Origin of the sequence: Nitrospira sp. (genome assembly GCA_005116745.1) — a bacterium.
GTDB lineage: Bacteria > Nitrospirota > Nitrospiria > Nitrospirales > Nitrospiraceae > Nitrospira_D.
The window spans coordinates 1-50398 of the sequence record SWDS01000008.1 but is presented as its reverse complement, the minus strand read 5'-3'; the positions used below and the strand labels follow the sequence as shown (position 1 = coordinate 50398).

Here is a 50398-nt window from a genome sequence, read left to right as displayed (position 1 = left end):
CCACCCAAAACACGCCAATTGCCAACATCCCAAACCAGCCGAGCTTCGCCGACTTCGTGTCGTACCACTGCGAGATGTCATACCCTCGCCCTGAACTGTCTGCAGCCATACTCCCTACCTCCTTCTGTTTGGATGAAATAGTGAAACTACGGAGCACCACGTTTCAGTGAAAGATCCTTCCCCGCAACTACGTCTCATTTGCTCACGTGGAAGGACCGGTAAAATGTGAGCAAGTATCCGACAAAAATCTGAGATGAGTCAAGGGAAATATTATGGGTTAGGCTCGCAAAACACTCGTATAAAGCCTACATGGCAAGCGTGGTTCGTATTACCCCCCGTATACTCTTGCGGATAGTTGAAGTCAAGTTCAGCAGGGCTGTACCATGACGGCTGTTCCTTTCGGCTGGCCATGCGATGTGCATTTTTGTCCGAATGAAACGCTCTCGATCAACTACTGTGGGTTAGGCCTGATGTAGAGCCTGATTCAATGGACGTGATCACCAGGAGGAGGCAAGATCTCTCGCTCTTGATTGAGCTGTGTGATCTGTTCTGTCAAAAGGCCCATGTCTGTCCAGCTTGGTCCATCTCCACGAGGAATCCATCGAGCTCGTAGGTATCCGAATCGGTCGAAGAGAAACTCCATGTGACTCTGTCGAGTGCCCTCGCTGAACAAGTCAGGAATCGAGAGTGTTCGGCGGAATAGCGCATAGCTGCGGGAGATCTCCCGTCCGCCTTGAGTGATGACGGGGAACGGCATCTCCTGTGCGATTGCGGTCAGCTCATCTGGAGGAAGGTCGGTCATTGGGACGGCCAGGATAGCCGTGCCAGTTGTAGTAATCGCGGTCGAAGCCGTACGAAGTTGATCAAGCCGAACACGCGACTCCGGCCAGGAGAATAACACGAGCAGTAGGTTTTGTTTTCCTCGGAAGTCTTTCAAGGTGCCGCTTGAACCATCGTGCGCCGTATACGAAAAGTTCGGGGTGGCCATAAACGGCTGCTCAGGCAGAATACGGGGCGTGATGATCCTCGATTGATACCCTCGGGAATTGGCATGGAGAAAGTTTAGGAGATCCCAGCGCTCTTCTTCGGAAAATTTCTCACCAAAGGCCGGCATGACACCGTTGAATCGTCCGTAGGTCAGCCAATGGAAAAAGTCGCCTGCCGTGTGCATGGCGGTATGAGGCTCCGTCAGCAGGTCGACGGGTTGTTTCGGCAGCGTCTTCGCCAATACCCCGTTCCCCTTCGCCTGTGGGCCATGGCAGGGAATGCAATTCGCCGTGAATAGCTCGACGCCATTGGCAATCGAGATGGCATCGAACGGAACAGGGGTCTTTCGATACGTCTCCGGGTAGGATTGTATCGCGATGGGATAGAATGTCGCGCCAAGTCCGAGGATCCCCAGCAGGGTTGGAACAGCGATGCGCCACGAGGTTGCCCACTGCTTTTTGCGGCTGAGTACGATGGTCGTTCCAGCTATGATCAAGAGTACAAGGCCGGTTAGCACAATGGCCCGTACAAGCCAGTCGTCCCATGTTGCGTCGATCGAGAAGCGGAATGGATAAGGCCAGTTATCGATGACCTCATGTTTAGCCGGAACCGCGTTGGCCAGTAAGGTCGCGACGATGACTAGGAGAATGGCGAGGCCAAACTCGACTGTTACCCATGTCCGAAGTTTTTGCCCACTTGTTGCGGCTTGCTCGGAGCGTTGCCGAATCGATGGTATCCAAAGAGACTTTGCTTGTGAGGCGATGGAAAGAATGACGGCTAGTAACGTGAGCTTTGTGATAAGCAGCCAGCCATACGTTGTCGCGACCAGTCCGGCGTAATTGGTCTCAAACATGCGATTGGCCACGACGAGGCCTGATATGACAACAACGATCATTGTGACGAGGGCCAATCTCGAGAAACGAGCTAGCACGTCACCGATATGGGATCTTTCATCAGCTGATCCGGTCGCGATGGTGGAGGCAACAAGAATTACCCCCGGGAGACCGCCGAACCAAATGCTCGCTACGATAAGATGGAGGGCATAGGTCACGGTGGCCAAGACCGCTTGCTCTTCGGCCGCCGAATGGCTCGCGAGAGAACCGAGGGCCAGGGGCAGCGCCGCCGCTGATGCCCCTATGACGTAGCGCCATGGCGCAGCAGGAGCACTCTGTATGTACAGAACGATCACAAGGACAGCAAGTGCACTCGCAGCGCGCAGGGTCCAGATAAACCCAATACGAGTTTTCTGGATAAAATCCAACCAGGCTTGCGGGTTCCAGGAATTCTCGGGGGATCCGGTAGCCTGTGCGGTCGTCGTAGCCAAGAGACCGACTAGGCCGATCAGTAGGAGAGTGGCCAACCAAGGAAAAGTCTTTTTCAGACGAGCCAGCCACGAATGCCCTGATTCGAGGCTCTTCTGCTCGGCGATTGCTAGAAAAACGCAACCCCCGATCAGCATCATGTTGGACGCGAGTTGCAGACAGCGAAGCAGCGTACCGACGGCCTCGATCATTTCCTTTGAGCGTCGCCCTTTACGGTGAAGTCGAAAGTAGACTCAACCACATGGCCGTCGACCGAGAGGACACGGAACTTAACGGAGTACTTACCGGGAGCCAGCTCGGGAAGGGGCAGCACGATCGATTTCTGGTCATCCGGTGCAAGGGTGGGCTTGGCATCGGTGAGTGGTTGTTTTTGGGCATCAAGGACCACGAGCGAGGCGTAGTCTCCTTCAATTTTCTCGTTGAACCACAGTCGCACGTGTGTCGGCGACTTGGTCAGCACGGCTCGGCGTGGAGGCTCGGCCTTGACTAACATGGAATGCGCCAAAGCTGAGGTTACGGGTGCTGCCAAGACGAGCATGATAACCAAGATGACGCGCGTGAACATATGCATGCCTGCTGGGCCGACCATAAGCTCTCCCTACGCCCGATTGCTACACCTACGGTGCTGCATTGGGCGGTCTAGTCTGGCGTTCCCTTGAGAAGTCGCTTCCTATCTATACCCGGACCTGTGATGGCTTGCGACGATCTCGGAAGACGTAGAACACGGCAACGGCAATGCCTACGAAGACTGGCACAATGAGCATCAAGTTGTGCGAGAGATGAGAGATGATGCCTTGTTCACCGACAGAAAAAGAAAATCGTGCGACATGTTCGCGGCTTTGACCTATTGAAACCAATCCGACGAACTTCCCAGGTGTATCGAAGTTGTATTTCACGTCGATGGATCCAGTGGGGTAGACCTTGGAGGGGAGGTGTGCGATTGTTATGGCTTCGAGATTATCCTCCGAGCCGGTATCTTTGATGATCCTCACTTCTACCGGGAGAGAGCGGAGCTCCTGTTCAACATAATCAAGCACCAAAACGGTGTTCCCCACCGCCGGAAGTTCTTGGCAGAATTTCCGCTCATAGTACATGTCAGGTAGGTAGCTGGCGAAAAGCATCTTATAGGGTCCAGCGTGGAGGACGCACGTATCTGCAGCCAACTCATGCCCATGTTGGGCCATCGCTGAAAAAGGAGCGGCGACCAGAAGGAATACACAACAGACCCAAGCACGGATGAGAAGATGACCGGACATGTTCAATCCTCGTTTTTCTCTAATTTCATCAGCAGCATTCATAGCGGTTTCGCTATGGTCTCAATCATTAGGACGCTACGGGTTGCGATGGCTTGCGGTCTCTCATGAAAAACACAATTCCTAGGACAATGAGCACCGCAGCCACAGGAAACATGTAGATATTTAAGAACTTGGTATAGAACTTCGGCTCTCCTACCGAAAATGGAAACTTGGAGACATGCTCTTTCTTGTCGCCCACGGTGACAATGCCGACAAACTTTCCGGGCTTGTCAAAGGTATAGGCAAAGTCGATAGAACCATTGGGATACACTTTTGGCGGAAGGTTAAACACGGTGTTGGCCTCAAGATTTTCTTCTGTGCCGGTGTCTTTGATGATCCGAACTTCGGCAGGGAGGGTGCGAAGATCTTGCTCAATGTAATCCAGCACGACAATTGTTTGGCCGACTGCTGGGATATCCTCACAGAATTGTTTTTGTTGAGTGTTTTCAGGCTGATATCCACTGAAGTGCATCGTGTAGGGGCCGACCGTGAGCTTGCACATGTCCTCGGCCATAGAGAGCCCACCGTGAGCATGGACCTGCGAGGACAAGAGAGCACTCAGAATAACTACTGCACATCCAACTGTCAGTTTCAGAGATACGAAAGACTTCATGAACGTGTCCTCTTTTTTGCAATGGTGAAGAGAATGCTCAGATACTGGCATGCGTCGTCCGGTTGCTCATGAGCGACGGCGTGATGCAAACCATCCTCGCACTCGAATCGATTTCGAGAGCTCATATCCGACAACCCCGAGTACCAGGAGCACTGCCAATGGTCCAAGCGCTGCGCGTCCAAGCTTTGAATAGTCCGCCTGCTGCACTCGCAGCAGGTAGGTGGAAGGGCTAAGCCCTTCCGCTGTGATGATCAATTTGTAGAGCCCTTTTTCCAGTGTGGCTTCACCCCGCACGATCCCATCAGGGTGAGAAACCGGTTTCCAATAGGCCACGGTCTTGGCCTCGTCCTGCTCGTCTTCATTGACCCCTTGAATGATCTTGACCCCTACCGGCATGTTGCGCAGGCTCGGGTCGACAAGGTCCAGGACAAGGAATGTATCCCCCACATCTGGGATCTCTGTGCAGTACTGAGCCTTCGGCTCAATTTGGGGCTGGTAGGCACTGAAATGCACCATATTCCCACCGATTTTTCGCACACAACTGTCCTCTTCCATCGCCACATTCCCATGTGCGACGGCGGCAGTAGGGCCGATTACGGTTACGAGGACCAAGGTCAGGAGGGGAAGGCCTATTCGGATCGCACACTTAATCATGACGTTATCCGCTGATTGAATTGTCTAGGTAGCCTAGATTCCGAAGAATTTACCACCCCGCAGATGGTTGTTTCAAGTGCTCGAACCATGCGCCTCGATCGGTCTCGATGGTCTATCACCCCGCGCATGGATGGAGCTCGAGCAATATTGAGAATTCATTTCATCGAATTTGAGAGACGAATTCAGAATACATCTATTTATCAAGTTGACGACGAGCGCGATACGTGATGATAATGAGACGGACGGTGATGACTTATTCGGAAGGAGGCCAGAGATGAAAGCAAAAGAAGGGGTAATCAACATTCTTAACAAGATCCTGACGGCTGATTTGACTGCCATCAACCAGTATTTTGTCCATGCCAAGATGTGTGAGAACTGGGGGTATGACCGGCTCTATCATAAGGTGCGGGAGCGGAGCATTGATGAGATGAAGGATGCCGACGAACTGATCGGCCATATTCTCTATTTGGAAGGTGTGCCCAATGTGCAGCGAATGAATGCCGTTCAGGTCGGCGAGACGGTAGCTGAACAGCTGAAGTTGGACTTGAAGGCGGAGCAGGAGATGCTGGCCCTCTTGAACGAAGGAATCGTGCATTGCACCAAGGTCACAGATTTTACAACGCGGCACATGCTGGAAGATATGGCGAAGGATGTTGATGCGCATATCGATTGGATCGAGACTCAGCAGGAAACGATCAAACAAGTCGGCCTGGAGAACTATCTGGCTGAACAGATCAAGAAAGAATCCTGAGAGAGTTCATGAAAGCCAAAGAAGGTGTGCTTGAGTTTCTTAATCAGGTGCTCAGGTCAGAGTTGACGGCCGTTCATCAGTACCTGTTGCACGCGGCTCTGTGCAAGAATTGGGGGTACGAGCGGTTGCATGGACACTACAACCACTTGGCGAATGAAGAAGTACAACACTCTGCTGGGCTAATAGCTCATATCTTGTATCTGAACGGTACGCCGGATGTGGAACGTCTCGATGTTGTGGCGCATGGGCCGAATGTGGAAGCGCTGCTTCGCGCCGCTCTGGAATTTGAATGTGAAGACGTCGAATTGCTTCAAAGGGCGATTGCGCATTGTGCAGTAGTCGGTGATTTTACGACACGTCATCTCTTAGAGCACATGATCGAAGATTCAGAGAAGCATGTCGATTGGTTTGAGACTCGGCTTCGGACCATCAGCCAGATCGGTCTTGATCGATTTCTCTCGGAACAGATCAAGAAGTAGGGGATGGGTTACCTCTCCGCGGGAAATAGGTGTTTCCCCTTCCCTGGCCTGTCTTGTAGCCGAAACCCAGTTACTCAAGCTGTGTGCAAGCGAGAAATAACCATACCGCGCGGAGCTGCGGTGGCTCCGCGTATAAGCGAAGAACCACCGCTGATGCATCACAGAGTGGCGCAGGTGAGTCAGCGCGTCTCCACAGCCAGTAGTTAGAGGCCTGCCGGTAGAGAAAAGCGGACAATTCTGGCATCGTCATTGTTCGTCGGACTACTTTCCGAAACGTTCACGCCCTTCCAGCCCACTGCAACTGCGTTTATGAGGTCGGGAGATAAGGTAAGTCCAAAGAGGGCATCGGTTGGGCCACCGAAGTCGATGAGGGCGAGGCCATTGCCGTTGAGTCGTGTCTCGCGCTGACCATTGCGGGTGAGTAAGACCAGTGCGCCCTTTTGTGCGGTGGCGGTCTGTTTTCCCTGGCCTACAATCAAGATGCGCTGGTCCGGCAAGACATCCACCGTTCGGCTTCGATCGTCTTCGCCAGCGACGTCGATCACAGCCACCCCGCTGTCCCCATAGGTCGTATCCAAGGTCCCAGTGGGTAAGAATCGCGCGCTGATGATATCGACTGTGCCGGGTGATATATTCCGTCCGTAGCCGGCGATGATCAGGTTTTGCCCTTGAAAGGCCACGTCATAGGCTTCGCCGACGGAGGCGCGCAGGGCCACATTCACCACACCGTCTCGGCCAAAACTGGAATCGAATTGGCCGTTGGGAAGTAACCGGAACAATACGGTTGTGACCACGCCAGCATCGGACGTATGGCCGCTGACGACGATCTTTCCGTCCGGTTGGACGATGGCCGTGCGGGGACTGTCGTTCCCAGTGCCGACATCCAGTGTGGCGAGGCCATTCGTCCCAAAAGTTGCGTCCAAGGCGCCATTCGAGGTCAATTTCACCACCGCGTAATCGATGTCCTTACGACCCGCTCCATCGGCAAGCTTACCGCCGATCACCAATAGATCATCGCCGGGCAGTAAGGTCAGCCCCCATGAGGTGTCGCCGAGAAAAGTCGTGCCGGAGACCGTTCCTGTGCTGAGATCGAGGCGCACAATCCCGTTGGTTCCGAACGTCGGATCCAATTGTCCCGTGAGATCGAACCGGACGACGGCAATGTCGGTATCCCGCGCCGCGTCCCCGGTCGCCGCTGTGTCATGCTCGATCGGACCGGCAATGACGATTTTGCCATCGGACTGGACGACGGCGCCGCGTACGAATTCGGCCTTCTTGCCCGCACCGACGGCCACATTGACGGTAGCAATCCCGTTTGAGCCGAACGACGCGTCCAGCCCACCCGTTGCTCCAAAGCGTGCGACGGCCATATGGCTGTCATCGTTCACGGTGGTGAATCCTGCCGCGTAATAACGATTTCCCGTGGTCGCGACCACCGTGAAAAAGCGATCAGCTTCCGTTGCAGACATTGGAACCGGCAGGATCTCGCTGTTGAGGGTGATTGCGACCGGAGTGCTCGGCGTCGAAGGGGAATCCTCCCCGCTGCATCCTGAGAAGGCCAAGGCGGACCACATCAGAAGCAGTCCTCCGCCGGACCAGAAACAATGATACAAGCGTGGTCGTGCAATTTGTGATTTCATAGTACTCCTCTTTTTATGCGATGGACATTGTGTCTTCATCACGGTCATGGTGAAGATAGGGTTCTATCTTTGCTCCTCATCTTTGGCCTGGTTGGTATCTCGATTCGTTAGCCTGTCATCTTGGCAGCCTCCTTTCTGGTGCGATCCATCGCTACAGAAATATCCCCTGTGTGATGTTTTTAGGGTCTGTTTCACTGTGCATCGGCACGCACGTGCTCTTAAAAACACAGCGCCCATGGCTGATTGAACAACCATGGGCGCTAGACGTGAAGTCCTTTGGCCGCGTTCGCAACGATCGACGGTCCGATCGGGTATCAGTGCGTCAGTTGGGTTCGTTCAGTTGGTATAGTCTGGACTTCCTCCAGTAAGCGATCTGCTGTGCTCGAAAGGTCGAGTTACTAAACCATCGTGAGGCTGATGCTTCCCCAAAATCAGGAATTGGGAAACGTTCTCAGCCACGCTTTCAGTCGTCGCGTCTTGAGCGATCGTGCCAGCCCTCTGGCCTGTCCCTGTTGACGTTGGGAACATCGGCACTTGATGCACCATAGCTGCGGATTGCGATGGCAGGTCGGTTCGTGGCAGCGCAGGCAGGTCGTGCTGAGTGCATATGCATAAGGGGCTGATCGCATGGGTTCTACCTCTTTTTTTAAGTGATGGTGTCTGGGTCGTGGCCGGTAGCCAAAGCTGCCTATTGATAGTCCTCGTTCAACGATTTCAAGAATGCCACGAGTGGGGCGATGTCACTGGACTTCAGGGCGATGCCTTGTAGCTGGGGCGCACCATTGCGGAGTGTTCCCGCACGGGCTTGGTCGGAGATGTCGATGTAGAAATCGATCACGTCATCCAATGTGTCGAATAGACCATTGTGCATGAAGGGCTCTGAATGTCCGAGGTCGCGAAGGCCAGGCGTCTTGAATCGTGCGATCGCACGATTCAAGAGTTCGCCTTGAGAGGCAGCACAGGGTTGCTCATCCTCGCAGAGGATGTTTCGAATCTTGTCTTGTGGCATGGGCATGTCAGGATTGGCGAAGACGTTCCACAGGCCCAGGTCGGTCAATGTTGTGTCGGCAGCCGGAACGGCTCGGAATCGCTCGCTGGCCTGAGGGTGTTGTTCGGTAGCCGGCAGATCAGCGGCAGTTCGTGTCGCGAGTGTGGGAATGGCCAAATTCCTAAAGGCCCCATCACCATGACCAGGAATCTCATCATATTCTTTCTGTGTCGTCCCCGTATTGTGGGCCTTGAAATCGGTGAAGTTCGGCGCGGCATGACAGGCGACACAGTTCCCGATTTTTCCGATGGTCAGTTCAGTCTGTGCAGCAGGCAGCGCCGTCGGTTCCGCCAAGAACATCTTCAGCCCAGCCAATTCCTGCGCCCCAAACGAGAATGGCTGGGTATGAAATTGGAACTGACCGTCTGTTCTGTTGGGGTTCGAGGTGACAAACTGAAGTGTCCCGGCCGACTCACGTGATTGCACGAGTTGCAGAAGACGTCTGCTGTAATCGAGCGGAGATTCGTTGGCGTTAGGCGCTTGCGGCAGCCCGTTGGTCTTCAGGAAGACATCGAAGGGAGAGCGGATCGGTGCTCCGCTGTCTTCGGTTTGAGAAAAACGGAGGCCGTTGACGTAGGCGGTCACGACTTTGACGACGGCATCGAACACCTCTTGGTCGGTCGCGGAGCCGATCGTTTTGCGGAATTCCGAGGTGAGCTGGAATTCCTCTGGTATGGAGGCATCAGTTCCGCCGAACAGCACTTTGAAGGGGGTTCCATCGAACTCTTTCGCCAGATCTCCGGTGCCGTTGTCGGATCGGACCACGCGAGCGATATGAGCAATGGCCTGAGTGCGTTCTCCAGGTAGCCAGCCGAAGTTTCTGCCTGTGAAGGTGCCCGCGATCAGTTCTTCCATAGAATGAAACTCGGCATCGAAATGGAATAAGACACCCCCTGGTCGATCGAGCGCAGCATTGACGAGAGGAGGTGAATTGCGGACGGCAACAGTTTTGCCGTCCGCTCGGGCCGGGAGGGGGCTACGGCGCGCAAAATCAGCATAGGTCCGCATGCCGCCTCTCGGCGCATCCAGAATATCGTCAACCAAATGACAAGCCCGGCAATTCATGGAGAGCCCCGTGAATGGTCCCGGGGTGATCGGCGCACCCAAGGTTTCGACCGTATCGACGATGTTGTCACCGATCATTGGATCATTCACGTCACCGCCGGTATCCACGAACACCTTAAAGGCCTGGGCAAATCGTGTTTCCAGAAACAACCGTTCGCCGACGGCTTCTTCAGCCCCTGGCGTACCGGTGGCGGTGAGAGGCGGTGCAGTACTCTCACTTCCTGAACAGGCGACGAGTCCAGTGAGAAATAGAAGCACAGAGGCGAAGATGCGAGCGATTTTCGAGTGATGTGGAATCAGGGTCAGATTCATGAGGTCGTGGTTCCTTTCGATACAATCAGTTTGACTCAGTTGGGCGGTACTCCCTCATCTACGATCAACGGTCGTCCATCGTTCCGTAGGGCAGGCACGGGCTCTCGGGAGGCGAAAGCCCGTGCCTGCCAAGTGGGAGAGGTGGGGCTCCCACTTCGATGCCGGCGTAGGTCGTACGCCGACTACGCTACTGGTGAGGTCCGTCCCTTACAGCGATGGGTTCTGGCTCGCTCATGAGTTCGGCCAGGAGACCGACGACCGAGGGGTCAAATTGAGTTCCTGACGCCACCTGGAGAATTCGAAGCGCAATGCGATCTCGAAGGGGCCGATCGTACACTGCGGGGACGTGAATGGCCTCGAATGCATCAGCGACTGCAAGAATTCTTGCTCCCAATGGGATGAACGTTCTCCTGAGTCCATAGGGATATCCCGATCCGTCCCATCGCTCGTGGTGATGGGCGATCATGACGGTGGCCTCACGAAGGAATGCAAAAGGTTCTAGCAACGTGGCTCCCAGCCGGGGGTGGTTTTGAATTGCCACATAGGAGTCTGGCTCAACCCATTCGCGTTTGGTTTGCAAACAGGGTGGAAGCATGAGAACGCCGATATCGTGAAGCAGGGAGGCCAGCTTGAGCTGATGCAACTCCTCATCCGTGAGAGATCCGGCCCGTCCGATGTGGAGTGCAATCGCCGCTGTTCCTTGTCCATGACCGGCTTGCCACGGGAGAAGCCGGTCCAGTTCTTTCGCCACTTGCCGGACGAGAATACTCTCCAGATCGCGCCGCGAGGCGGATGGCAGATGGAGACGATCGATTTTTGTGAGCATGCCCTGAATGGTCAAGACGGCTGGCTCAATCCGATCTGTACTGTCAACATGCATGACGCTGCCTCCTCAAAAACGAAGAGCCCAGAATCACTCGCGTGATCCTGGGCTCTGGGCGAATAGCCGCTGGCCGCTAGATGGTAGACCGCCAACTGCGATGGTTAGGACCCTGGTGGGTTCTTCCCTCCCATTAACGGCTGTCCCAGTATCCACATTTCATACAGTGGGACCACCATCATGACTAAGAAACTGATCGTCATAAGGGTATCTCCGGTCAACATGGAGATCACAAACATCGGAGACACGTAGCTAATCAGCCAGGGCGATACCAGATCGAGCATCACGCCCCCGAAGCCAGCCCAGGTGGTGACGGCCTTGAGGGTATGGCTTGCGCTGGTCAAATACATCACGTGGATCAAAATCATGAAGACGACTGGCATTGTGAAGAGATGAAAGTGGGTAATTTCTGCCAGCTCGCGAAACGACATCGGTTCCCCGAACGTCGCGTTGGATCCTCGGTAATGTTCAGCGATACCTTGTGGTGACAATCCCGTCATACTATGTGCCCAAAAAAACGAAAATGTAAATCCAGCTAGCATCAAGAGTAAAAATAATGTGTAGAGCAACCGAATATGGCGATCTGAATCACGGAGCCTGAATTTCTGATTAAAGTTTCGCATGTTTGGGACGCGGGGTCCGCTTTCGCTAGTTCCCGAAAATTGAAGGCAAAAACCCTTTATCTTTTTTCGCCGCCAGCGTATCACTGCCGATCCCGGACGGCTTCAAATAGAATTCGTCGACCAACACGAGTGCACGCTTCACACCGGCGCTGATGGAACGGACGGACATTGTGGCGCCTGTGATATTGATAATATCTTTATTGATACGGATTGGATCCAGGACCGACTTGCCTTCATATTGCACATTGAATCGTTTCCGTCCTACTTCGCTTCCTCTGGCTTCGCGAAACACCAACAGTTCGACGTCGGAGCAGACCCCTTTTGCATCGACACCGACCATGTAGGTCATATGCTTATGCTTGCCGATGGTATTGTGGACCATGGCGTAGCCGTCGATCGTATCACCCGTTTCACCGATATAGACTTCGAACGCGTGTTCCGGGAATTTCCATCCGATGCGTTGTTCGATCAGATCTTTCTTATCTTGGGTGAGCTGGATCACTTCCTTACGCACCCGTTGCGATTTTGGGAGGACGATCTTCACGGCCTCATCTTCTGACATGAAGACTTCAGCGTGATTCAACTCACCCTCAGTGAGATAGCGCTTCAGATCGTTATCCCACACCTTTTCGGCACGAGCCGACAGGGGAATGGTGAGACAGAGTGCCGTCCCAATCGCGAAGCATGTGAAAATTACGCTTAAGTGGCTGAACATCCGTGTTCCTGCAACTTGGCATCGAGACGATTTTGTATGTCTCGCATGACTTCTGCGGATGGATCAGTCGGAGCCCAGCCAAAGAGACGTGAGCCTCCTCGAAAGACCCAGCGCTGTCGTTCCTCAATGAACGAGATTCTAGTGACATCATCCAAGCGTTTTACGTTCAACGTGAGGCGGGAGCGATCTTTACTGTCGGCGACATCCCTCCGAAACACGCCGTAGGGTCGTCCAGACATTGGAATCTCAAGCCACTGTGTCACGATTAATCCAGCTTCTTTGTCCTTCGTCTCGGTTGAACGGTCCTTCACCGCGTCAATGGCCGCATCCCAGGCATGATCGTAGTTGCACACGGCAACCCGTTGTTGCATCCCACTCAGCCATGCACAGCCTGCTAGGTTTCCGATCAGCAGGAGCGGCATGATTTGCAACCCCATTCGCAGAAATCTCGTCATCTTGTGAGCTCCCCGCCGATCAGGCGGGGAGCCTCCTTCCCGTATAGTTAGAAGTAGGTCGCTGCTTGAAACAGAAATCCGTCTCCATCCATCCGGCTGCTGGAATTTCCTAGATCACCGGCAGGCACGAGGCCTCTGGCATTGTCGTTCTGAGTGTTGTACTGCCAGTTGACTTTGAAGACCATATCTTCAACCGGTCTGAAGTTCAGACCCACCGTCAACCGGTCTAACTCTCGTCGATTGCCGAGTGTGTTTTCTGCGCCAGTCGTACGATTATCGGTATCGGTATCGACTTGCTCCCAGCGGACGGTCGCGGTGAAGGTTGACGCATCCGAGAAGTGGGTTGGCGCCAGCCTCTTTAAGATCTCCGGCATGAAGTGGTAGTTTCCCTGGATGTAGTAGCCGAACATGCCCGCAGGGCCGATCCCATTACCGGCCACTCCGGTGGCGTTGTTATTGCTGATTCTGGTCCAGGCTGCTTCTCCAATGAGCTCGAAGGGCCCGCGTTGCAAGGTCCAGTCAACCGCGAATATATCGATGATGCCGGAACCGATCGCGCCGGCCGAAGGTTTGTATTGGCCATGGAAGCCAGATCCAGCAATCTCAATACCGAGCATCGGGCTGAAGGCGACCCGGCCGACCACGGCCTTGCTATCATCACGGTCGCGTGACACGCTTCCACGTGCACTTCGGACGCCCAAATCGGTAATCGCGCCTGCTGTTTGGCTCATGCCGTTGACAGCATAGACTTCGTAGTCAATCTTCGAAAGGCTCGAAGGATACAGTGTCCCATAAATACCGGCGCCGGCTTCAAACCAGGTGCTCGGAATGATAATTCTCGAGACCATGGGCCGATCAACCAGGTCATTCAAGGGGGAATCGTGGAGTAAATTGAACTTGCCGACCGGCATGAGGAGAAGACCTCCTCGAATGTTCACTGTTTCATTGACCAAATAATCCAGTTGAGCAAACTCAATTTGAATTGAGCCGTCCGTCCCCTGTGGCGCGTTCGGCCCGCCTCGTTCCAACTCGATTTCAGCCGCGAACTTTACACGGTCGGTAATGTCCGCATAAATAAACGGCACCAGTCGCTGCTGACCGAAGCTATTGCGGCTCGGATTGTCCAGGTTTTGGCGTGAGAGTACGTTGTACATCACGTCAACATAACCACCGATAGTCGCTTTTGGCGCACTCAAAAATGGTTTCGCATAGATCAGCTTCCCTGATCCCGTGGAACCGAATCCGAGAGAGGTCTTTTCCTCTCCCTGGCGTCCGACCCTAATGTCGATAATAGGTCCAGTAGGCATCGGGTATTGTTTCGGCGATGAATTTTCCCCCTGAACGTTATGAGATTCACGCTCCTGGGCTTTCTGTAACGCCTCTTCAAGTCTTTTTACTCGTTCCTCAAGGCTTTCTTCTGCGAAGACCGGAGTGACCGACAGCGCAAGAATTGAAAGAGCCCCGAAGAGTAACCGCATCTTCATCGGTATCCTCCCTGCTTAAGTAATGGTTGTAGGCTGACTCGGGACTCAACGGTCTCTGGTCTTCGGGTACATGGGAAACAGGACGACTGCATGACGGTCGTTACTCCTCTTGGAACCGGATTATCAGATTGCCGTTCCCCAGCCTTCGATCGAAGAAAAAGGGATCACGACAATACGCTTGCACCGCTTACACTTCAGCTCCAAGCCTTGCCCGCACACCTTGGCGATTAGCTGGCCGCACTCACAACGGGTCTCATGTGCCTGGTCACGTTCCAACAAAGGAGCTTTTGCGATAGCCATGATGCCGGATTTCCCATGTAATGAAATTGAGAACGATTATTAATATCTCAATCAGATCGCTTTTGTCAAGCGATAAGTTCTCATTCATCAGGAAGTAACAGGAAGGTGTGGTTGCCGATGGGTTGGATGCGGATTGTTTGTCTTAGGGCCGGGCGTGGAGACGAAAGTGGTAGAACGACTGAACGGAGTTGAGGCGGGTAGTACTAATGATGCGGGGAAGACACGTCCCTCATCGGGATTCACCATCGGCTGTGCGATCCCCGAGAGTTCTATTCGCTTAATGTATGCTGGCGGTACGAATTCTCAAGAGGGGCACTACATGAGGCTGCCGGCTTGAACCCTTCGCAGGTTCTTGCCGGACATGCCTGCGTTAGCGTTGGCCTGTAGCCAGTTCGGAACAGCCTACTTCAAAAACAACGTGCACGTTTTGGTGGCTGGGCCGTACCACATGTCTCCGTTGGGGCGAGCGCGATCTGATAACATGCTGCTCGATAGAGATTGACCAGCCGCTGGTTTGGTCAACTGGTTCGGTTCCCAGACGATCACCAATTTCTCTACGCGCAGCCTCCTGATCCTCGTCGCCCAGTTACGCTGAGCAAGCTTCCCGTCGGCACGGTCCGGATCGTTCCGTGCCGACGGGTGACTAAGGCCTGTTTGGGCTAACACCCTTGAAATGTCTGCAGCGGCAACCCGCTGGGGACCGCTGCGGGTCGTTTCGTGCAGAATTGCGACACCCGACTATCAAACAGCCCCTCCTTCACGAAGTCGACGAGTGCGGTAAACTCCATCGGTGTCAGCTGGAGCGGCGGCCGTAAGAGCGGATCAATGCCCGCTGCTACCATCACCTGACTGGGCCCGAGCGTAAACCCTTGATTCGGCTGAACCTTGTACTGTTGCAGCGACTTTTCGACATCCAGATGGTGGGTGACCGCGGCCTCGAGTGTTTTAAACGCACCGTTATGGAAGAACGCCGGCGCGACCTTGAGATTCCGCAAGGGCGCGGTGCGGAACATATAGCGGTGCGCCTGGGCGCCGGTGGTCTGCTCGGCCCCGAAATCTTCGTTTTCCACGGGCCCGTCAAAAATCACATTCCCTTTGCCGACACCGAACGCCGGCGCGAGCTGGGGCCCCGCGATGCGGTGCAATTGAAAATCACTGAACATTTCATTCGCTTGCCCGCTCACCGCATGACAGGTGACGCATTTGGCTTTCCCAAAAAACAGGAGCGCCCCTTGTTTTTGTCGACCCGTCAGGGCGTTGTTCTCGCCTCGGGCAAAGCGATCCAGCGGCGCATTGGCGGCCATCAGGTTCGCCTGTAACTCCGCCAGCGCGCGACTCCGCATACTGGTGGTAATGCCTCCGGGCGGGAGGGGCACCCCGTTGTTGAACACCTCGCCAAAGCGTCTCAAGTACTCCGGAATCGCATTCAGCCGAGCATTCACCGCGTCCTGAATGGGAAAGTTGTGGAATCCGCCAACCGGAGCCGGAAGCGCCTGGCCGTGGCCGTCATCAAACTGCAGATGGCGCGCGCCAGTCGGACCAGGGTTCTGCGTGATTCCGGTAAAGCCCGCCATCTCCACCAACTCCGTGGACGGGATGGAGCCCTGGGCCGCGAGCAGCGTGGGTTCCCCGGTGACGACGCCTTCCGGTGGCGGAAACACAAAGCCTTGGGACGGGTCGAAGGGGTTTCCCGTCGGGGCCGTGAATTTGACCGTCCACATCAAGGCGGGATAGAAAATCGTGTTGGCCGCCAGGGGCGACCGCCGCTGATTCCGCGGCCCGCTGCGACTGGGGCCCACGATGTTGTTGTTGTCCACCCCAATGGCCATGGGCTGGGAGTCCCCAAAGCCGAAGGCGGGCGAATGGCACCCGGCACACGAGTTGTCGTTATGCAGGCCCAGGATCTTATCGAAAAATAAGAGCCGCCCCACGTCCGCCAGTTGCGGATTGACGGGCCGTCCCAACCGCGCGGGCAGCGTCGCTTCAATGTTTCCAGTAAACCCCGCTGCCTGCAGCACTCCACGGAGCTCATCGTCAGGACTCGCAAGACTCGTAGGATTCACTTCTTCGTCGGCACCACAACCGGATAGGACGAGGGCCGTACTGACCGTCCCACTGAGCAACAACACCCAGACCAGGTTCAGGCAACGGCGCACACGGGAATCCAATCCTTGTCGCATCTGTATCGCGCTCTTTCTCCGTGTCATGCAAGAGATTCCTGAAATGGCCATGGGGTACTGAAACGATGCTCTATACTGATTCATGAGCCGACTCCTGCCAGGCGCAGTGGTCTCACCAATCACGCCATGAGGTTATGGTTGTCTGAGCCGTACCCGTAGGAATACTTCGGCATAGTTATCGGCTGGAGTGCCGGCTAACGGATCAGCCGACAGGTTGATGCACTGGGTAACCATCTCTGATCGCTGAGGTTGTGTCGTAGAGCACTTTGGATAATGCGATGTAGATTTATGGCCTTACCTGATAGAGCTGTTTAGAAAGTATGTTCCGTGTTTGGGATGCAGGGGGTTGAGTGGATTTTCCGGGTTTTACCGGACAGCGTAGGGTGATCATGAGAGGACGGCGAGCCACCGTATTCACGGGCTTCGCGGATGTGTCTCGATTTGCGCGAAGCGGGCGAGATCTACAACAAGCATCGAGTCGCTCGGATTATGCGGGCCCAACACCTATGAGCCCGCTGCGGCTACCGTGCATCCCAATACGCAAGAAAGTCACAGGCCTATGGTATCGATGTGGCGGACTCACATCCGCAAAGATGAGGAGCCCAGGACCACTCATGTGGTCCTGGGCTCTGGGTGAAGAACTGCTGGCCGCTGACAAGATTGTGGCTCGTATGTTTCGCTACGACTCCTGTAAGCGCGCAGTCGGAATGTCTGGTTAAAGTAGTGCCTGCCGGGGACGCTGGGGCCGCGTCAGCTAGTTTCCAAAGATGGAAGGCAAAAGGCCGTTGTCCTTTTTCGCAGCCCGGGTGTCGCTTCCGATCCCGGCAGGCTTCAGGTAGAACTCATCGATCAGCACAAGTACGCGTTTGATGCCGGCAGTCATGGAACGGACGGACATGGTGGCGCCGGTGATGTTGATGATGTCTCGATTGATCCGGACCGGGTCGAGGACGGATTTGCCTTCATATTGCGCGTTAAACCGCTTTTGTCGGACCTCGCTCCCGCGCGCTTCCCGAAACACAAGTAGCTCGACATCTGAGACGAACCCGTTATGGTCGATGCCGACCATGTAGGTCATCGGCTTATGCTTGCCGATTGTGTTTTGTACGACGGCATAGCCATCGATCTGTGCGCCGGTTTCTCCGATATAGACATCAAAAGATTCTTCAGGAAACTTCCAGCCGATACGCTCCTCGATCAGAGATTTTTTCTCAGGGTTGAGTTTGATCGTGTCTTTACGGACACGCTCGGACTTCGGGAACATGATCTTGAGGCCCTCTTCTTCATTCATATAGACTTCAGCCATCACCGTCTCCTGATCGGTGAGAAAGCGCTTGAGGTCGTTGTCCCAAATACGTTCGTTTCCGAACGATGGAGTCGGCATCAGGGATAGGGCAATGAATACACAGCAGAGGCGTAGGGTCATGGGTGAGCCTCACACCCTTTCTCTTTGAGTCGAGCGGTGAGCGTTTTCGTGATGTCGTCCATCACTTCTTCGGATGGCTCGACCGGCCACCACTTTGTCGCCAGCTGTTTCACGCCGCCTTTCGCATGCCAGCGTTCCCGCGTCTCCAATACATTCACCGAAGACCGGTTGTCGTCATTCGTGACGACCACCGACAACCGGGCTCGTTCACGGTTGCCGAATCCCTCGCGTCCAAAGAGACCGTAGGGACGCGCTTGCCCTTCCATTTCGACCCAGGCCGTCTCAATCGTTCCATTGGTCTTATTTTCCGAGGTGACGGAATAGCCTTTCATCGTCGCTGACGTCGCGTCCCACACTGTGTCATAGAGGCAGACGAAGGTATGATCTCGACTGCCGCTCAAAGAGGCACAGGCTGTCAACGTCACAAGCGAAAGAAGAAATATCATACGCATAGGTTGGTTCCTATCTTGTCATGTTGGAGGGAGACCAGCCACGAGCCGGTCTCCCCTTGCTCTTAAAAGTATGACGCGGCGGATACGACAAAGGCACTGTCGTGGATACGCTGATTGCTGTTTGGGTTATATGCTTTTGGCATATATTGATAGCTCATCTTGATCACCGCATCTTGGATTGGGCGGTAGTTCAAGCCAAACGAAATCTGCTCCAGTTCGCCCCCATTCTCGCCTTTGTTGTCTAAGTTCAAGTTGACCCGGTCATAGCGAATCACGGCTGTGAATGAGGAGCCCTCACCGAACCGTTTTGGAGAGAGCTTGGTCAAGAACGACGGCATAAAGTGATAGTTGCCTTGAACATAAAATCCCTGCATCCGTTCAGGAGGCGTACCGAGGGCATTCAACGTGCCAAAACCAGTCAGCGGAAAGCCTGGCGTGAATCCTCCGAACGTACTGCCAGGAATCGCTCGTGCGTTGTGTCTGATATGGGCCCACGCGGCTTCACCGATGAGCTCGAACGGTCCTTTTTGAAGCGTCCAGTCCACCGCAACGATAGTTTGCGGGCTGTAGCTAGAGGGCGACTGGTTCCCGAAATATCCGGACCCACCGATCTCCACACCCAGGATTGGGCTAAACGCCACCCGTCCTGAAACCGCTTTCCCGTTATTAATGTCAAGCCCGTTTTCGGACAAGCATTTTCGTTGACGAGAGAACTGTGTGCCATTGGTCTCCGTGACACGAGGTTCGCCGGTAGGGGTGTAGCCGCAGGGACCGGTTGTTACGTAGACTTCATAATCGAGTTTCCCTGTGCGGCCAGGATAGAATGTGCCGAACAAGCCTGCTCCTGTTTCCGACATGGTCGTTGGAATAATCAGTCGGCTGACGATTGGACGATCAGTCAAGTCGTTCAATGGAGAATCGTGCAGTAGGTTAAACTTGCCGAGAGGGATCAGGACGATACCCCCTCGTACGTTGATCTTTTCATTGATCAGGTAGTCGAGGTGGGCGAATTCCATGCCGATCTCGTTGTCGCTCAGTCCTCTAATCCCATGCTCGATTTCGAGCTCAGACGAGAACTTCAGATGTTCAGTGATGTCCGCGTAGAAGAATGGAACGAATCGCTGTTGATCGAATCCATTGGTGGTGCCAGAACTGATATCGTCATAGCCCGTCTCAAGCACAGGTTTGCGGTGGGTTCGATATTGAATGTCGAAGTAGCCGCCCACGATGGCTTTGGGGAACGACAGGAACGGCTTGGCATATACCAGCCGACCCGATCCACTGGACCCGAACGACAAGGGTTGCTGCTGAGGCACGCGAGGTTCTTTCCCGAGATTGGAAATGGAACCAACTCCAGGCTCAGCAGTCGGTGCTGCCCTCTCAAGGCGTTCCGTCGCTCCTTCTCCCCCCTCTTGCTGTTGTAGACGTTTTTCTACCGCTTCATCGACCAACTTCTTAATTTCCTCTGAGGTCAAATTCTCTGCCCACACCGGGATTGCCGGTAGGCTGAGGATCATAAGAGCCCCGAGGAGTAACCGCATCTTCATCGGTATCCTCCCTCATGCATAATGTTATGGTCTGACTTGAAACTTAAAGATCTCTGGTCTTGGAGTGCACGAAAAGAGTGCACGAAAAACAGGTACAATTGAATGTTCTAGTATTTCGGTGGCTGTTCCTCCTCCTGTGGTTCGGACTACGAGATGGCGGTTCCTCAGCCTTCGCGTGAAGGAAGGGGGATCGCGACAAGGCGCGTACACCGTTTGCACTTCAGTGCTAGGTCTTGACCGCACATCGTAGCGATCAATTGCCCGCACTCACAGCGCGGTTCAACCTTCTGTGAGTTTTTGAACAAGGGGACGTTTGCACGCACCGTACCGGCCCAAAGAGACCTAGTCATAATGGCCCTATTATTGATGGCCCAATCGTCAGCATTAGGGCCATTGAGAGAAATTATTCTTGTCTCAGCTGGTATTCCATTGTCAAGGGATAAGCTTCAGCATCACCTACGTGTTTCCTGCAGAGGCGTGTCTTATAATCCCCATATGAAGGGCATGATCCATGTATTTCTTGAGGCCTGATGACGGTGATAGCCTTCGGTGTAGCAGGTTGTGCGACGGAACGGCTGCCTGTGGCGGATCCGTCTCAGACGACCGGCAACTTCCGTGTGGGGCGAGTCATCACCGTTCGAACAGGAGAGTGATCTTGGTGGTGAGGACGATGTGGCCATGAGGCCTTTTCGACGCTGCGCCGTTTCGCTATTGGTGGTGTGGCCTGTCATCATCTTGGTAGCTGGTTGCGTCGGCGTACAACCGTCAGCCTCACCCGTGGTCTCGAAGCGTACCCAGATGCACATGGGCACCCTAGTGGTCATCACGGCTGTCGCTTCCGACAAGAGTGTGGGTGATCGGGCGATGCAGGCGGCATTTGATGAGATCAAGCGACTCGAACAGTTACTGAGTACGTGGCGATCAGACAGCGAACTGTCACGGGTGAATCAAGCGGCCGGCCGTCAGCCTGTCCAGGTGAGTTCTGAGACGCTTGAGCTGGTCACTCGATCTCTGGAGCTAGGGCGCCTGACTATGGGTGGGTTCAATATTGCGCTCGGTCCTGCCATCGAAGCTTGGAGTGTAATCGAACGGCAGCGCATCCCTAATGAGAGGGAGTTGCAAGGATTGAAGCCTCTCGTCGATTGGACACGCATTCAAGTCAATCAAGAAGCGCGGACCATCTATCTACTGCAGCAGGGGATGCAGATTGATGTTGGTGGGATTGGGAAGGGATACGCAGCCGATCGGGCGGTGGAGGAGATGAAGCGGGCGGGAGCGAGAGGGGGCATCGTGGCCTTATCGGGAGATATCAAAACATTCGGCGTCCTGCCAGATCGAAACAGGTTTCCCGTCGGTATCAGGCACCCACGTGAGGAAGGGGCATTGATTGCTATGATCGACTTGAACGATGAAGCGATTTCAACGGCGGGTGATTACGAACGGTTTTTCGAACGAGATGGTGTCCGGTATCATCACATCTTGGATCCCCAGACATTGCAGCCGGCACGAGCGTGTCAGAGTGTCACGGTGATTGCCAAAGAAGGCACGACGGCTGACGGATTGGATACCGGGATTTTCGTGTTAGGACCAGAACAGGGAATGGCGTTAGTGGAGCGCTTGCCGGGGGTTGAAGCGATCATCATCGACCAGGAGGGCAAGATCACGGTCTCGTCCGGACTCCGTGGTCGGCTGCATGCGCCATGAGGTGCCGAGGGGGACTACCGCGCCGTCTTGAGATCGTAACTAATCGAAAACTTTACTGGCATTTTCTGCCGTTCCAGTGGGCGAGAGAGCGTGATCGGAGGGCCGCTTCTCACATCTTCCAAGGCAACTTGATCAAGCGTAGGATTGCCGGAGCTCTTCGCGATACGCACATCGCTCAAGAGTCCGTCTTCATGCAGCATCGCAGTCAGCGTCACTTTCCCCTGCACACCCTCCGTTCGTAGCGTTGCCGGGTATCGTTTGTTGAGATCTTCGATCCACCGTGCCATGAGCTCCGCCAGCCATCCGTAGTCGGCTTTAGTGGGCGTGAGTTGGTTGGGAGGTGCCGAAGACACAATCATCGGAGACGAAGAGTCGACCAGAGAATCCTTGGCCACCTGGGATTCAGGTAGAACGGTCGAACGCTCCTGTGCAGACATGACGAGGTCAGCGGATGGACCCGATAGTTCCTGCCGAGCAACTTGAGGTGATGGGACAGAAGGTACCGAATCAGGGGGGGCCTGCTCCTGATGCAGCTCCGGACTGATTGCAACGATGGGTACTGGTGCAGGTGGTGTTACCGGTCTCGTTGTTTCTTGAACCTGCTTCCTCGCTGGGGAAGCAGGTTGCTGAAGTGCCGGACTTGGCGGCGCCATTGCCTCGGACCTCGACGTAGCTCCCGGTAAGGATGAAAGGGGTGCGACCATCGCCACATCCCACTGGAAAGAGTTGGCCTGCGGTGCCAATTGCATGCGCTGGACAAAGAAGATCGCTGCCACGGCTAGGCCTCCGTGTAGTAGACAGGATATCAGCCAACTAGCCGCCAGAGGGCCAGTCTGACCGCCTGAGCGCGTCATGGATTTCCCCATCACAGGCGGATGACCTCCAGACTGACTTGCTGAAATCCTAAGCCGCGAATCTCGTCGACGAGGGACACAAATTTCTCGAGCAGCGTGACTTTGTCGGCTCGCACGACCACCGCCGATTCACGCGGCTGAGAGCTGAGAACAGCGGGAAGGCTTCCATCGGGGACCGGAGAGTCATTTAGGAATAGACTTCCATCAGCCGTCAAGGAAATCACGATGGGAACATCCTTCCGATCGCTCACCTCCTTGGCCTTGGCCAGGTTGACGGGAATTTGTCCCGTGCTGATGAAGGTGGCGGTCGTCAAGACAATGACGAGCAAGACCAACATCACGTCCACGAGCGGGATCACGTTGATCTGATCAATGTTCCGTTCCATGTTGTGTCCTATACTCAGTCAGGAGTTCGCTCACACGACGACGCAGCACGTTATTCATCACGACACAGGGTATCGCGACCAGAAGACCGATGGCGGTCGCTTTCAATGCCAAGCTCAAGCCGATCATGATGGTGCTCACGGCCATCGTCCCCGACGTTCCCATCGTATGGAATGTCAACATTATACCAAGGACGGTTCCCAGGAGGCCGATATATGGGGCGTTAGCAGCCACCGTACCAATAATCACCAGGCGTTGAGTCAGCGTGATTTCGAGCAGTTGCGCGTTTGAAAACTGAGAGAGGTTGATGCGTCGGTAAAAGAGCCAGCGTTCGATGGCGATCGCCACGGACCACACGCTCAGGGCCAGTAACAGGCCGACGACTCCGAAATCAATGATGTCTTTCAATGCGTCCATTGAGGCTCCTTACATGGGAGGCATGGGTAGAGTCCGGTGGGGTGGAAGCCGGAGTATCGATCCATCCATGCCAGATCGCTGAGCAGCTGTCAATTTGCACATACATGAGGCGGTCTCTATTTCTCTAGGAGTGAGGAGATGGTTCAGCAGGAAAGAGAACCGTGTGCGTGGCAGAGACACGGAGTTCGACGGCGGTCCCTTCCTGGTAGACGCAGGTTGAGCGTTCACTGCTGTGGATGATCTGCCCGGATGGGAGTTGGATCGTGTAGAGATTTTCAGACCCTCTGAACTGGCGAGCCACAACCCGAGGTTCGGCTGATTTATTGGGCATGAGCTGGATGTCGTCCGGGCGGATCATGACGACGACCGTGCTTCCCTCAGGACTGTTGAGCGTATCAGGGAACTCTCCCAGTTCGGTATGCACTCTGCCTTGTCGAATCTGTCCGGTGACAAAGTCGGCTTGGCCCACAAAATCGGCCACGAACCGCGTGGCGGGGAGATGATAAATCACCTCCGGGGAATCCATTTGCTCGAGTACGCCCTGATTTAGGACGGCGATGCGGTCAGCCATGGCGAAGGCTTCATCATGATCGTGGGTCACAAGAATGGTCGTAGTTTTCATTCGGCGTAACAAGGCATGGACTTCCTGCCGCATACGGCCAGCCATATCGGGGTCAAGGTTGCTGAACGGCTCATCGAGGAGGAGCAAGACAGGATTTTGCACCAGCGCTCGGGAGAGTGCTACTCGCTGCTGCTGTCCTCCCGACAACTCATGCGGATAGCGTCGGTCGAGCCCTTCGAGGCCGGTCAGTCGCAGCATTTCTTGAACCCGACATGTTCGTTCCGTCCGTGACAGATGATGAAGCCCGAAGGCAATGTTCTCGGCGACGCGCAGGTGTGGAAAGAGGGCGTACTCCTGAAAGACCATGCCGACACGGCGGTCCTCCGTCGGAATCGTTTCCAAGGACGAGGAGACCAACCGGCCCGATAAATAGATGTGTCCGGACCGAACTGGTTCAAAGCCGGCGATGGCTCGTAGGACGGTGGTCTTGCCACAGCCGGACGGTCCAAGCAAACAGAGGATTTCGCCTTCTCGCGCAGAAAATGAAATATCGCGGATTGCTGGCCTGCTGGGATCGTAGGCACAGGACACAGAACGGAGTTCCAAGATGGAAGAGGCCGGTGCAGTGAGGGTGACTTGCTCTTCGAGCCTGTCGGCATCCACGTGTGTCATGTGCAACGGTGTGTTCATAGCGATGTTATGCGGCCCGCCAATCACGGGATAGCAACAAGACGAGCGCCGGTAGGCCAACGAGCACGATCAATAGCGCGGACGGGGCTGCCAGTTGGTAATACTCTTCACTCGCTTCCAGCCAGACACGGATCGCTAAGGTGTCAAACCCCACCGGTCGCAACAACAACGTTGCGGGGAGCTCTTTCATGGTCTGCAAAAAGATCAAGACCCATGCCACGATGACCCCGTTTCGAATGAGGGGCAGCGTCACCCGACGCCAGGTCTCCCGAACGGTCAGACCCAGGGTGCGGGCGACTTCTTCGAGATTCGGCGTAATTTGTTGAATGGATGGTTCGAGCGACTGGAGCCCGGCTGGGAGATAATGCAGGACATAGGCGACGATCAACACGATGACCGTACCATAAAAGAATGGCAGAACCTTGAGAAAGAGGACCAATACCGCGAGTGCGGCGACCGGTCCTGGCAGGACATAGCCAGCGTACGCGGCTTGCAGACAGCCAGTATTGAGCCAGGTTGGTTGTCGGCTGGCGAGGTAGGCGAGAGGCAGCCCAACCACTACACCGGCCGTGGCGGCTAGGGTCGACAGCAGGGCGCTGTTCCAGACGAAGCTGAAGAAGCGGGCATCGAGAATCGCTAGGGCTTCAGGGGATAGGCTCCATGTCACCAGGAGAGAAACGGGGATTCCGAAGGCCAGGCCAATCACGGTGCTCAGGCATGTCGTCAGCGCTGCCGTGTGCACCCATTTGCACTGGATGCGTTGCGGCGCTCGAAAGCGCCCGCTGGTCTGGTAAAACCGGCTCTTTCGACGAAACCATCGTTCGGTCAACAAGAATAAAAGCGCCAGGATGACTAAGAGGATGCTCAGGATACTTGCGGCCTGGTTGTCGGACCGTCCGGTCATTTGCTGAAAGACGGCGTAGGTCAGTGTTTGGTAACGCAGCAGAGAGACGGCACCGAAGTCGGACACGACGTACAGGATGACAAGGGCGACGCCGGCGACGATCGATGGGCGGAGCAACGGAAGGGTGACGAACAGCATCCTTCGAAGTGGTGACGCGCCACATGTGCGGGCGACTTCTTCAAACGACACGTTAAAGCTGAGGAGCGCACTGCGTGTGAGCAAGTAGACGAAGGGGAACGTATCGAGTGCCATCACAAAGGTAACGCCCCAGAAACTTTGGGGTGAGAAGATCCTGGCTTGAGGTCCGGCGACCATCTGCCAGAGATGTTCTACCGGACCGCCGAACCCCAAGAGATAGTTGTACACATAGGCCAAGACGTAGGTCGGCATGGCGAGCGGCAGCACAAGACCGACTTCCCACAGCCGACGGCCAGGGAATTCGAATCGCGTCACCATCCAGGCAGTCGACACACCGAGCATGAGTGTGAGCAAGGCCACGGCGCCCGCCAAGGAAACCGTATTCCACAACAGTTCCGGGACCCGAGTGGTCCAGAGCCGATGCCATACCGAGAGATCGGCCGACAAGGCGAGGGTGATGACATAGCCGAGAGGCAACAGGATGAACGCTGCGCTGGCAAGGGCGGCAAGTTGGAGCGGAGAAACAGCTAATCGGCGTGCGGCAATCACAGGGTGCTCGCCGCGTTACCGCATTCCGACTTGTTCGATGAGCAGCAACGTGGGCTCTCGGAGTTCGGCGAGCTTGGTTAAGGGAACTAAGGCAGCCCGGAAGCTTTTCCGTTCGACCAGCGCTGGGTCGGCTTTTACCTCGGGATGGAGCGGATACTCTTTGTCGAGGTCCGCGAATATTTTCTGGCCGGCTTGTGCCACGAGAAATTCCACGAGCAATTTGGCGTTCTCCACGCGGGGCGTGTGTTTCAGGATGCCGATGCCCGCTACGTTCATGATGGCGCCCATGCCCCCCTCTTGTTGATCGGGCATCACAACCGCCAGCGGTGCAGCCGGTTGTGTGGCGAGATGCCGATAGACGTAATAGTGATTCACGATGCCCAGGGCGACCTGCCCCTTGGCGACGGCGTCAACGATCTGTGAGCTTTTTTGGTAGACCTGTGTGCCGGCGTTATCCCGAAGTCCTTCGAGGAATTTCTTGGTGTGATCGTCACCGAGACTCGCGCGAATGACCGACACCCCTGCCTGCAAATATTCGCTGCCGGCATTAGGAATGGCGATTTTGTCCTTCCACGTAGGATCCGACAGATCCACCAAGGACTTGATCTGATCGGGTTTCACCAGTGTCGTGTTGTACACAACAATCCAAAACCGGCCTGACAAGCCGATCCAGCTGTTGTCTGCCGCGCGAAATTGAGGAGGAATGGCCCGTTCAACTTCTCGCATGTTCAAGGGGCGGAAGAGTCCCGCAGTGCGTGCCAGTTCCAAGCTGCCGGCATCATTGGTGATGAAGAGATCGGCGGGGCTGCGGTCTCCTTCGGCCTTCATCCGGTTCACCAACTCTGTGGTACCGGATGAGAGTAACTCGATGTGAATCCCAGTCTTTGCCGTGAAGGCATCCAAGACTGGCTTGATCAATCGTTCAGCCCGTCCAGAATAGATGGTCAACGTGTCGGCAGCAGAGGTGATGGTCGGCATGACCAGCCAGAAGAGCATCAGACAACAGGCAGCTGAAATGCCTAAGGCCCTCCGTTGATGGGCAAGGGCTGTGATGCGAGAGGAACGTTGAAGGACCATGCGCATGATTGAACCTGCTATTTCAATGTGAAGTATTGGCTGGGTTGAAATTGATAAACCGTCTCAAGAAGGATAACAGAAATATCCCCAGAGGTCAACGTGTGATATCCCGCAACAAGCTGCGGGGCGCGTCATTGGCGGCAGCGGGAGCAGAGACCGTAGAGCTCAAGGCGGTGGGTTTGGATCGTAAAGCCGTTCCGTGAGGCCACCTCTTCCTGGAGGCGCTCGATGTCGCAGTTCTCGAACTCCACAATCTTTCCGCAGCCGGTGCAAATGAGGTGATCGTGGTGGCCCTTGTGCGAGATGTTGTCGTACTGCGTTTGAGTGCCGAAGTGGCGGGCTTGAGCCAGACCGGCTTCACAGAAGAGATTCAGCGTGCGGTAAATGGTTGCCAAGCCCAGGTGCGGATCCTTGCGGGCCAGTTGGTGGTACATCTCTTCGGCTGTAATATGCTCTTGCTTGAGGAACGCGTCGAGGATCAGTTCACGCTGGCGTGTGAACTTCAGCTGGTGCTTCCCCAGGTGTTCCTTCAGAGCTCCCATTTCTTTGGTATGTTTCGACATGGTGATGAGACTAACCTCCTAGAGCCGGGATTAAAGACGAAATCACGCGGCGGGTCAAGCGGGATTCTGCAAACTGATCTGAAAATCTCTCCGCCTTTGACGGGTGCGTTTCCGGCTGGTTATAGTGAACCCTTCACGCATAGAGCGAGGAGACTGTGAGAACGCCCAACCAGATTGCCGTCGACCGTGCCCTACTCTTGTACGTTCTGCAACTCGCTGAGCCACTTGGTCAGCTGAGCGATGTCAAACTGCAGCAGCTGTGTTTTCTGTGTGAGCTCCAAACCTTTGCCAAAGGTCTGAAAGCGTTCCATTTCGAATTCTTTCGCTTTGCGTATGGAGCGTTCAGCAAGGATCTCGACAATGACCTGACCTCCCTCCGCCGAAAAGGCCGGATCGAAAACTTCGCAGTATCGGATCAGGCAAAGGAGGACGCGATTCCCTTACTCCTGCGTGCCATCGAAGGGGAAGAGGCCAATGAAAAGGTCAAGGACATCATTGATGCCGTCGTCGCCGCCTATGGACCACAAGACAGCGGTACCATCACGAACTCCGTCGAGTTGGTTCAGTTGAGCACACCTCAGGACCCTGAGCTGAAGATTCCCATTCGCGATATTGTGTTCCACACTACGCTGCTCGTGCCGCATCGGATCGAGGTGCAGGCTGAATTTACGTTGCCTCCGGTCATCATCACACAGCTCAACACGGTACTGGGATATGACAGCCGACCGGTCTTCGATGCTCAGAGCTGGTAGATCTCGCCGTACTTCTTTTCCACGTAATTGAGAAAAGGTTCGGGACTCACTGTTGCCCCCGTCACGCGCTGGGCGAGGTGGGCCGGCGTGAACATGCGACCCCAGCGGTGAATCTTTTGTTCGAGCCACCGGCGCAAGCTTAACAATTGGCCTGCCGCAATCTCATGCTCCAGATTCGGAATCTCCAACTTGGCCTGCTCGAAAAATTGGACGGAGTAGAGGTTGCCTAAGGTATACGTGGGGAAATAGCCGAACGCCCCGAATGACCAGTGGACGTCCTGTAACACTCCGTCCGCGTCAGAGGGTGGAACGATACCCAAGTACTCCTCCATCTTCTGATTCCAGATGGCGGGTAAGTCTTCTGGCTGAATCTTGTCTTCCAGCAGATCCTGCTCGATTTCGAATCGCAGCATGATATGGAGATTGTAGGTCAGCTCATCGGCTTCCACGCGGATCAACGACGGTTTTACGCAATTGATTGCGGCATAGAACTGGTCGATCCCCACGCCGCGTAACTGGTCATGAAAGGTCTGTTGTAAAACCGGATAAAAGAAGCGCCAAAAAGGCTGCGAACGACCCACGCAGTTTTCCCACAGACGAGACTGACTCTCATGAATACCGAGAGAAACCGAATCACCCAACGGCGTCCCGAAATATCGTTGATCCAACCCTTGATCGTACAGCCCGTGCCCGCCTTCATGGATACAGCTGAAGAGGCAGGATTGCAGTTCATGTTCATGGACTCGGGTGGTGACGCGCACATCGGTTGGATGAAACGACGTGGTGAAGGGATGGGCTGACAGATCCAGACGGCCACGCTCAAAATCATAGCCCATCGCCGTCAAGACTAGCCGTCCGAACTCCAGTTGTCGAGCCTGGTCATACGAGTGGTGCAACACGCTATCGTCGATCTTCGCCCGGCTCTGTGCGATCTTTTTCAGCAACGGCACCAGCCGTGCCTTGAGTGCAGCAAACACCGGTTGGAGATTCGCAATGGTTGCGCCTGGTTCATAGACATCCAACAGGGCGTTATAGGGTGACTCCTGATAGCCGAGATACTGCGCTTCTTCACGCTTGAGCCGGAGCACCGTTCGAAGGTTCGGGAGGAACATGGAAAATTTGTTTTTCGTCCTGGCTTCAGCCCACACTTGTTGGGCAAGCGAACATTCTCGGCTCAGTGCCACCACGAAATCCGACGGCAGTTTCTTCGCATGGCTGAAATCCCGCCATGTTTCACGCAAGAGTGAGCGCGCCGGTTCGTCCCAGCTGTCTCCGGGTTGCTCGGCCGCCTGGCCCGTCGCCGGATCCACCCATTGTGACAAGAGCGTCTGCATGTCCGGCGAGACGAGCTTCTCATGGGCCACACCTTGGAGCACGGCGATCTGCTCAGCTCGAGCTTCTCCACCACCGACCGGCATGTAGGTTTCCTGGTCCCAGGAGAGGACTGAGGCGGCACTGTTGATGCGTTGAATTTCCAGCAGTCTGGTGGTGAGGGGTTCTAACGTGGCGAAGGTTTTCAATTCGGCCTCCAGGTCACTGTGCTAAGATTCGCGTCCGTGATTCGATCGTCGCAGTGTACGCAACGGGCGGCGCGTTTTTCAAATCATCCAAGGGAATTCTAATGAACAGGCTGGTTCCAGTCGAGATCGAAGCCTATGCCGAAGCGCATTCCATACCGGAGTCGTCAGTCTGTCGAGCGCTGCGCGAGGAGACCCAGCGGACCATGGAGTATCCCCAAATGCTGGTCGGCCCCCTGGAAGGGGCGTTTCTGAAAATGATGACCAAAGTGGTTGGGGCCAAGCGGGTACTCGAAATCGGGATGTTTACCGGCTATAGCGCCCTCTGCTTTGCTGACGCGCTACCAGAAGATGGAACGGTGATCACCTGTGAAATCAACGAGACGTCAGCGGCGGTGGCTCGACGGTATTTTGCGCAGGCACAATGCGGGAGCAAGGTCAGCATCCGAATGGGCCCGGCCCTCGACACCATGCGGACGCTCTCTGGCCCATTCGATCTCATCTTTATCGATGCGGATAAGATCAATTATCTCAATTACTATCGACGTGCGCTCGACCTGCTCGCACCGAATGGGGTGATCTTGATCGATAACGTACTATGGAGCGGCGAGGTGTTGAAACAGCCGCCGCCAGACGAATCAACGGCGGCTATTCAGGAACTCAACCGCACTGTAGCTGCAGACAGACGAGTGACTGCGGTGCTGGTGACGATCAGGGATGGGATTCTAGTCGTGAAGAAAACGTAGGATTCTACTCGCATGGGCCACCCGGTGCTTCCCGTGTCTTTCCAAGTGGCCTTAAGTGGGTGACATTCTTCCTGTCGCGCTGACTGAGCGATCGCTCAGTCATGATTCAGGGTAGATTAACCTTTTCGATAGATATGGTTTAGGCGTGGCACTCTCATGTACATACCAACCGTAATCTTCTTTCATCCTATGCGTTATGCGATGGTGGCATTCCGGTAGACAGATCTAGTCTATAGGGCCACTCTTCCCTACTGCAGTAATCCTTCGCCCGTCCCTGAGTGATGACACGATCCTCCACTTCCTGGGAAATGAGCAGAAGCTTCCTCAGTGTATTCCGCTTTCGCTGGAGCTGGTTGTGCGGCATGACGCGACGTATCGGCTAGATGGAATAAACTGGAGAATTTCCTGATTACTGCTTACTGATTGCGACTTGTTCTTATCTTGTCCTGTACGCTAGACTTCCACCTCGCAGCAAGCTTGTTTTTTCTTGGAGGATCCGTGATGACTCGCCGGTTGCTGTTTTACGCGCTCATAGTTATTAGCGTGTTGGTTTTACCGGCAGCAGGTCACGAACTTGGTGCCCCGCATTTGGAAGGAGAGGGGGGGCCACAAGACCCTAGTCAAGCCGAAGCGTTTTACCGGGAAGCGTGCGATGGTGGGTATGTGGGAGGCTGCTTCAGTCTCGGCGTGATGTATGAAAATGGGATCGGCGTTCCACAAGATGCCGAGCAAGCCCTCGCCTTCTATCGGAAGGCCTGTGATGGCGGAGATGGGCAAGGCTGCTTCACGCTCGGTGCGCGGTATGCGCAGGGGCACGGTGTTCCACAAGATGCGGAGCAAGCCCTCGCCTTCTATCGGAAAGCCTGTGATGCCAACTTTGCGCTCGGGTGCGCTGCTCCCGGCGCGCGGTATGCGGAAGGACATGGAGTACCACAAGACGATGTGCAAGCCGTTGCCTTCTACCAGAAAGCCTGTGATGGCGGTCATGGGCGAGCCTGCTTCAATCTCGGCGCGCGGTATGCGAAGGGGCACGGGGTTCCACAAGATGACAGGCAAGCCATCGCCCTTTTCCGGAAAGCCTGTGACGGGGGGGATGCGGGAGGTTGCTTCACGCTCGGCGCACGGTATGCGGAGGGACGCGGGGTTTCACAGGACGACCGGCGAGCCGGCGTCTTCTATCGGAAAGCCTGTGATAGCGGGCATGTGCGAGGCTGCTTCACACTCGGCGAGAGGTATGCGGCGGCGGCTGGGGTTCAGCAAGAGTCCAGGCAAGCGGCGGCGTTCTACCGGAAAGCCTGCGATGGCGGGCATGGGCGAGCCTGTAACAATCTTGGCGTGATGTATGCGGAGGGGCGCGGGGTCCCACAAGACGCCAGGCAAGCGGCGGTGTTCTACCGGAAAGCCTGTGATGGTGGGCATGGGCGAGCCTGCTTCACGCTCGGCGCGCGGTATGCGGAGGGGCGCGGAGTCCCGCCGGACGACGGGCAAGCTGTTGTCCTGTTCCGGAAAGCCTGTGACGGGGGGGATGCGGGAGGTTGCTTCACGCTCGGCGCGCGGTATGCGGAGGGGCGCGGAGTCCCACCAGACGACGGGCAAGCCGTTGTCCTATTCCGGAAAGCCTGTGATAGCGGGAATGTACAAGGCTGCTCCACGCTCGGCGGGATGTATGCGGAGGGGCGCGGGGTCCCAGCTGATGACAAGCAAGCGGTCGCCTTCAATCGGAAAGCCTGTGATGGCGGAGATGCGGCAGCCTGCTTCACGCTCGGCACAAGGTATGCGGAAGGACGCGGGGTTTCCCCAGACGCCGAGCAAGCCGTTGCCCTGTTCCGGAAAGCTTGTGACGGCGGGAACGTGCAAGGCTGCTCCAATCTCGGTGGGTTGTATGCGGAGGGGCGCGGGGTTCCACGGGAGGACCGGCAAGCCGTTGCCTTCTATCGGAAAGATTGTGACGGCGGGAACGTGCAAGGCTGCTTCAATCTCGGCAGGTTGTATGCGGAGGGGCGCGGGGTTCCACGAGACGACCGGCAAGCCGTCGCCCTGTTCCAGAAAGCCTGTGATGGTGGGAATGTACAAAGCTGCTCCACTCTCGGCGGGATGTATGCGGAGGGGCGCGGGGTTCCACGAGACGACCAGCAAGCCATCGCCCTTTTTCGGAAAGCCTGTGATGGCGGAGGTGCGGGAGGCTGCTTCACGCTTGGCGTGAGGTATGCGGAGGGGCGTGGGGTCCCACGAGACGACCAGCAAGCCATCGCCCTTTTTCGGAAAGCCTGTGATGGCGGAGATGCGGCAGGCTGCTTCACGCTCGGCACGAGGTATGTGGAGGGACGCGGGGTCCCACCAGACGACGAGCAAGCCGTTGTCCTGTTCCGGAAAGCCTGTGATGGCGGGAATGTACAAGGCTGCTCCACTCTCGGCGGGATGTATGCGGAAGGGCGCGGGGTCCCAGCTGATGACAAGCAAGCAGTCGACCTCTATCGGAAAGCCTGTGACGCCGACTTCGCACTCGGCTGCGTCGCGCTCGGCACGAGGTATGTGGAGGGGCGTGGGGTTCAATCAGACGTCGGGCAAGCCGTCACCCTGTTCCGGAAAGCTTGTGACGGGGGGGAGCCGCTCGGCTGCTCCACTCTCGGCGGGATGTATGCGGAGGGGCGCGGGGTCCCAGCTGATGATACGCAAGCGGTTGCCTTCTATCGGAAAGCCTGTGACGGCGGGGATGGGCAAGGCTGCTTCACGTTGGGCACGAGGTATGCGGAGGGGCGCGGGATTGCGCAAGACGACAGGCAAGCGGTCGTGTTCTATGGTAAAGCCTGTGATAGCGGGTATGCGAGAGGCTGCTCCAGTCTCGGCGGGATGTACGCGCTGAGGCGTGGGGTCCCAGCTGATGATACGCAAGCGGTCGCCTTCTATCGGCAAGGCTGTGATGGCAGGGATGGGCAAGGCTGCTTCATGCTCGGGGCGAGGTATGCTGAGGGGCGTGGGGTCCAAGCAGACGTCGGGCAAGCAGTTGCCTTCTATCGGAAAGCCTGTGACGCCGACTTCGCACTTGGCTGCGTCACGCTCGGCACGAGGTATATGGAGGGACGCGGGGTTCAATCAGACGCCGGGCAAGCGGTCACCCTATTCCGGAAAGCTTGTGACGGGGGGGAGCCGCTCGGCTGCTCCAATCTCGGCGGGATGTATGCGGAGGGGCGTGGGGTCCAAGCAGACGTTGGGCAAGCAGTTGCCTTCTATCGGAAAGCCTGTGATGGCGGGTATGTGGGAGGTTGCTCCAATCTCGGCGTGATGTATGAAAATGGGATCGGCGTCACCCCCGATGTCGGGCAAGCGGTTGCCCTTTTCCGGAAAGCTTGTGATGGCGGGCATGTGCGAGGCTGCGTCAATCTTGGCGGGATGTATGAAAATGGGATCGGGGTCTCTCCCAATATCGAACAAGCGGTCGCCCTTTTCCGGAAAGCCTGCGGTAGCGGGGATGGGCAAGGCTGTAACAATCTCGGCGTCATGTATAGCAAAGGGAAGGGGGTCAGACATGACAACGCTGAAGCCCTCAAGCTTTACAGGAAGGCGTGCGATCTCGAAACTAAAAAAGGCTGTGACAATTTCGAGCAGCTGAAGAGCCGCAGGCGATGAGCTTGGCCGTACCAAGCGATGTTTTAAACTCATGACAATCATCGCAAGGTTCTGAGGCACGACGTCAGCAGGTATCGACATCGCGTTCGCTCGATTTGCTGGCACCGAACGGTGTCATCTTAATCGATGATGTGCTCTGGATATGGCGAGCGATGGCGGCACTATCGACGAATGACCGAGTCGCTCAAGAGCGAAGGCTGGCAGTTTCTTCAGTTGGGTGGACCCTACGTCAATATGACGCATAGTCAGGCCTATCCGGATTTTGCCACACGAGTTGAGGAACTCAGCCGTGAAGAGGTTGATCGCTACATGACGCAGGTCGCGAAAGACAAAAAGGAAGAGGACCGGATCCCTTCCACAACGTGATGCGGCATGGTTGACTTGTCCAACTCACAAGGGAGAAGCTCAAGGCCTCATGGTTTCGAATGAGCCTGATAACCAGGGATGGCCAAGGCACGTCTTCCTCTTCAGTGGGCACATGATCGATGCACCGACGAGGCCGAAGCCGCGGTTCCCCGCCACCAAAGAACCGGCCGCTGCACGAAAAATTGCGGAGGCATTAGAGCAACTCAGTGCCGGCCCGGAGGATCTTGCCCTCACCCAAGGGGCTTGTGGAGGCGATCTGCTCTTCACTGATGCCTGTCAGCAGCGAGGGGTGAAGGTGCAATGGCTGCAACCGTTTGATGAGTCTGAATTCATTCAGAAGTCGGTTGTGTGTCACAGTGAAACCTGGCGCGCGCGGTATCTCGCGGCCAAAGCGAAGCTCACCACTGAGATTCGCTCCGCTCCACAAGATCTTGGCCCGCTGCCCACAGGGAACGATCCCTATGAGCGATGCAACCTCTGGCTCTTCGAGACCGCTCTTTCTTATGGAGCTGATAAGCTGCAATTCGTCTGTCTCTGGGACGGTGGCGGTGGCGACGGACCGGGTGGGACTGCACATATGTATCAAGAAGTGAAGCGCCGGACCGGCCAGGTGATCTGGATCGACACCAGAACTCTCTAAGCGGAGGGAATCAGCAGCCTGTACCTGTTTCGATACAGCACTGTATCGGTTTAGATTCACCGGCAGTCACGTACCATACCCACAGAATCCTTCGCTGCCTTACTGTAGCTATTCGAAAACATTCAAATCCTGTATTCTTTCGCGCGTAGTCCAACCTAGGGTTGAGATCGTGCGATACCCGCTTCGTCATTCGGATTGGCAAGATGTTTGCTCAGGCCATACGTGGACACGTACTTCGGGTTTCGTCCCTGTCTGTCTGGAGCTTATGGATTGGAGGGGAAGGAAGATAGCCGAGGATAGAGACTTCATGACAGGACCAAAAAGGAGGGTGAAATGGCCAAACGCGCGGTGCTCATTGGGATCAACAAATATCAGGTTCCCGGCTCAGATCTGAATGGATGCGTCAATGACGTGAAGAATCTGAGTGGAGTGTTGAACACCTACTACGGCTTCCAGGACAAGGACATCACGACTCTCACCGACTTGAAGGCGACGAAGAAGGCCATGCAGGCGGCGATTCAGAAGCTCATCAAGAGCGGGAAGAAGGGCGATGTCCTGCTCCTCCACTATTCGGGGCATGGGTCGAACGTACCCGACGACAATGGGGATGAGGCGGATCACCGTGATGAGATCCTGTGCCCAACCGATCTGGATTGGAAGGATACCCTGCGCGACGATTGGCTTCGGAAGACGTTCAATAGGCTTCGAAAGGGAGTCAGCCTCACGGTGATCATGGACTGTTGCCACTCCGGTTCCATCACTCGTGCCATCACTCCGCCGGATGCGCCCATTAGAGAGCGGTTCCTTCCGTGTCCGCTCGATCTCATGGCGACCGAGTCCGGTCGAAAGTTGCGTGGAACCGTACGTGGTCAGTTGGGCAAGGCGCCTCGTGGGCGCAAGAGGAAGCAAGATATCGTCCATGCCGACATTCAAGAGATGTTGATCACAGGCTGTCGCGATACGCAGACCTCTGCCGATGCCTACATTGGTGGGACCTATAATGGAGCGCTGACCTATTACCTCGTCGAGTCGATCACAGAGGCAGAGGGCCAACTGACCTATCGAGAGTTGCACCAGCGGACCACAGCAAAACTCAAGGCGGAGGACTTTGACCAGGTTCCTCAGCTGGAAGGGCAAAAGACTTCCTTCGATCGTCCGTTCCTCAGTTAGCAATTCAGACCCCCGGCGGCTTCACAGCCGCCGGGACCTCTCGACTGGTTGTTATCGCAGTTCTCGAATGTAGGCCGTCATGAAGGAGGACCATCATGTCTAGTCCCGCCCTAGAACAATGGCTCAAGTACGCACCGGCACCCAAGCCCCTTGACTCGAAGAAGAAGTTCCATGTGTTTCTCAGCTATCGATCAACTAACCGGGCGTGGGCGTTGCAGCTCTACGACATTCTTCGTGGTCTTAACTATGAAGCGTTCTTGGACCAATACAAACTTGCAGCCGCCTCACCGCTGGCGTTCAGCCTCGGCGAGGCGCTCGCGGCTAGCCGGGCCGCCATTTTGATTTGGTCATCAGCATTTGAGGATTCAGAGTGGTGCATGGAGGAATACAACACATTAGAACAAAAAGAAAAAAACAAGACAGGCTTCCGCTATGTGATTGCAAAAGTGGACGAGTCACCATTGCCGGATTTAGCGTCCGGCAAGATCCATGTTGATTTCTCGCAAGATCGCGATGGCCCGAGTGGGAGCGGATTGCTGCGTATGCTCTACGGAATTCATGACGAACCATTGCCACCAGCGGCAGTCCAGCTTGCCGTCGAGGTGGATGAGGAGCTCAAGACAGCGCGTGCGCAAGTCAAGGCCGCGCGCACAAATGGATTTCTAAACAGGCTTGAAACGCTCAGCCAGTCCAACGGACTAGCTTGGCAGACAACACCGGCCTTGGGGTGTGAGGTGGCTGATGCGATGATTGGACTCGGTGATAACGCAGCCGCGCTCAGACTGCTGAAAAAGCTACAACACCAGTTTCCACGCGCTATTCATCCAAAACAGCTTGAGGGGCTGGCGCTGGCACGCAGTAAGGACTGGGAAGGCGCGCAAACCGTTCTGGGTGAGTTGCATGCGAGTGGGCAACTCGATCCGGAAACGCTCGGCATCTATGCCCGTACATGGATGGATCGGTACAGAGTTTCCCAAGACCGCGGTCACCTGAGAAAGTCCAGAGCTCTTTACCGACAAGCATTTACTGCCGCCCCCCAAAGCTACTACACCGGCATCAACGCTGCTTCAAAAAGTCTAATTCTCGGCGAACGGGATGTGGCTGCTCAATTGGCCAAGCAGGTAGAGGGACTTGTCGGGGTAAAGCCGGTCGACCAAGATTATTGGAAAACTGCGACAGTGGCCGAAACTCAACTATTACTGGCGACCTATGACAATGCCGCCAGATTGTATTCCGAGGCCATCTCGATTGAGCCAGAGGCTCATGGCAATCACCAGTCTACAAAGGCGCAGGCCATCGTCATTCTCGAAGCGCTAAACGCATCACCTGAAGAGCGGGCAAAGATCCTCTCAGCGTTTGATCATCACGGGTGCCGAGTATGAAGGGGAACATTTCAGGCCACCATCCCATGAGGGCTTCTCGCGAACGAGCTGAATAAGGAGGAAACATGAGCCAGCATCTAATTCCACGGATCACGGGCTCAGGACAAAAGAAAATTCTCGCGCTCGACGGCGGCGGCATTCGAGGCATGATCACGGTCGAAATCCTCTCGGCGATTGAGGATGTGCTTCGTGCCGCTCAGCCTGAGGACAAGCGCGATTCTTTCGTGTTGGCAGACTACTTTGACTTTGTGGCCGGCACCAGCACGGGTGCCATTCTCGCTGCGTGCATATCTCTGGGTATGCCGGTGAACAAGATTCGGGAGTTCTACAAGAGCAGCGGCAAGGATATGTTCGACAAGGTTTGGTTTGGTGAGAGGCTATGGAAAAACAAATATGCCGATGAGAGCCTCGCGAAGAAGTTGAAGCAAGAATTTGGCGAAAACGTCACACTGGGTGATGCAAAGCTGCGCACAGTACTGATGATGGTCATGCGGAATGTGAACACGGATTCTCCTTGGCCCATTTGGAACAATCCCACGGCCAAGTACAATGCACGCGATCGCAAAGACTGCAATCTTGATATTCCGCTCTGGCAGTTGGTGCGAGCCAGTACGGCTGCGCCAACCTTCTTTCCTCCAGAGGAGGTGATCTTTGCTGCGGGTACACCCAAAGAATATCGGTTCGTCTTTGTCGACGGAGGCATCACGACGTATAACAATCCGGCTTTCCAAGCCTTCATCATGGCAACTGCAGAACCGTACAATCTCACGTGGCCGGCAGGTGAAGGTCAGCTCCTCATCGTCTCCGTTGGAACAGGCACAAGTCCTGACGCCAATAAGGGGCTTGAGAAGGATGATGTGAATCTCATTTACAATGCGACCAAAATTCCTTCGGCGCTCATGTTTGCTGCATTGAATGAGCAGGATCTCTTGTGTCGCGTCTTTGGAAGGTGTTTGGCCGGAGACCAGTTGGACCGCGAAGTGGGAGATCTGATTGGCAAGACGGGTCCGGTGTCTCCGAAGCTCTTCACCTACATGCGATACAACGCAGAGCTGTCGAGGGAGGGGTTGGAAAGTTTGGGTTTAGAGAAGATCGAGCCCAAACATGTCCAGCAGCTAGATTCAACAGATCACATCGAAGACTTGCAGACAGTCGGCAAGACCATCGGGAAGCACAAGGTCCTCCCAGCGCACTTCAAAGGCTTTGCGTAGGCTACCTTGCAAGATTCTCTCAAGGAGGGATTCATCTATGAGCAGAAAACAGAGAAGCTCAAAGCCGAACGATTCCGATCGCGTGGTTCGCCAAATGGCTTGGGACGAGTTTGAAGCGCAGCTCTCTCGCTCGACGCGCGGAGGGAAAACACGGGCGGTCTCTGATCAGGCCTTGCGGGATCATTTCGAACCCGAGAAGCTCGCGCGGCTTCAACAGTTGGCGGAACGGGCGCGAGCGGCGCGCAGTAAGCGGGAGCCGCTGCGGGGCAATATCATTTTTATTCCCGGGATCATGGGTTCCGAGTTGACGGTGACAGAAGACGGCGATGACGACACGGTGTGGATCAGTTTTCTGAAACTGATCTGGGGAGGAATCAACAAACTCCGGCTTGCACAAGATGGCATGCGGGAAGCCGATGCGCGCCTGCATGTACAGCCGAGCGGGCTTGAGAAGGACAGTTATGCCGAGACGATTTTGTGGTTGAAGGCCTACTGGAACGTGGAACCCTTTGCCTATGATTGGCGGAAAGACCTCGATCAAGCCGCAGATGCGTTGAAAAATTTGGTGGACACCAAGTTCAAAGACCAACCGGTGCATCTCGTGGCCCATTCCATGGGAGGCCTCGTGTCCCGGAATTTTATTCGGCGGTATCCCAAACTCTGGAAGGCCATGTTGGAGCCGAAGAAGGTGCAGGGTGGGCGACTCATCATGCTCGGCACGCCGAACTATGGTTCCTATGCCATTGCGCAAGCGATGGTGGCTAAGGACAAGCTCGTCAAGTGGCTGGCGGCGGCGGATCTGCGGCATGATTTAGATGAAGTGCTCGATGTCCTGAACGGATTCGTCGGGAGTTATCAATTGCTTCCGTCGCCCGCCAAACTCCCAGCCTCGGAACAAGGTCTGTACGACAGTCGTACGTGGGGGCGCTATCCGATCGTGGCCGCTCATCTTCAACGCGCAAAGGAGTTCCACGCCTCGCTCGACGTGCCGGGGACTATCGATCCGGAGCGGATGACCTATATCGCCGGTTGTAATCAAGACACCGTGAGTGCGGTGAGGATTGATGGCCCAGGGTTGTTCGAGTTTGAGATGACCTTGAAGGGCGATGGGCGTGTCACTCACGCGCTTGGGCTGCTCGATGGTGTGCAGACCTACTATGTCGATGAGATTCACGGTGATCTCCAGAAGCATGCGCAGGTGCTCGCAGCGATGGATGAGATCTTGCGTACCGGCAAGACCGGGGCGCTGGCGATGGAACCGGTTGCGGCCCGCGCTGTTCGCGCACTCACCTCGGCCCGCGTCCGTGCCGTTCAGGATCGCCACGATGCGGAGCAGATCCGCCGCATCGCGGAAGAGACGAAGGCCGAGCGAAGCAGCGCGGCTGATCGTCGTCGAGCGGAAGCGTTGCTCAGAGAAGCCGTCATGACGCAGCGTCCTGTTCGGTCCCGGGCCGTAACCGACGCCACGACTGCCACGCAAACGACGCAGGGGCCGGCACCCGCGTCGATCACACTCCATATTGAGGTCGTCCACGGCGATATCCGGGATATCAACGCGCCGGCGGTAGTGGCCGGTCACTATCGAGGGGTGCCGCCGATCCGAGCCGTTGGGGCGCTGGACCAGGCGCTCGAGTTCTGGATTTCCAAAGCCGTGAAGCGAGGCATCATCGGCGGCGGGCTTGGGGAAGTGTTTCTCATTCCCAATACCCATCAGACCCTTGCCGCCGACAACGTCATGCTCGCCGGGATGGGGGAGCCCGGGCGCTTCAACCGGGAGGACGTGGATCTCCTCTTCGCGAATGTCACCTATGGCGTGACCGCATTGGGGTGGCGCACATTCGCCACGGTCGTCATCGGCTCCGGAGCAGGGAATCTCTCCTTGGAGCAAGCCATCGAGGGCATGGTGGAGGGGGTGGCGTCTGCGCTCAGACGGCTCAAGGGGCAAGGACGCCTCGACACCCTCCAGATCGTGGAGTATGACAAGCGCCGCTTTCAGGAGGTCCTTACGATCTTGAAGAAGATCAACGCCGGGAGCGACGGGTCGTTGACCGTGAAGCTCTCGTCGAGGACTCTGCCGAAGCGCGTCCACCCCACGCCCAAAACGCAGCCGGAGGTGGTCGATCAGATGGACGGGAGCCGCGTGACGATTGAGCGAGACCGTGACCTCTTCCGCTTCTCGGCTATCACGAAAGACGCCGTCATTCCGGTCCGAGAAATTCCCGTGCAATCGTCCCGTGCGGAAGGCATCGCGGATTTGCTCAAGAACGCGCGCAGTCTGAAGGACCAGGAGAAATACGGGAAGCTGCTGCATCGGTATCTGATGCCGGAAGACTTTCAAAGCATGATCGACATGACACCGCTGACGCTGATGGTTGACCGGTCGACGGCCGCGTTTCCCTGGGAGATGGCGGCATTCGAGCGGCACGGACAGGCGGTGTTTTATGGGCCGGGACGACACGTGACCCGCCAGTTTCGCACGACGTTGTCCGGTGCGCCGGGGCTCATCACGGCCTCCATCCCCAACCGCCTGCGTGTCCTCGTGATCGCGGATCCGGCGCCGGAGGTTGACTTGCAATTGCCGGGAGCACGGGAGGAAGGGCGCGCCGTGGTGAAGATTCTCCGGCGCATGAAGGAGACACAGGGGCTCGACATCACGATCGAGTCACGCATCGGGGCGAATGAATGTGACCCCGTCGAACTCCTCGCGCTGATCCTAAGCGAAGAATTCGACCTCATTCATTACTCGGGGCACGGCGACTTCGACGAAACGCATCCCGCTAAGAGCGGATGGATGCTGGGCAAGGACGACATGCTGTCGGCCCGAGATGTCTTCCGCGCCCGGCGGGTCCCGCGTCTCGTCTTTGCCAATGCCTGCTTCTCTGGCGTGATTCGCACCGGCAAGCCCTTTACCCTGCAGGAATCCAATCGGAGCTTGGCCGGACTGGCCCAAGCATTTTTTGAGCGGGGGGTGCAGAACTACATCGGTACCGGTTGGCCCGTGGATGATGCCGCAGCGCTGGAGTTTGCGAACGTGTTCTATGAGGAGGCGCTCTCGGGTGCTGATCTTGGTGCCGCACTGGCGAAGGCGCGAAAGAAGATTCTCGATCAGGGAGCGACCTGGGGGGCCTATCAACATTATGGCCAAGCCACGGCGAAGTTGATTGTTCGGTCAGGGAAGAACTCAGCGGCTGAACCGGAATCGTGAGGCTCTCTTAGCCCGCATGATTCATGACCGTTCGTGGCGACACCGCCAAGACGCCGGGCGAGACGGGCACGCGGAGCCCTGAGAGACCGATGCATACTTGAAACAGTATGGTGAGGCCACGAGGACGAGCCTGCCTGCCTGGCTGCAGATACAGCGCAGCCAGGCCTGTCGCAGCAGCGTATCGGCGGTTGCAGCAGAAGCGGTCGTGAATCATGTGGGTTAGAGCGGCTCCGAGTTGTGACGGGATAAGCTGTCGGTTACGTAGCAGGACGGCACGAATGACTCGCGTTGATTGGTGCGCATGGATGAGGAGCGGCTGATAGTCAATGGACCGACCACGTCTCTTTCTCTCTACCGTGAGTGAAGAACTGCGGACTGCCAGGCAGGCGGTGGCCAGGACCCTCCGCACGCTTGGGTTCGATCCCGTGTCTCAAGACGATTTTCCCACCGGCTATGGCGAGCTGCGTCAGTGGCTCCGCGAACAGCTTGATTCCTGCGAGGGTCTTATTCAGCTGGTGGGTGACGGGTATGGCGCCGAGCCGCCTGACATCGATCCAGAGTATGGCCGTGTCTCCTACACGCAGCTCGAATTCCTCTACGCGCACAAGCAGAAGAAAAAGACCTGGATCATTGTGATCGGCAAGGACTTTCCGCGCGACAAGCCGCCCGATCAACTTGACCTGCCTCGCGATCCAGGCCATCCCGACCCCATCGACTTTCAAGCGGAACGGCGCACACTTCAGCAGCACTACCTCGCACAACTCAAGCAGGAGAATCACCTCCGCCATACGGCGAATACCCCCACCGAGCTGGACAACATCGTCCTTCGCCTGCGCGATGAGCTGAGTGCGTTGCGCGAACGAGCCGAACAGGGAGCGCGTCGACTCACCAGGTTAGTGATGGCGAGCTTGTTCGGGTTGACGGTGCTTGGTGGTGGAGGCTGGTGGGGCTACCAACAGCTTCAGCACGGTGTCCAAGAAGTCGGTGTCGTGAATGAGGAGAAAATCCGCGCCCACCTGCAACAGGCCACGGAAGAAACCCATCGGCGCGAGCTCGCCGAAGCCGAAGCCGCAACCGATTGGAAGACACGTCAGCGCTTGCGTGAGGCTGCCGACGAGGCACATCGTGTTCGGCTGTCCCGCATCGGGGAGTTGGCCATCTCCTTTGCTGAGATCGAGGGGAAGAGCCAGGCCACCAGCGTCTTCCAGGAGATGACCCGCATTTTGACTGAACAGGGGGTCGATGAAGCCATCGTCTATATGGGGACCCAGCAGGCGGCCATCTTCAACACCGTTCGCACCCGCGCTGAGGCAGCGCGCGAGCACAATCGCGCCGACCTCCAACCACTGCTCCAGACCGCCGGGCTGCATGGGGCAAAAGGGCAGGCGAAAGAGGCCCGAGCTCTATACAACGACATTCTGGCCCTTGAACCCGATTGGCCGGACGCCCTCCATAGGTACTTCTGGTTTCTGGCGGATCAAGGAGACCTCGCGCGTGTCAGGACCACACTCGTCGATGCTCGACGCGAGTACGACGAAGCTCACCGCCTCGCACAGCGCCTTATGGACAAAGATCCCAGCAACACCGAGTGGCAGCGGGACCTGTCGGTGAGCCACGACCGGATTGGTGATGTGTTGGTGGCGCAAGGCGATTTACCGGCGGCGCTGACAGTCTTTCGCGCGAGCCTCGGCATCGCCGAGACCCTCGCCAAGCGGGATGCGGGGAATAGTCAGTGGCAGCGGGACCTGTATGTCTCCTACTGGAGATTGGCCGATATGGCTGAGAAACGCAACGCTGTCAAGGAAGCAGGCGCCTATTGGAAACAGGCCTATGAGGTCCTGTCTCGTATCGACAAGCGGGGCTTGCACCTGACACCGGACGACCGAAAGTTTTTAGCCGCTCTGCGTGAGAAGATTCGTGCTGGGGCGCAGTAAGTTCTGCTGACTGTTGGACTCCTCTGGTGCGAGGTGACGGCCACCTCGCACCAGAGACGGAGCGTCACTTCGCCGCTGGGGCTTGGGCCACCTCCAGCACTTTGACCTCGACGTAGAGTGTTTTGCCGGCCAACGGATGGTTGAAGTCGAGCACGACGGTCTCGTTCTTGACTTCGGAGATCCGAGGAAAGACCTTCCGTCCATCGGTGGTTGTTCCTTCCAATTGCATCCCCACCTTCTGTGCTTCCGCCGGCACCATCTTCCTTTCCACCTCCTGAAACGCCTTGGGATCGACCGTGCCGTACGCATCTGGTGGAGCGACGGTGACGTTCTTTTTCTCTCCTGCCGCCATGCCTTCCAGCGCCTTCTCCAGGCCAGGAACCAGCTCATGTTTCCCTTGAGTCACCTTCAAGGGTTCCCCGCCGACGTTTGAATCGACGACCGACTGATCGTCCAGCTTCATGGTGTATTCCAGCGATACTTGTTTCCCGTTCGAGACTGTCATGGCCGATGCTCCTTTCTTTGGTCCTCCTGCTGAGACACAAGCCGCAGACAGGAACAGAATGGCGCTCCAACCGCAGAGTGCAGAAAATATAGATAGGCGTCTCATAGGCACCTCCTGTGAGAAGTAGTTGGTGAATAGACTGGAACGGGTCGCAGGTAGATGCGAGCGGTGAGCGATCAGCTCCAGACTGTGTTGTGGGGTTACTCGTGACGCTACCACATCAACTCATGTGATGCTACCCACAATGTTGTCACTGTTCTCACTTGGAACAGCATTGGGGGAACGGCACGTACAAGACGGTCGTTGATTGGACAGCCAGTGCTTGCGCTGTATGGGCCAGATTCTGAAATCTCCGAAGAATGTTGTATCGCTGACTGATCTCGGTACAATGCGAACGATGAGGTGTCGAGGGGGCAGTCCCCTTGGCGAGGGCAGGATGTGAGAGGACGTTATACGTGGAGGAGGAGTATGGCGCGTCGCATGAGAGGTGAAAACAGGGGACTGAGAGTCATTGGGCCTAGTGTGCCGGGATCCAAGGCTGGTCAACGGGAATCGTCTTCCGACGGATCAACCAACGGCAGGTCGGAGGATTGGGCGGAAGGCTGTGAGTCTCTGGATCAACGAATCGCTGAGCTCGCCTATATTCTGTATGAACGAAGCGGGTTCCAGGATGGAAAAGATGTGGAGCATTGGCTGGAAGCCGAACGGCAAGTGAAGGCGGTGCGTGACCAGGCTGCGTAATACGCATAGAGGCAATCCGGGTCTCCTCTCTCAATTGCGTCTGGACTGTCGATGATCCGATGTCAGATCGAGATGCCTCCTGTTCCATGGACAGCATGTCCATGGATCAAGGGGCGCCCTCGCTGATATCGGATCATCGATTCCTTGCGAGAATGGCTATTCTTTCCGCGTATACATGATCTCCATCATCTTTGTTTCTTTGTGTCCGTGGTGCGCGCCATACATGTCGAACTGCTGGGTATTGTGGTTGATCAACTTCCAGATCGCACGATGCGACATCTTTCCGCCCCCTGGCTCAGGGTGTGAACCTCGCAACGTGATGGTCTTGCCGTCTGAGCTGGCCGTGCCTTCCATGAAGAAAATGCCTGTGCCCATGGTATCGAACCAGGCGGTGACATACTTCTTGGTGATGTTGTCGTATCCATCCATGCCGATGCCATGATACGGCTGACCCATCATCTGGCCGTTGAATTCCTGATAGAGAAATCGTCCGTCCAGCACCATCTTCAGTTCCGCGGTACCGGAGGATTCCGTCGGTGGCTTGCCTGGCTCCATCCACTCCTTAGTCTGAGTCGTCCAGCTTCCAGCTAGCGCAGCGAATTGCTTGTGCGGTTCACCAGGGGTGGCGGCCTGCTTCCACAGTTCCATCATGGCTTGGGGGTCCATGTGTTTGTCATGTTTCTTCTCTTTCGCCAGCGCTGGCGAGACGGTCAACAACGAGATGATGGCAAACGTTATGATACGCATAGTGGCCTCCTTGTGGTTGACTAGCTTTTGGCTCTTACTGCTTTGTTCAGGTTCTCCTTTACCCTAAACGTCACGATTCGTGCGATCAAGGGGTAGGGAATGGGTTTGTTGAGCGGGAACTTAGCGGTCGCCTTTTCGCTGAGATATTCTGAGAGCTCTTTCTTAAATTGTCTCTGAAGGGTTGTCGCCATCGGGTAGAGACCGATGTGTGCTTTGAATCCGGCGAAGTAAATCAATGGGCCGTTTAGTTTCAAAGTTGGAATCCCATAGCTGATCGTTTCTTTCGCACGAGGTGCGGCTCGCTTGATTGTTGTCCGCATTTTCTGGAGACAAACCTGAACGGCGGAAGGAAATCTGGCGATATAGTCGTCAACGGTTCTGGGGATTGCGGTTTCCTTCTTCATTGAATTTGTTCCATCAGCCATCCTTCTTCCTGCACGGGCAGCATCTCCAGACGTAGCCGTCCATATTTCGAATCGTCACACGAATACGAAACTGCAGTCATTATTTTCTCACTACAGTAGGTCCATCTCATCTGTCGAGTTACTCAGGAATCTCTGCCTCGACAAGCTTTCCCAGTAGGATCAGCGATTCTTGCCAGCCGAGGTAGCAGGCTTCGGGAGGAATGACCGCAGGCACATGCTCTTGCACGATGTTCACCTCTGTTCCACAGGATACCTGTGTCAGGGTCACTGTCACGTGCATGTCACCTGGAAGGGTTGGGTCATCAAACGCATCGGTATAGCGGAGTCGTTGATGCGGCACGAGTTCAAGGTATTTGCCGCCGAACGAGTGACTCTTGCCAGTGGTGAAATTGGTGAACGACATCCTGAACGTTCCTCCGATCTTCGCATCCATATGATGGACCTTCCCTGTAAATCCGTTTGGTGGCAGCCATTTGGTCATGGCATCCGCGTCAAGAAATGCGCGATAGACACGTTCCGGTGTTGCACGAAAGACTCGGTGTAGGCGAATGGTATTGGTGCTCATTGTTCTTCCTCCTTATTCTGGATATGAACCACCTACGTTCCAGCATATGCTCGGTCGGCCGGAGACATTTGTGTCGGTCTCTCTACTCTTAGTCGACCAGGAGACTCGAAAACGACAACCTCTTATCCTCCGGCCATGGCACCCACGATCAACAATGGTTCGGCTCCGCTTGCCACGGCAGTGGGCAGGGGAGTATCCGTCGGTTCATGTGATACATCCTGCTCACAGGCGAAGAAGCGGATGAATGGCCGGCGTCGCATAGTGACATGATTGCGGATCGTGCCTCGCAGCATCGGATACTGATTCTCCAAGGTATCGAGAACTGAGTCCACTGTGACCGGGCCGGCGATATCTAACGTAACCTCGCTACTGACCCTTGCCAGTGTCCGCAAATGTTGGGGCAGTACAACGCGAATCATGGCAAGGTTTGAACCTCTACAGATAGAACTGATGGCAAGTCCCGTACAATCGGTGCCCAACTATCCCCTCCATCAGCAGAACCATAGACCTGACCGCCGGTTGTGCCGAAATAGATGCCACATGGGTCGAGCTGATCGACCGCCATTGCATCGCGTAGGATGTTCACGTAGCAGTCTTGTTGCGGCAACCCCTTGGTCAGCGCTTCCCAGTCATTCCCGCCGACTTTGCTACGATACACGCGTAACTTGCCTTCCGGCGGGTAATGTTCGGAGTCGCTCTTGATGGGCACGACGTACACCGTGTTCGGCTCATGCGCATGCACGGCGATTGGAAATCCGAAATCGCTCGGTAGGTTGCCGCTGATTTCTTGCCACGATTCGCCGCCATTATCGCTGCGCAGCACGTCCCAATGTTTCTGCATGAACAGCGTGCTCGGACGTGACGGATGCATCGCGATGCAGTGCACGCAGTGGCCCACATCCGCGTCCGGATCGGGTAACTCATACTTCGACGTCAGCCCTTTGTTGGTGGGGCGCCAAGTCTGCCCGGCATCGTCACTGCGAAACGAACCGGCAGCTGAGATGGCCACGAACATGCGGTCAGGCTGTCCGGTATTCAGCAGGATGGTATGAAGGCACATCCCGCCTGCACCCGGTTGCCAGAGCTGCCCTTTTGCGCTGCGCAGTCCTGCGAGTTCCTTCCACGTCTTGCCGCCGTCGGTTGACTTGAAGATCGCCGCGTCTTCGACACCGGCATAGACCGTATCCGGATCAGTGAGTGACGGTTCAAAGTGCCACACGCGCTTGAATTCCCACGGACGCTGTGAGCCATCGTAATGCTGGTGTGTAGTCAGCGGCTGGCCAGTTTCGGTAGAGCCATCGTAGAGGAACATGTTGCTTTCGCCCTTCGGCATGCCGTCCGGCCCCATGAGATCTTCCGGTTTTGTGCCTGGCGGATTCCAGGTCTTGCCGCCATCATCTGAACGCTGAATCACCTGTCCAAACCAGCTACTGGTTTGTGACGCATAGATGCGATCAGGATCGACCGACGAGCCTTTCAGATGGTACAGCTCCCAGCCACCAAAATGAGGACCATCAACCGTCCACTGTTTTCGCCTGCCATCCGATGTCAAAATGAATGCGCCTTTTTTCGTTCCGATCAGTAGCCGGATCGTGCTCATAAATCACTCCTTCTCTTGTGCAAGGCTTCGTTATTCATTCGGCAATCCAGAGATGGCGATCACTGGTCTGACTTCGACAGTACCGATCCGCGCTCCAGGCACTCGTTCGGCAATCCTGATGGCTTCCTCTCGATCCTTGGCATCGACCAAAAAGTACCCCGCGAGCTGCTCTTTTGTTTCCATGAACGGCCCATCAGTCACCATCGGTTTGTTGTCCCGAACTCGAACGATGGTTCCTGTCGCCTCAGGCTGTAACGGTGAGGCATGGATGTATTGTCCCTTGCTCGCAAGTTGATGGCAGAGCTGGACGGATTTCGCGAGCAGGTCTTTCCTGGTGCCTTCAGGCATGTTCTTGAACATGTCTTCGTTGTGATGGACCAGCAGCAGATATTTCATGAGGTACCTCCCATGACATAAGATAGTCGTCATCTGCTGTCAAAATCGACAGCATGTTCATCTCATCAAGTTGCGCGGTTGACAAGCTCGCCTAAGCGCGTGATATTGCGGGAAGAACTTACAACTTGCTGGATGAGGAATAGCGAGATGTCAGCTCATAGTAGAGAAGTAATCGACAAGTTTTGCGAGCTATGCGATTGGCTTATGCAGGTATGGCAAATGCGAAAATTCTTGTTCGATGAGAATCCAGACCAGGCCGTATTAAGAGAGCCACACCACGAGCATTTCTTCTATCGTTTGCAAGAGGTTCTGCAGGCGAGTTGGTTGCATGAATTGGCCAAACTTCACGATCCTGCCGTGCAGGGTGGCCCCAAAGGACACATCAACCTATCAATTGATTACATAATCGAATATGGGCAATGGGACGCAAGAACGGAAAGCCAGCTCATGGACTTAAGGTCGAAAATGACTACATTTGCCAAGCCGATCAGGGATGCCAGGAATAAGATCCTTTCGCATAATGATTTAGCAGTACTTCTTTCGTCGAAGGAATTGGGAGGGTTTGATCCAGGAGAAGATGAATTGTATTTTTCCGGTTTGCGCGAATTTGTTTCTTTGGTGAGGCAAGCCGCACTTGGCGAACCTTTTGTGTACGATGATTTGGTCGGGAACGATGTCGCGGCCTTTATGCAGAGCTTCATTCGAGGCGTAAATCCATAGCGCTTTCATAGGACAATTACCCTCCTTAGGTTCCAACTCCAAGTGCAACACTACAAGCCCTGCTGGGCTAAGGTGTTGC

General features: G+C 55.7%; 48 protein-coding genes. 15 read left to right on the top strand and 33 right to left on the bottom strand.

All coding sequences use genetic code 11. The features are described 5' to 3' along the window. Positions 1-484 precede the first annotated feature (484 nt). The 5 genes from E8D52_12135 to E8D52_12115 form a co-directional block, all read right to left on the bottom strand. Positions 485-2500: a c-type cytochrome gene (locus tag E8D52_12135; protein TKB67329.1), complete on the bottom strand. Its 2016-nt coding sequence runs from the start codon at positions 2498-2500 to the stop codon at positions 485-487. Beyond that, positions 2497-2880, bottom strand: coding sequence for a copper resistance protein CopC (locus E8D52_12130; protein ID TKB67530.1), 384 nt, complete (start codon positions 2878-2880; stop codon positions 2497-2499). Before E8D52_12130 ends, E8D52_12135 begins: the two co-directional genes overlap by 4 nt. A 103-nt stretch (positions 2881-2983) precedes the next feature. Continuing rightward, the gene (locus E8D52_12125; protein TKB67328.1) at positions 2984-3565 is read right to left on the bottom strand and encodes a hypothetical protein; all 582 of its coding nucleotides are present in this window, start codon (positions 3563-3565) and stop codon (positions 2984-2986) included. A 67-nt stretch (positions 3566-3632) separates the two neighbouring features. After that, entirely contained in the window at positions 3633-4217 is a 585-nt protein-coding gene (locus tag E8D52_12120) for a hypothetical protein (GenBank protein TKB67327.1), read from the bottom strand. A gap of 66 nt (positions 4218-4283) precedes the next feature. Continuing rightward, complete coding sequence (locus tag E8D52_12115) at positions 4284-4871, bottom strand: hypothetical protein (protein TKB67326.1); 588 nt, start codon at positions 4869-4871, stop codon at positions 4284-4286. A gap of 274 nt (positions 4872-5145) precedes the next feature. Between E8D52_12115 and bfr (E8D52_12110) the strand changes: the two genes are divergently transcribed. Beyond that, entirely contained in the window at positions 5146-5622 is a 477-nt protein-coding gene (gene bfr / locus E8D52_12110; protein TKB67325.1) for a bacterioferritin, read from the top strand. A gap of 8 nt (positions 5623-5630) precedes the next feature. After that, positions 5631-6101, top strand: a complete 471-nt coding sequence (bfr, locus tag E8D52_12105; protein ID TKB67324.1) for a bacterioferritin — start codon at positions 5631-5633, stop codon at positions 6099-6101. A 203-nt stretch (positions 6102-6304) separates the two neighbouring features. Here the strand turns inward: bfr (E8D52_12105) and E8D52_12100 are convergent, their stop codons facing one another. From E8D52_12100 to E8D52_12045, 12 genes are all read right to left on the bottom strand, one after another. Beyond that, entirely contained in the window at positions 6305-7789 is a 1485-nt protein-coding gene (locus E8D52_12100; protein ID TKB67323.1) for a hypothetical protein, read from the bottom strand. Positions 7790-8429: 640 nt separating this feature from the next. After that, complete coding sequence (locus E8D52_12095; GenBank protein ID TKB67322.1) at positions 8430-10166, bottom strand: hypothetical protein; 1737 nt, start codon at positions 10164-10166, stop codon at positions 8430-8432. A 187-nt stretch (positions 10167-10353) separates the two neighbouring features. Then, positions 10354-11046 carry an HD domain-containing protein gene (locus E8D52_12090; protein TKB67321.1) on the bottom strand — a complete coding sequence of 231 codons (693 nt, stop codon included), beginning with the start codon at positions 11044-11046 and terminating at the stop codon, positions 10354-10356. Positions 11047-11150: 104 nt separating this feature from the next. Further along, complete coding sequence (locus tag E8D52_12085; GenBank protein TKB67320.1) at positions 11151-11669, bottom strand: hypothetical protein; 519 nt, start codon at positions 11667-11669, stop codon at positions 11151-11153. A gap of 25 nt (positions 11670-11694) precedes the next feature. After that, positions 11695-12384: an FMN-binding protein gene (locus E8D52_12080; GenBank protein ID TKB67319.1), complete on the bottom strand. Its 690-nt coding sequence runs from the start codon at positions 12382-12384 to the stop codon at positions 11695-11697. Further along, positions 12369-12839 carry a hypothetical protein gene (locus tag E8D52_12075; protein TKB67318.1) on the bottom strand — a complete coding sequence of 157 codons (471 nt, stop codon included), beginning with the start codon at positions 12837-12839 and terminating at the stop codon, positions 12369-12371. The genes E8D52_12080 and E8D52_12075 overlap by 16 nt, the downstream gene beginning before the upstream one ends. A gap of 47 nt (positions 12840-12886) precedes the next feature. After that, a complete protein-coding gene (locus E8D52_12070) occupies positions 12887-14323 on the bottom strand; it encodes a hypothetical protein (GenBank protein TKB67317.1) in 1437 nt (478 codons plus the stop codon). A 959-nt stretch (positions 14324-15282) separates the two neighbouring features. Further along, complete coding sequence (locus tag E8D52_12065) at positions 15283-16887, bottom strand: hypothetical protein (protein TKB67316.1); 1605 nt, start codon at positions 16885-16887, stop codon at positions 15283-15285. A 670-nt stretch (positions 16888-17557) separates the two neighbouring features. Continuing rightward, positions 17558-18229, bottom strand: a complete 672-nt coding sequence (locus E8D52_12060; GenBank protein TKB67315.1) for an FMN-binding protein — start codon at positions 18227-18229, stop codon at positions 17558-17560. Beyond that, on the bottom strand, positions 18226-18681 hold the full coding sequence (locus E8D52_12055; protein TKB67314.1) for a hypothetical protein: 456 nt from the start codon (positions 18679-18681) through the stop codon (positions 18226-18228). Before E8D52_12055 ends, E8D52_12060 begins: the two co-directional genes overlap by 4 nt. Positions 18682-18743: 62 nt before the next feature. Next, positions 18744-20228: a hypothetical protein gene (locus tag E8D52_12050; GenBank protein TKB67313.1), complete on the bottom strand. Its 1485-nt coding sequence runs from the start codon at positions 20226-20228 to the stop codon at positions 18744-18746. Between the two features lie 164 nt (positions 20229-20392). Then, on the bottom strand, positions 20393-20578 hold the full coding sequence (locus E8D52_12045; protein TKB67312.1) for a hypothetical protein: 186 nt from the start codon (positions 20576-20578) through the stop codon (positions 20393-20395). A 328-nt stretch (positions 20579-20906) separates the two neighbouring features. On the opposite strand from E8D52_12045, the gene E8D52_12040 reads away from it, so the two are divergent. After that, entirely contained in the window at positions 20907-21932 is a 1026-nt protein-coding gene (locus E8D52_12040) for an FAD:protein FMN transferase (protein ID TKB67311.1), read from the top strand. Between the two features lie 14 nt (positions 21933-21946). Here E8D52_12040 and E8D52_12035 read toward each other — a convergent pair whose 3' ends face one another. The 7 genes from E8D52_12035 to E8D52_12005 all read right to left on the bottom strand — a co-directional run bounded on the left by E8D52_12035 (position 21947) and on the right by E8D52_12005 (position 28070). Then, complete coding sequence (locus E8D52_12035) at positions 21947-22801, bottom strand: energy transducer TonB (protein TKB67310.1); 855 nt, start codon at positions 22799-22801, stop codon at positions 21947-21949. Continuing rightward, a complete protein-coding gene (locus tag E8D52_12030; protein ID TKB67309.1) occupies positions 22798-23172 on the bottom strand; it encodes a biopolymer transporter ExbD in 375 nt (124 codons plus the stop codon). Before E8D52_12030 ends, E8D52_12035 begins: the two co-directional genes overlap by 4 nt. Next, positions 23156-23587: a TonB-system energizer ExbB gene (gene exbB, locus E8D52_12025; protein TKB67308.1), complete on the bottom strand. Its 432-nt coding sequence runs from the start codon at positions 23585-23587 to the stop codon at positions 23156-23158. The genes E8D52_12030 and exbB overlap by 17 nt, the downstream gene beginning before the upstream one ends. Positions 23588-23711: 124 nt before the next feature. Beyond that, the gene (locus E8D52_12020) at positions 23712-24821 is read right to left on the bottom strand and encodes an ABC transporter ATP-binding protein (GenBank protein TKB67529.1); all 1110 of its coding nucleotides are present in this window, start codon (positions 24819-24821) and stop codon (positions 23712-23714) included. A gap of 25 nt (positions 24822-24846) precedes the next feature. Further along, entirely contained in the window at positions 24847-26430 is a 1584-nt protein-coding gene (locus E8D52_12015; GenBank protein ID TKB67307.1) for an iron ABC transporter permease, read from the bottom strand. Positions 26431-26445: 15 nt separating this feature from the next. Further along, positions 26446-27426, bottom strand: coding sequence for an extracellular solute-binding protein (locus E8D52_12010; GenBank protein ID TKB67528.1), 981 nt, complete (start codon positions 27424-27426; stop codon positions 26446-26448). 212 nt (positions 27427-27638) lie between these two features. Then, the gene (locus E8D52_12005) at positions 27639-28070 is read right to left on the bottom strand and encodes a transcriptional repressor (protein ID TKB67306.1); all 432 of its coding nucleotides are present in this window, start codon (positions 28068-28070) and stop codon (positions 27639-27641) included. A 155-nt stretch (positions 28071-28225) separates the two neighbouring features. Between E8D52_12005 and E8D52_12000 the strand changes: the two genes are divergently transcribed. Continuing rightward, positions 28226-28822: a hypothetical protein gene (locus tag E8D52_12000; protein TKB67305.1), complete on the top strand. Its 597-nt coding sequence runs from the start codon at positions 28226-28228 to the stop codon at positions 28820-28822. On the opposite strand, the gene E8D52_11995 is transcribed toward E8D52_12000, so the two are convergent. Then, on the bottom strand, positions 28810-30342 hold the full coding sequence (locus tag E8D52_11995; GenBank protein ID TKB67304.1) for a carboxypeptidase M32: 1533 nt from the start codon (positions 30340-30342) through the stop codon (positions 28810-28812). The two genes, E8D52_12000 and E8D52_11995, sit on opposite strands and share 13 nt — an antisense overlap. 101 nt (positions 30343-30443) lie before the next feature. Here E8D52_11995 and E8D52_11990 point away from each other — a divergent pair, with 101 nt between their 5' ends. The 8 genes from E8D52_11990 to E8D52_11955 all read left to right on the top strand — a co-directional run bounded on the left by E8D52_11990 (position 30444) and on the right by E8D52_11955 (position 42686). Beyond that, positions 30444-31085: a methyltransferase gene (locus E8D52_11990; protein ID TKB67303.1), complete on the top strand. Its 642-nt coding sequence runs from the start codon at positions 30444-30446 to the stop codon at positions 31083-31085. A gap of 501 nt (positions 31086-31586) precedes the next feature. Continuing rightward, complete coding sequence (locus E8D52_11985; protein TKB67302.1) at positions 31587-34712, top strand: cobalamin biosynthesis protein CobT; 3126 nt, start codon at positions 31587-31589, stop codon at positions 34710-34712. A 126-nt stretch (positions 34713-34838) separates the two neighbouring features. After that, positions 34839-35078, top strand: a complete 240-nt coding sequence (locus E8D52_11980; GenBank protein TKB67301.1) for a DUF4231 domain-containing protein — start codon at positions 34839-34841, stop codon at positions 35076-35078. A gap of 112 nt (positions 35079-35190) precedes the next feature. Beyond that, positions 35191-35718 carry a hypothetical protein gene (locus tag E8D52_11975; GenBank protein TKB67300.1) on the top strand — a complete coding sequence of 176 codons (528 nt, stop codon included), beginning with the start codon at positions 35191-35193 and terminating at the stop codon, positions 35716-35718. Positions 35719-36051: 333 nt separating this feature from the next. Then, positions 36052-36888, top strand: a complete 837-nt coding sequence (locus tag E8D52_11970) for a caspase family protein (protein ID TKB67299.1) — start codon at positions 36052-36054, stop codon at positions 36886-36888. A gap of 95 nt (positions 36889-36983) precedes the next feature. Further along, a complete protein-coding gene (locus E8D52_11965; protein ID TKB67298.1) occupies positions 36984-38270 on the top strand; it encodes a DUF4071 domain-containing protein in 1287 nt (428 codons plus the stop codon). Positions 38271-38335: 65 nt separating this feature from the next. Then, on the top strand, positions 38336-39481 hold the full coding sequence (locus tag E8D52_11960; protein TKB67297.1) for a patatin: 1146 nt from the start codon (positions 38336-38338) through the stop codon (positions 39479-39481). A 37-nt stretch (positions 39482-39518) separates the two neighbouring features. Further along, positions 39519-42686, top strand: coding sequence for a CHAT domain-containing protein (locus E8D52_11955; protein TKB67296.1), 3168 nt, complete (start codon positions 39519-39521; stop codon positions 42684-42686). Positions 42687-42693: 7 nt separating this feature from the next. Here E8D52_11955 and E8D52_11950 read toward each other — a convergent pair whose 3' ends face one another. After that, positions 42694-42900 (bottom strand): hypothetical protein, encoded by a 207-nt coding sequence (locus E8D52_11950; GenBank protein ID TKB67295.1) that lies wholly within the window; start codon positions 42898-42900, stop codon positions 42694-42696. Positions 42901-43012: 112 nt separating this feature from the next. On the opposite strand from E8D52_11950, the gene E8D52_11945 reads away from it, so the two are divergent. Beyond that, on the top strand, positions 43013-44620 hold the full coding sequence (locus E8D52_11945) for a DUF4062 domain-containing protein (protein ID TKB67294.1): 1608 nt from the start codon (positions 43013-43015) through the stop codon (positions 44618-44620). 64 nt (positions 44621-44684) lie between these two features. Here E8D52_11945 and E8D52_11940 read toward each other — a convergent pair whose 3' ends face one another. Then, positions 44685-45230 (bottom strand): peptidylprolyl isomerase, encoded by a 546-nt coding sequence (locus tag E8D52_11940; GenBank protein ID TKB67293.1) that lies wholly within the window; start codon positions 45228-45230, stop codon positions 44685-44687. Positions 45231-45605: 375 nt separating this feature from the next. On the opposite strand from E8D52_11940, the gene E8D52_11935 reads away from it, so the two are divergent. Beyond that, entirely contained in the window at positions 45606-45866 is a 261-nt protein-coding gene (locus tag E8D52_11935; protein ID TKB67527.1) for a DUF2934 domain-containing protein, read from the top strand. 156 nt (positions 45867-46022) lie between these two features. On the opposite strand, the gene E8D52_11930 is transcribed toward E8D52_11935, so the two are convergent. The 6 genes from E8D52_11930 to E8D52_11905 form a co-directional block, all read right to left on the bottom strand. Then, positions 46023-46613, bottom strand: a complete 591-nt coding sequence (locus E8D52_11930) for a DUF1579 domain-containing protein (GenBank protein ID TKB67292.1) — start codon at positions 46611-46613, stop codon at positions 46023-46025. A 20-nt stretch (positions 46614-46633) separates the two neighbouring features. After that, complete coding sequence (locus E8D52_11925; protein ID TKB67526.1) at positions 46634-47017, bottom strand: hypothetical protein; 384 nt, start codon at positions 47015-47017, stop codon at positions 46634-46636. Positions 47018-47156: 139 nt separating this feature from the next. Further along, positions 47157-47603: a polyketide cyclase gene (locus tag E8D52_11920; protein ID TKB67291.1), complete on the bottom strand. Its 447-nt coding sequence runs from the start codon at positions 47601-47603 to the stop codon at positions 47157-47159. A gap of 122 nt (positions 47604-47725) precedes the next feature. Next, a complete protein-coding gene (locus tag E8D52_11915) occupies positions 47726-48022 on the bottom strand; it encodes a MoaD/ThiS family protein (GenBank protein TKB67290.1) in 297 nt (98 codons plus the stop codon). Beyond that, the gene (locus E8D52_11910; protein TKB67289.1) at positions 48019-49203 is read right to left on the bottom strand and encodes an exo-alpha-sialidase; all 1185 of its coding nucleotides are present in this window, start codon (positions 49201-49203) and stop codon (positions 48019-48021) included. Before E8D52_11910 ends, E8D52_11915 begins: the two co-directional genes overlap by 4 nt. Positions 49204-49233: 30 nt before the next feature. Then, the gene (locus tag E8D52_11905) at positions 49234-49599 is read right to left on the bottom strand and encodes a YciI family protein (protein TKB67288.1); all 366 of its coding nucleotides are present in this window, start codon (positions 49597-49599) and stop codon (positions 49234-49236) included. Positions 49600-49746: 147 nt separating this feature from the next. Between E8D52_11905 and E8D52_11900 the strand changes: the two genes are divergently transcribed. Then, positions 49747-50319: a hypothetical protein gene (locus E8D52_11900; protein TKB67287.1), complete on the top strand. Its 573-nt coding sequence runs from the start codon at positions 49747-49749 to the stop codon at positions 50317-50319. Positions 50320-50398 lie beyond the last annotated feature (79 nt).

Coding starts and splice junctions, on each gene's coding strand:
- E8D52_11975 (TKB67300.1), top strand. CDS start 35,191: ATGATCGATGCACCGACGAGGCCGAAGCCGCGGTTCCCCGCCACCAAA.
- E8D52_12115 (TKB67326.1), bottom strand. CDS start 4,871: ATGATTAAGTGTGCGATCCGAATAGGCCTTCCCCTCCTGACCTTGGTC.
- E8D52_12075 (TKB67318.1), bottom strand. CDS start 12,839: ATGACGAGATTTCTGCGAATGGGGTTGCAAATCATGCCGCTCCTGCTG.
- E8D52_11930 (TKB67292.1), bottom strand. CDS start 46,613: ATGCGTATCATAACGTTTGCCATCATCTCGTTGTTGACCGTCTCGCCA.
- bfr (TKB67325.1), top strand. CDS start 5,146: ATGAAAGCAAAAGAAGGGGTAATCAACATTCTTAACAAGATCCTGACG.
- E8D52_11945 (TKB67294.1), top strand. CDS start 43,013: ATGGACCGACCACGTCTCTTTCTCTCTACCGTGAGTGAAGAACTGCGG.
- E8D52_11965 (TKB67298.1), top strand. CDS start 36,984: ATGTCTAGTCCCGCCCTAGAACAATGGCTCAAGTACGCACCGGCACCC.
- E8D52_12005 (TKB67306.1), bottom strand. CDS start 28,070: ATGTCGAAACATACCAAAGAAATGGGAGCTCTGAAGGAACACCTGGGG.
- E8D52_11920 (TKB67291.1), bottom strand. CDS start 47,603: ATGAGCACCAATACCATTCGCCTACACCGAGTCTTTCGTGCAACACCG.
- E8D52_12120 (TKB67327.1), bottom strand. CDS start 4,217: ATGAAGTCTTTCGTATCTCTGAAACTGACAGTTGGATGTGCAGTAGTT.
- E8D52_11905 (TKB67288.1), bottom strand. CDS start 49,599: ATGAAATATCTGCTGCTGGTCCATCACAACGAAGACATGTTCAAGAAC.
- E8D52_12085 (TKB67320.1), bottom strand. CDS start 11,669: ATGCGAAACTTTAATCAGAAATTCAGGCTCCGTGATTCAGATCGCCAT.
- E8D52_11935 (TKB67527.1), top strand. CDS start 45,606: ATGAGAGGTGAAAACAGGGGACTGAGAGTCATTGGGCCTAGTGTGCCG.
- E8D52_12125 (TKB67328.1), bottom strand. CDS start 3,565: ATGTCCGGTCATCTTCTCATCCGTGCTTGGGTCTGTTGTGTATTCCTT.
- E8D52_11940 (TKB67293.1), bottom strand. CDS start 45,230: ATGAGACGCCTATCTATATTTTCTGCACTCTGCGGTTGGAGCGCCATT.
- E8D52_11990 (TKB67303.1), top strand. CDS start 30,444: ATGAACAGGCTGGTTCCAGTCGAGATCGAAGCCTATGCCGAAGCGCAT.
- E8D52_11955 (TKB67296.1), top strand. CDS start 39,519: ATGAGCAGAAAACAGAGAAGCTCAAAGCCGAACGATTCCGATCGCGTG.
- E8D52_12065 (TKB67316.1), bottom strand. CDS start 16,887: ATGAATCAGTATAGAGCATCGTTTCAGTACCCCATGGCCATTTCAGGA.
- E8D52_11980 (TKB67301.1), top strand. CDS start 34,839: ATGATGTGCTCTGGATATGGCGAGCGATGGCGGCACTATCGACGAATG.
- E8D52_12095 (TKB67322.1), bottom strand. CDS start 10,166: ATGAATCTGACCCTGATTCCACATCACTCGAAAATCGCTCGCATCTTC.
- E8D52_11925 (TKB67526.1), bottom strand. CDS start 47,017: ATGAAGAAGGAAACCGCAATCCCCAGAACCGTTGACGACTATATCGCC.
- E8D52_12135 (TKB67329.1), bottom strand. CDS start 2,500: ATGATCGAGGCCGTCGGTACGCTGCTTCGCTGTCTGCAACTCGCGTCC.
- E8D52_11970 (TKB67299.1), top strand. CDS start 36,052: ATGGCCAAACGCGCGGTGCTCATTGGGATCAACAAATATCAGGTTCCC.
- E8D52_11950 (TKB67295.1), bottom strand. CDS start 42,900: ATGATTCACGACCGCTTCTGCTGCAACCGCCGATACGCTGCTGCGACA.
- E8D52_11910 (TKB67289.1), bottom strand. CDS start 49,203: ATGAGCACGATCCGGCTACTGATCGGAACGAAAAAAGGCGCATTCATT.
- E8D52_12040 (TKB67311.1), top strand. CDS start 20,907: ATGAGGCCTTTTCGACGCTGCGCCGTTTCGCTATTGGTGGTGTGGCCT.
- E8D52_12030 (TKB67309.1), bottom strand. CDS start 23,172: ATGGAACGGAACATTGATCAGATCAACGTGATCCCGCTCGTGGACGTG.
- E8D52_12070 (TKB67317.1), bottom strand. CDS start 14,323: ATGAAGATGCGGTTACTCTTCGGGGCTCTTTCAATTCTTGCGCTGTCG.
- E8D52_11960 (TKB67297.1), top strand. CDS start 38,336: ATGAGCCAGCATCTAATTCCACGGATCACGGGCTCAGGACAAAAGAAA.
- E8D52_12020 (TKB67529.1), bottom strand. CDS start 24,821: ATGACACACGTGGATGCCGACAGGCTCGAAGAGCAAGTCACCCTCACT.
- E8D52_12080 (TKB67319.1), bottom strand. CDS start 12,384: ATGTTCAGCCACTTAAGCGTAATTTTCACATGCTTCGCGATTGGGACG.
- E8D52_12130 (TKB67530.1), bottom strand. CDS start 2,880: ATGCATATGTTCACGCGCGTCATCTTGGTTATCATGCTCGTCTTGGCA.
- E8D52_12060 (TKB67315.1), bottom strand. CDS start 18,229: ATGACCCTACGCCTCTGCTGTGTATTCATTGCCCTATCCCTGATGCCG.
- E8D52_12050 (TKB67313.1), bottom strand. CDS start 20,228: ATGAAGATGCGGTTACTCCTCGGGGCTCTTATGATCCTCAGCCTACCG.
- E8D52_11985 (TKB67302.1), top strand. CDS start 31,587: ATGACTCGCCGGTTGCTGTTTTACGCGCTCATAGTTATTAGCGTGTTG.
- E8D52_12100 (TKB67323.1), bottom strand. CDS start 7,789: ATGACCGTGATGAAGACACAATGTCCATCGCATAAAAAGAGGAGTACT.
- bfr (TKB67324.1), top strand. CDS start 5,631: ATGAAAGCCAAAGAAGGTGTGCTTGAGTTTCTTAATCAGGTGCTCAGG.
- exbB (TKB67308.1), bottom strand. CDS start 23,587: ATGGACGCATTGAAAGACATCATTGATTTCGGAGTCGTCGGCCTGTTA.
- E8D52_12090 (TKB67321.1), bottom strand. CDS start 11,046: ATGCATGTTGACAGTACAGATCGGATTGAGCCAGCCGTCTTGACCATT.
- E8D52_11915 (TKB67290.1), bottom strand. CDS start 48,022: ATGATTCGCGTTGTACTGCCCCAACATTTGCGGACACTGGCAAGGGTC.
- E8D52_12010 (TKB67528.1), bottom strand. CDS start 27,426: ATGCTCTTCTGGCTGGTCATGCCGACCATCACCTCTGCTGCCGACACG.
- E8D52_12055 (TKB67314.1), bottom strand. CDS start 18,681: ATGCGTATGATATTTCTTCTTTCGCTTGTGACGTTGACAGCCTGTGCC.
- E8D52_11900 (TKB67287.1), top strand. CDS start 49,747: ATGTCAGCTCATAGTAGAGAAGTAATCGACAAGTTTTGCGAGCTATGC.
- E8D52_12045 (TKB67312.1), bottom strand. CDS start 20,578: ATGACTAGGTCTCTTTGGGCCGGTACGGTGCGTGCAAACGTCCCCTTG.